Genomic DNA, 40,630 nt, shown 5'->3' with positions numbered 1-40,630 from the left:
CAGAAGTGTAAAAATAAAACGAGCAAAAAGTGTAAAATTCAACTTGACGTCTACACTTGGGCCTTCAAGAGATTACTGATATATTTAAAAGTATTTGTTCGTCATTTAACAATTCCGCTCTATTTGAACTTCTTGTTGCATGTGAAATAAATGGTGAGAATCAACTTTTCCATGTGACTCCAAATAAATACGAAATAGTTAATTCTAAAAGTATTGGAAGTGGATCGAGTATTCCTCAGCTAACTTCCACATTGAGCAATTTTACATTGGGCTTTGATTTTAACGAGGATGACTCGAGGGCTATCTTAAGTAAAATGGTAGCATTTTTACAGGTGATAATATTTAAAAACGGTTTCTTGGATTATGGAGTGGGAGGAACTGTATGTGGTGCTTGTTTGGAAAAAGAAGTAATTTGGAATGACGATATCTTATATTTCTTTTACGCTGCAAATGTTGTTGATAAAAATACTTTAAACGTATTTATTAGAGATGAATTTGTATTGACCGGCTCTGATTTTACTGATGTAAATAAACTCTTTGCAACTCTACTGCCGACTAAAAACAAATCTATTGATGGGACCTTTATTAGAAAGGTAAATAAGATAATTTCTACAGGTAGACCAAGATACATTGTATTTTACAGTAAAGTTTATAATTGTATGTACTTTTGTGATTTAAAAAATGAGCTTCAGACTAATATCGTTAGAATCTATTATAAAAGAGGTAGACCAACAAATATAGAGTTATTGATAAACCCCAATTTTTCTAGAGATATTTGTTCAAGGGAATCTATAGAGAGAATTAATATACCAGTTTTTTATGTCGATGTGAAAAAGGCTCCACCATTAAGTAGAGAGGAGGCTCTTGGATATATAAATAATTTAGACGATGTACATGATAAAGATAAAATATACGATATTGACTTAAATGAATATAAAATAGTGATTTGTAACAGAATTGATATAGACCCTATTTATTTGAATAAATTGAGTAAATTAGTATTAATTGATTTTGAGTTTTTATTTAAATCTTTTAAGAAAAGATACTTTCATTTTATTGATTTGAATTTAGATATTAGTAACATTTATGTTTTAGATGCTTTAAATAAATATATATATGCACTCAATAATGAAAATATAGACAATAACTTTCTTATTTTCTATAGTAATGAGAATTCGTATAAATTTAACAATATTGATTTATTGAAGTTATTTAGAGCACAAATAACTAATGCTTCTTGGTACAACTTTGATCGGAAAAATTATGCGTTAAATGTTTATTCAAATACGTGTAAGTTATTGCAGGATTACTATTTGAATGAGGATTACTTTGGTTTAAATAAATTAATCCTTGTAATGGACAATAAGGAGTTAAATGAAATTCTTTCTCTGATGCCTGCTTATAATTGGGATCCTATGGAGGCGGATATCATTTTGATTAAAAGTCATAAATTGGAAACTAAAATTAAAGAACCAATTACCTACTATATTATAGATCAGATTATTGATGAAATGTTTAATATATCACCTTATAATTCAAGTTTGTGGGATTCCTACAAAGGTACTGATTATGAACAAATAATAAAGAATCAAATATTAGATGAAATTAATTAAGAACGCTGTATGTCTATTTGTTTTAAAAAATATATTTTTTAATTTCTACCTCGTAAATTATGATATGTGAGGAGTGATATGGGTATTTGAGGTTAGTAAGTTATATAGTTTTGATATAACTGGCCTACACTCTTTAGATAGGTATGGCGAAGGAGCGAGAGGGCGGTTGACCCGTTGAGACCTGGAAGGGACAGTCTCCAGGGGCAGTGTGGAGAAGCAAATCATATGGTAAAATACGCTGTATAACCCTACTCCTATTATTTAACAAAACCTTCAGAAAGCTAAATGTCCAGAGTCTAATCCTTACCATCAAATAAATATATTCCTAGTGGGATGAAACCCTATGATTCGTGAAAGGGTATCGCCAATATAAATCAGATTCGGTAATTTGTGCTTGATGCCCTTTCTTTTCTCAAGCACAGAGTTAAGCACATCAAAAACTGATTCAACGTTATGTGTTGGAGGGACATGTGGAAAAGGAAGATCATCACTTTCTCTTCCATCAAGACGTCAAAATGAACGATCTATGAGAAACTCAAAGAAACAATTGAACGCATTCATAGATGCAGAAGAAAAGATGGCATGCGTTGGACAACCATCAGGGACTTAAAAAATTGTCGATGCAGGCGATGCTTACTTTCGCTGCCTAGAGTGAGAAAATAATGGGCCAACTAGACTTGGTAAGGCTCAAAAATACCCTAAACGATAACCCCTGAGAAGCCAACAATACTTTATAATTGTTTCAAATGCAATAAAAAAGTCAAAAAAGCGGTTCGGAATGAGAATATTCCGAACCGCTTTTTGTCTACAAAATTAAGTTACCAAAAATTTGTTTACTTGCTACTTGGATAAGTAAATTGGCATTTGTTCTGATGTTTTTAAATACACTCGTGAAATGATTGCTCAGAGCCTGCTCTAATAAGGTGTTTGTAAGAGATCACGATGCACATCTACCTCGTTTTGATTGTTTCAAATCCGATTGTCACTTTTTCCTTTAAATACCACAATACCATGCTTTCAGAAGATCAATCTATTATAAAAAAGTACGGATAAAGAATACCTGATAATAAAGAAAACTTCGTTTTACAAGAAGGACAAAATCATCTGTAAATTGGAGTCCCCGTTATTACTTTTCTTATAATGATAAAAGAGAGTAACAACCATGTTAATATAATTTACAATTACAGGTAGTGCACCTCTTCTTTCGTCCAGAAGGTACATCTTGGTATCTTCATGAATAACCCGTGAACCGACTTGCATAGATATTTGTGGTAATTTTGTTTTTAGTTGATTCGGCCTCAATAAAAAGGAAATCCCTTTGGGGCTTTGCTTTTATTCTCCTTCCTCCAGGTAAGATGTATACATTTCCACTCATTTGACTACAAAATATAAACAAAAAACCTTTATTGAAAATGGCAGCGAATAGAATATATTTTAACCTTCCTAAAAAATGTACCTCAATATTTAACTTTAGTAATCCTTATCTCGAACAATCTAACGAATTCTAAGGGATCTTAGGCAATAAAAAAGAATAATTTTTCTTACATATAAAAACTAGTTATGCTTTTAATAGAAGGGATTTTTCTGGAAATGATCGAAGTTAACTAAGAATAAGAATTACTAAATGGAGAACCTTATGGTAGTTAAAAATAAGGTCTGTTAATAAATTTTTATAATAGCCATATAAATTATTAATAATTAATTTATACAATTGGAGTTGATTTTTGCGAGGTGGAATATTGAGCATATTCTAACAAATAAATGTAAAGAAAGGTGAGTAAATGTGAAGTATTTTGAAAAGAAGGAAGAGGGTTTATTTAAAATTTATATTTGGGCACTATCCTTTTATAAACCTTACATGGGAAGAACTGTTTTGTTAATCCTTTTTGGATTCTTAATTTCCATTAGTGAATTAATGGTTCCGAAGTTGTTTGAATATTTTATTGATAATGTATTGCAAAATCGAAATGAAATGTTATTTTTATATATCCTAATTGTGTTTTTCTTTATCCTCTTGATTAAACTATTTTCTACAGCTTCATTGGAGTATGTACAAAGATATGTACAAGAAAACATTTCGAGAGATATACAATGGAGTCTCATAAAAAAACTTCGTACTTTGGGTATAGAGTTTACTGAGAATCAACCAACTGGAAGGACGTTATCCTTATTAAATACAGAAGTTGCCGCATTGCAAAATTTGTATAGAAACTATTTTCCTGAGATGGTACAAACAACTATTTTTGTAGTGTTTGCCATATTATTAATGATCAATATAAGCATCACCTTGAGTATTTGTGTTATTCCTTGTTTCGCACTTTATTATTTAGCTGGCCCTAGAATAGAACGAAAAGCCTCTAAAATAGCAAAAAAATTGTCTGATAGCACTGTATATTTAGGGCAATATTATTATGAGACTGTTTCATCCATTAGAGAATTAGTAGCCTACAATGGATTTATGTGGAATACGGAGAGAGTTTTGGGAGAAGTGAAAAAAAATGTTAACTTGTACTCTTCAAGATATTTATATGCATATTTGAGAGGTGCGGTTAGAAGGTTGACTTACTATTTGGGGGCTGTAATTCTATTTATATATGGAAGCTACCTAATAAAACAAGGAAGTATATCTACAGGGGAATATGTATCTTTTATATTATTATACTTTAGTACTATGAATAAATTAACTTATGTCATCACATTATTAACCGAACAAAAATTACTCATGTTTCAAGCAAAAAAGATATATAACTTTTATTCCCTTTCACCACGTATAAAAGAGGATAAAGACCCAATCTCATTTATGTCAACTAAAGGAGGGGTTAATATTAAAAATGTTTCATTCTCCTATCAATCCTCCCACCCTATACTAAATAACATAAATTTAAGAATTAATCCTGGAGAAAAGATTGCGTTAGTAGGTGAGTCCGGTTGTGGAAAAAGCACGTTAGCAAAACTTATTGGTCGTTTTTATGATGTAGAAGATGGAAAAATTACCATAGATGGAGTTGATATAAAAAAATTAAGTTTTGATACACTACGGAGATCTATTGGATTCTCCTTTCAAAGTGTATATCTATTTGGATCTTCAATTAGGGAGAACATTATGTTTGTTAATCCCACAGCATCTGAAGAAGAAATGATTCAAGCATCAAAGGCAGCTCACTTACACGATTTTATAGTTACTCTGCCCAATGGATATGACACATTTGTAGGTGAAAAGGGGACTAGATTGTCTGGTGGGCAAAGGCAGCGGCTTGGCCTTGCTCGCTTATTTCTTATGAATCCATCTATCGTTATATTAGACGAACCGACTTCAGCACTGGATAATATCTCTGAGAAGTTAATTCAAGGTTCCTTGGAACAGTTTCTAAAAAACAAAACGACAATTACAATAGCTCACCGATTAAGTACTATTCGAAATTATGACCAAATAGTAGTAATAAGTAAAGGAATCATAAAAGAACGTGGTACCCACTGCGAGTTGATGGCCAAAGATGGAATATATAGAAATATGGTAGAAAATATGGAAGAAGTAAAGGTAAAGGCCTTATGAAAAATATAAAGTGGATATGGTTATATATAAAAAATCAAAAATTTCTTTACTTTTCTTGTATATTACTTTTAGTTATAGAGAGTGTAGTAGAAATATTCTCTATAAAGATGCAACAATACATAATTGACGAAGTAATAATGTCGGGTGAATATGATAAATTATGGATATATATTCCGATTATCTCTTTATTATATCTAGTTTTCACAGTATTGTTTGTAGTAAATCCTTATATTCAAAGTAAGATTCATGGAAGGATAAAATATCAATTAAAGAAAAAAGCCTTATCGCATTTTTACAAAATTCCTTTAAAAAAAATGCAACAAGAACGTGATGCAAAGTATGTACATTATTTTTCAAACGAAATACCTATTGTTGCTAGACTGATAGGAGAGGATATTGCAGATATAGTAAAATACGGTTTTAACACTTTGTTGATATTTGTTTTAATCGTATATTCTGCTCCTAGTATACTGATAGGTATCATAATATTTAGTATTATCTATCTTCTTATCGGGCATAAATTTAATAGAAAACAAATAAATTTATGGAAAGAAATTCAAAATAAAAAATCAGAATTTTTAGTTACTCTAGAGGAAGGAATTACTTCTACTCGTGATATTATAGCTGCAAATAGTCATGAATGGGAATCAAAGAGGTTTAATAATAAATATAAGAGCTACTTCCAAAGTATAATGGCGGAAGGAAAGTTAAAAATCCAACAAGTTTATTCAATGGAGTCTCTTACTTTGGGAGGACAATTGTTCGTACTGGGGTATGGGGGTTATTTAGTCTTAAATGATACTATTACTATTGGTACTTTAATTGTCACCTTCCAACTAAGCTCCACTTTAATTGAATCATTGTTAAAACTTTATAATTTAATTTTTACTTTTTCAGGAAAACTTGCATCGGTTGAAAATATTAAAAACTGGCTAGAAGTTCCTGATCTAAAAGGAGGTAATAAAAAATTTAACGAACCAATAGAACAACTATCATTGGAAAACATCAACTTCCGTCATATTGGAAGTGATGATTATGTTTTAAGGAACTTATCAATGAATATTCCTATTGGGAAAAAAGTTGCCATAGTAGGGCCAAGTGGTAGTGGGAAATCAACTATAGCTTCATTATTAACGAAGTTTATCGATGCTGAAACAGGTATAGTCAAGGTAAATGGGCGTAATTTACACAATATTCCTGATACTGATTGGAGAATGAAAACGAGTGTGGTATTTCAGGATGGTTACATCTTTCCCGGATCAATAAAGGATAATCTATTATTGGGATATTGTATTAGTGAAGAGAAATTAAAAGAGTTCTGTGAGCTAATGCAAATACAAAGATTGATTGATAAGCTACCCAATAATTTAGAAAGTAAAATCGGTGAACGTGGTGTAACAATATCTGGAGGCGAGAAACAAAGGTTGTCACTTGTTAGGGCTATACTAAGAGATCCAGAAATATTGATTCTTGATGAATCAACCTCAGCTTTAGATATTTATACTGAGAAAAAAATACAAGAAAACATTGATAAAATCAGAGAGGGAAAAACAACTATTATAATTGCCCATAGACTTTCTACAATTAAGAATGCTGATGTAATTTATGTAATTAATAACGGTGAATTATGCGAAATAGGCTCCCACTTAGAACTCCTTAAAAATAAATCAATTTATGCAAGTTTAGTTAATAAAGAAATAGAGTTTCTTAGTAAGAAAGCATAGTAATTCATAAAACTAAAAATAAATAATATATCAAAGGATTGAGTTAATAGTAGAAACTCAATCCTTTTAGTTTATATTATTAGGATTTTTAATTAAAAATGAATACCTAATTGTAAGAGACTGCTACAAGTAATACACCTTTTTATATGAAAATTTTACATTTTTTAGGTTTTTTTGTCGGAAAAAAACTATTTTTTTGTAAAAAATAGCATTTTTTGGGTTTTTATGATAAAGTTGTCATAATAACACATATATTTAGAATTATGTGTGAAAATCTAATGGCTAGGTGATGTGAATGAAAGAAGGATTTATCAATAAAAAAGTGACAATTGCAATACCAGCAAAAAATGAAGGGAGAACTATAAGAGATACATTAATAAGTCTCATTAATTTAGATTATCCTATGTCAGATATTGAGATTATTGTCGCAGATAACGGCAGCTCAGATAATACAAAGGATATAATCTTAGAATTCCAAAAGGAATACCCTAATATAGTAAGATATTTAGATGCATCTCATTGTCTAGGTGGGGGAACGACAAGGGAGTTATTATTCGACAATAGTAATGGGGAAATATTTGTATGTACAGATGCAGATATTATTGCTCACCCTGAATGGATTTCTGAGTTAGTAAGACCATTTGAAATGGATTCAAAGATAGGAGCTGTTGGCGGTGAAATACTGTCTAAAGTTGTAGATGAGAATAACCTTGTCGAATTATACTGTGCACAAAGGGATTTACTAAAGGTATCTAAACGAAGGCGAATATTTACAGAAGGCTATATACGGGGTTTTAGGGATCAAGACCCAAGTGATTTGGTAGGATGGTATACGCCTTTTTTTGCAACAGCAAATGTAGCTTACAAGAGAAGTGTGATTGAAAAAGTAGGTAATAAATGGGATGACAATAATGATGATGAACATTTTGGTTTTAAGGTAGCAGCAGCAGGGTATAAACAGTATTTTGTAGCTAGAGCAATTGTATATCATATGCACAGAAATAGTGTAAAAGAGCTTGTAAAACAACTCTATTATTATGGTTATAATCACCCTAAACTATTGAAGCAATTCTCTAAGAATAAGTTTGAAATTCTTTTAGGAATGGATAGGCATGAAAAGAATTATATTAAAGTGCCTTTTCTAATGCCCGCTGTAATATTCATTGGATGGTTTAATTCAATGATACTTAGCACACTAGTAACATTATTATCATATTCTAGTTTAATTAATGAGAGTGTTTTTCCATACAGTTTATCACTAGCTATTATTAGTGCAATAGTCTTTTTCTATCCTTGTTTTAAAATTAAACCTCGAAAAATGATTCTATTTTGGATGTACTTAAGGTTAGTAGTTAACTTCTTTTATTTAATCGGTGTAATAAAAGGAAGTTTTAAATTTAGAACAGTTTGTATTGAAGAACCGAATTATTAATATCCGCTAGATTATTAGGAGGATTTTACAATTGATTAATAAGGGGATTTTAATATCGTTTACAGGGATTAATGGTACAGGTAAACGAAGGCAATCAGCATTATTATGCAAGTGGTTTGAAGATAAGGGGTTTACAGCTTTAGAAATGCCTAAGATACCAGCATTTTCTGATATGGTTTTTGATAATATTTCAAAAGATAAAGGTTATCAAGATTCGACAGAATTATTCCCGACAGATGTTGTTCATTTTGCATCAGCCATTGATAGAGTGAGAATTTTTACTCCTTATGCACAGAAAATGGTTGAACAAGGTGCAGTAATGATAATGCCTGAGTATTCTTACTGCAGAATGGCATTAGCTAAATTAGATAGGGTGAAGAATTTAAAGTTATTAAGTGAAGTCTATGATTGGCTTCCAGATGCAGATATCATATTTTATATGGATATACCAAGTGAGCTAGCTATAGAGAGATTAAGAAAAAGTAATATGGTTACAAAGGACTCTTCTTATTTTGAAAATTTAAAATCCTGCTATATGGATTTACCAAAGTATAAAAAATTTATTAAAATAGATGCTTCGAAATCAGAGAAAGAGGTTCAAAACACATTGAGGCAACATGTAATGGAATATTTAAGGAATAAAAACATACTATTACGGCGATAAAATATATTTGTACTTCATTGATGAGGTGATATTTATTGAATAAAAAAGGTATATTAATAGCCATTATCGGGATTGATGGTGGTGGAAAAACTACTCAAGCAAGTTTATTATGTAAATGGCTAAAACAAAATGGAAAAACTGTTTATGATGTACATAATATTCCTGCCTATGCTGATTGGATTTTTGACACTATAGCACAACGAAAAGGGTATCAAAATACAATGGAGCTTTTTTCTCCTACAATAGTAGATTTCGCTGTCGCTATAGATAAAATTAGAGATTTTTCAGTTTATACTGAAAAGCTATCAGAACAGAACTCAATAATAATTTCACAAAGATATACATATTGTAAAGTAGCTTCGGCTATGCAAAATAATGTTCAACATATAGAACTTTTAAATGAAATTTATAACTGGGCTCCTAAACCAGATATGACTTTTTATATGGATTTACCAGTAGAGGTAGGGGTTCAAAGAGTATTAGATCGTGGAGTAGACGAAGAAAACGTTAATGATTTATCTGAATTTAAAAAATACTACGAGAGTCTACCGGACTTTAAGGACTTTATTATTATAGATGCCAATAGATCCGTTGAACAAGTGCAGAAGAGTTTAAGGACGCATGTCAAAGCATTTTTGGACAGTAGGCAATTATCAATAAATGAATATTAATAATACAAATTTTAGGAGGATTGAGGTTGAATATACGATTATTTGATAATTTAAATCAAAAGGACATCTATCTCAAGGATAAAAAACAACCAATAAAAATATATAATTGTGGACCTACGGTATCAGATTATATTCACATTGGACACATAAGAAATGCACTATTACCTGACATTCTATTGCGAATAATTACGGAGCTAGGTTGGGAAGAAGTTATTAGTATCTCAAATGTTACCAATATAAGTAATAAAATACTTCAAAAATCTAAACAAAATAATAATTATTCTTGGAATGATATTGGCAACTTATATATGGTGAAATGGCAAGAAGAACTGGTTAATTTCAATATCGTACTCCCAAATATTATCCTGCCTGATACAAAGCACATAAGTAGTATTATTCAAACAATTGAAAAGTTGTTAAGTATAAATGCAGCATATATTAAAGATTCTTCAGTATTCTATGACTGTAAAAATTTAGAAAACACATTGGAGAAACATGGTTACACCAAAGGGTTAGATGAAAGTTCTTCTGAGTTACTTAAACATATTTTAGCTATTAATGAGGATTTTATCTTATGGGAGTCTGTGAAAGATGATGAGGAGATGGTATGGCAAAGTCCTTGGGGATTAGGTAGACCAGGTAAACACATTCCCTGTTCAACTATTTTAGAAAGTTTTTGTCGAGATGATGACCTTCTAATCCACTGTGGCGGTAATGATTTATATTATCATCACTCATGTGAATTCGCACAAACTATTTCGTGTTCGGATAATAAAAAAGTAGCCAATGCATGGATATATAACTCTATGGTTAATGTTAATGAAAAGAAAATGGGGAAATCATTGGGAAATAGCGTAACAGTTCAAGAAATCCTAAAATCCTTTAGCCCAGAAATAATTAAATGGTACCTTTTATCCACTTCCTTCTCTGAAATTATTAACTTTAAAATCGATGACATAGAGACTGCAGGTAAAGAGTGGGAAGAAATTTTAAAATGTATTACTAATACAAACAATAGTGAACTTTATATTGCTAATGAAACCTTTTATAACTCAATTATTTCAATCTTAGCTGATAACATTAGAGTAAATGATGCACTTATAAGCTTAAAGCACAACATTTTGGAAGGAAAAAAGGATATTCGTATAACAGCAAAATATTTATTAAACATGTTAGGTTTTAGAATCAATTAATCTAGTTAGGGGGATACAATGGATTGGAGATATTTTTCTAAAGACAAATTAAAAAATGATTATTACATTAAAGATCAATACTTTAATTTGTCACAAGAGTTAGGTACTTCTCTAATGGGTTCCACATTTCTTGAGAAAATAAGTAAGTTTGCACTTGTTATGATAAAACCTGAGTCATTTGTATACAATAAATATTTTATAGCTTTGCAAGAAATACAAAGACACGGGTTCAAGCCTGTATATTTTATTCAAAAAAAATTAACTAGAGTAGAATGCTTAGAACTTTGGAGATATCAATGGTCTGCAGCATCGTTATTAAGAACTCTTATAAGTGAAAAGTTGATGTCATATTCAGAATCACTAATTATTATTTATGAAGCTCCAAACAATATTGAAGAGTTTGCATCTACTTATCTATCAAAATTAAAGGGCCCAGCAAATGAGAGTCTAAGGAAAGAATATCATTTAAGATCAATTTTAAAACCTAAAAATAGAATGTTGAACTATATTCATATTTCTGATGAACCAATAGATGTTGTACGTGAAATTGGTGTGCTTTTTGAATGGGATCAACAGATAGGAATTTATAGTGCACTAAATCATTCAAAGAATACATCAAATGATGAACTAATTAAATATATTCAGAGTAACAATGATAATATTAATAAATTTAATTTTAGTAAAGATTCATATGAACTTTTAAAAGAATTTAAAGATGATATTTTGCTCAAATCAGAAAAGTCATTAAATAATAAAGAAGCAATTTCAAATATAATTACTCAAATAGACGCAACACTAAGTAATGAAAGTAAGTTGGATTTTTCTTTCTTTAACAATTTAAAGAAATTAGGCTTATTAAAATGGAATTGGGAATTAATTTTTTTAGCTACTAGTTTCATTAATTATGATTCAAATAAAGAGAAATTAATTTCTTTTGATATAAATAAAAACAGTATAGAGAATTGATTGCTTGTATATAAATCATAAAAATATTTCATAAGTGAATTTTTAAAAAGGGAATCAGAAAAAATACTAGGAGATTGATAATAATGAGGTATGCTTTTTTAAATGACCAGTATATTTATGAATCAAATGCAAATTTATCAATTTTTGATTCTTCAATTACTACAGGAGATATGACTACTGAAGTGGTGCGGACTTTTTTACATAAACCATTTGAAATTGAAAAACATGTAAAACGACTTTTTAATGGATTAAAGGAATTAGATATTAAAATAGATAAATCTGAACAAGAAATTATAAAAATATCAGAAGAACTATTGATGAAAAATATAGAAACTGAGAACGAAAATGTAGAATGGCAACTAATTTATATCGTTTCTAGGGGATTAGAAAAGTTATACAATTTGTTTAATCCTGTTGAAATAAAACCTACTTTAGTGGTCTTGTGCTTTCCATTAAATCATAGATTGTCAACAATGGTTGAAAAATATAAACATGGAGAGCAGTTGATGGTGCCAAGCCAAAGAGCAATTCCACATAATATTTTATCTCCTCAAATAAAGAGTAGAGGTAGAGTTCATTTTAAATTAGCAAAGTTAGAAATAAGATCAAAAAACAAAGCGGCGACCCCCTTATTGTTAAATGAAGAAAACTATATTACTGAGAGTACCGGTTCAAATATTTTTTTAGTTAAGGAAAACAAACTTTACACACCGCCATCATCAAGGGTGCTGCCAGGGATTACAAGAGATTTTATAATCAATCTTGCAAATGAAAACAATATTCCAGTATGTGAAGAAGATATATCTATAAATGATATTAAAGATTTTACCGAAGCATTTACAACGTCTACAGTAATTGGGATTGTTCATGTACAAAAAATTGAAGATCATGTTTTTCTAGATGGAAAATGCGGACCTATAACAGATAGAATTAGGACATTATTCTATAATAAAGTTGGCGTTAACTTTGTTCAGCAAGCATTAGAGTATGCTTCAGTGGGTATTACTAACGTTGTAAAATAGAGAATATTCAAAATATTAAATTTAATTGCGATACCCGGTATTCCGGCAATTAAGTATTCACAAATTATTTAGATTTCTACTTACTACCGTGCTTTCGCTTGGTGGCTTTGTTAAGACACAAGTTCAACCGTTCATCAATTATATCCTTTTGCTGAATTCTATTATTATTATTATTTTCAATCGAAGCATTTTCGTAACATGGGCTACTCTTTCGGATAATACTGGTAACACACTGAATGATGACGATACGTGTAAGTAGGTGGCTGCTGGCTGTTATAGCTCCACTTTCATAAGGTTTCCTGGATTCCATGAAATTAAGAAAGTGCTATGCTAACCTTTTAATTCTGTTATGCTTTTTAACTTTCAGGGAAATACGTCAATTTGGGATAAAACGCTACTTTGGAAAACCTTGAGTTTGGACCTTCTCCGTTTTCGGCATTCTTCTCCTCGAGGTCACAGAGCCGTTTTCCAATTGCTCTAATTTTTGAGATTCTGTCATATTTGGAAGGGAAGCATAACCATCAATGATTCTTTTTCCAATTGAATATGGTAGTTGGATTGATATCCAGATTCCTATCAGTCTGGCCAAATGACTTGTTTGGTTCAACCATTTAGACTGTGCTTCTTTTAAACTTTTCATCAAATGTTTGTCTGCACATTTGGACACCTTATATTATTCATTAAACAACTAATAAAATGTCTACATTTTATTCTAACATCAATACTCTACAAGAAATTTGTCAAGAAAGAGGGCGAGTGTGGTGATGTCTAGTATAACTCAACGGCCAATCTACCTGGATTATCATTCAACAACACCTATTGACCCACGTGTTGTTAGCAAAGTTACTAGTGTTATGAATAATATATTTGGAAATCCTAGTAGCTTAGAACATTTTTATGGAACAGAAGCTCAATCTTTGATAACTGAGGCAAAAAGGCAAGTCTGCAATTTGATAAAATGCACTTCGAGTGAAGTCATTTTTACTTCAGGTGCTACTGAAAGTATTAATTTAGCAATTCAGGGTATAGTTCACCAAGCTAGGAATAGAAGATCAGAAAAAAAGATGGAAATTGTAGTTTCTCCAATAGAACATAGATCTGTACTAGAAACATGTTTCAACCTTGAGAAACATGGCATAGCCAAAATCACAAAATTAAACATAAAACCAGACGGTAATATAGACTATAGTCATCTTAGGACAGTTTGCTCAGCTCAACCTATATTACTTTGTGTAATGGCTGCAAATCATGAAATTGGAACTATAAATAACATAAATAATATCGGGGAAATAGCAAAGCAGTTTAATGTCCCTTTTTTATGTGACGCAACACAGGCAGTTGGGAAAGTAGATATTGATTTTAATAAATCTAATGCAACGTTCTTAGCACTCTCTTCTCATAAATTTTATGGGCCAAAGGGCATAGGTGCACTAGTGATAAGAAAAGGGACAGCAATTAATCCATTATTTTATGGTGGTGGTCAGCAGATGGGTTTACGACCAGGGACACTAAATGTCCCCGGGATAGCTGGATTTGGTGAAGCATGCCGATTAAGAGCATTAGAGATGAACTATGATGAAAAATTAATAAAGAATAAAAGGGACAAACTACAAAACTTATTAATTCAACTAGTTCCAGAAATAATAATCAATGGTGATTTAAGTAATCGTTTGTCTGGTAATCTAAACATATCTATACCGGGATTAAAGAATACGGATTTAATTTTCCTCATTCGTTCTAAGATTGCAATTTCGACTTCTTCCGCATGTTCGTCAGGTAAAGAATCATCACACGTCTTAAAGGCTTTAGGGTTATCAGAAGACATAATAAAATCGTCTTTGCGAATCGGGATAGGCAAATTTACAACTGAAAAAGATATAGATCGCTCTGCGAAAATTTTAGCTGATTCTATCAATATTTTAAAGAGATAACTTAAAATGAGGTGATTTAATAATTGTACAAAATGGATAGCTTTGAAAGGTATAGTAGGCAGATCATATTATCTAATATTGGAATTGAAGGTCAAGAAAAACTTCAAAAATCTAGGGTTTTAGTAATTGGTGCTGGTGGTCTTGCAGCTACCGCACTCGCATACCTTGCTTCTGCAGGTGTCGGTACAATTGGAATAGTGGATGGCGATCGTGTTGAGTTAAGTAATTTACAACGACAAATTATCCATTTTGAGTCTGATTTAGGTAAACTAAAAACAAAATCTGCATCCGACTATATAAAACAATTAAATTCTCAGGTTTATATCAAAGAATACCCTGTTTTTCTAACAAATGAAAATGCAGAACTTATTATATCTCAATATGATGTCATTATTAATGGTACTGATAATTTTCCTACAAGGTATTTAGTAAATGATTACTGTGTTCTATTAGGAAAACCTTTGGTTGATGCCTCAATAGTAAAGTATGAAGGACAAGCGTCAGTATACCTACCAGATAAGGGGTGTTACCGATGTTTATACCCTATAGCCCCATCTGATAAACTTATACCAAATTGTTCTGAAGTTGGTGTTCTAGGTCCAATAGCTGGAATTTTTGGTTCTGTACAAGCTATGGAAACAATAAAGATATTGCTTGGAATGGAAAATCTGACAATATCTGACCGACTAATCATATTTGATTTACTAAACGGAAATATTCGAACTATAAAATGGAAAAAAAATAAAGCCTGCCCTATTTGTGGAGATAATCCTTCCATAACCAAAATAAATTCTGATTATAATATTTATTGTAAAACTGAAGTTGCTCAACAAAATATTGAAGATTGGAGTATTGATCTAGCTCACCTCAAATCAATTAAGCCTGCTCCAAGGGTATTAGACTTAAGAAATTCGGAAGATGCAAAAAAACTGTTCCTATCCAATTCTAGTATAGTTTCTTATGATGATGTCTTGTCTGCTTATGATTCTTGGGATAGAGACCTTCCAATAGTTTTTGTTTGTGACATTGGCTTAAGAAGTAGTTCGCTAACAGAGCTACTAAGGATGAATGGGTTCAAAAATGTATTTAATTTAAGGGGGGGAATTATTAAATATAGCTCTGAATTATATCAATAGAATTTCAAGAAGAATATAAAGGAGGGAACGAAGTATGCAGATAAAAACTATTTATTATGGTATTTTTCAAGAAAAAGCTCAAAAAAATGAAGAAATTATAGAAACAGAATGTGAAAATGTTATTGAGCTATATCAAGAATTGAAACAAAAGTATGACTTTGATTTAAATGTAAATGAAGTTTTAGTTGCAATAAATGACCAATATCTAAATGACCTTCACTACAAATTAAGTAATGATGATTTAGTTGTATTTCTACATCCAATGTCAGGTGGTTGATTCTTTTTATAAACAAGAAATTTTTATGAGTACCTCCATTAACATTTTTAACAAATTATAGTGAATCAAATCATTTTTTCAATAGCTCTGATAGTTAGCAAAATGCATTTATTTATTGATTGCTAAATTCCTATATTATTAAAGCTCTTGAAAAAGCATTTCACATTATATTGCATACCAGGAGGAAATATGTTTAAAGCGTTCTTTAAGAATAGGCAGCATGCAGGGGAGTTACTATTTAGAAAAATAAATAAATTAGCTGATGAGAAATTAATGGTGGTAGCTATCCCGAATGGTGGAGTGGAAGTTGTGAAACCAATTTACAAAAATCTCAAAAATAGTACTTTTCATCTTGTAATATCAAAAAAAATACCATTAATTGGTGCGCCGTATATTGGAATAGGCTCCATCTCCAATAATTTTGAAGAAGTTAATCATATAAGAATAGATACTTTAAAATTATCGCAAAAAATCATTAGTCAGTCTAGGTCTATAACAAAGAGAATAATAGATCATAAAGAGGAATTTTTTTCTTCCCATCTCCTTCCTAATAACAGTTTGTATGACAAAGATGTATTGCTTATTGATGATGGAATTGCCTCAGGCTTCACAATAGTAGCAGCAATAAAGGAGATAAAAAAGCTATCACCTAGAAGAATAATTGTCGCTGCACCAATAATCTATGCACCTACAAAAAAGATTATAAATAGTATGGTTTCTGACCTTTTTTATGTAGAAGCCTCAAATGATAAAAAGTTTGTAGTGGATAAATTTTATGAAGATTTTGATAAAGTACCTGATGAAAGGGTATTAAATATTATAAATGAAATGTAAATTAGGTTCTCTACAACATTATTGAAAAATTAAAAGAAGGAGACCTTATGTATGAAAACAGGCATAGTACGTACTATCTTAGGAGATGTACCTGCCAACAACTTGGGCATTGTTTATGGACACGAGCATCTAATTATACAAGGTGGACTTGAGACACTGAAAAAAAGATCGTTATTAATAAATGATCTTGATAAGGCAATAGAAGAGATAGAAGAGTGTAAACAATTTGGGGCATCATCCTTTGTCGATTATATGCCACTTGACTGTGGAAGAAACCCTATAGCTCTCCTTGAAATTTCTAAAAGAACAAAAACACATATCATAGCTACAACAGGATTTCATAAACCTAAATTTTATGATAACATTCATTGGATTTATGATTATTCTATAGATCAATTAATTGAATTATTAATATTGGAATGTACAAAAGGGATGGATCGGTATAGTTATAGCGGACCAATAACTGAACGTTTATCTTCAAAAGCAGGTTTATTAAAATGTGCTTCAGAGTACAATAATATATCTGAAACTTCAAAAAAAATCTTTGAAGCAGTAGCTCTAGCGCACCTTGAGACTGGGGTACCAATAGGTACACATACAGAACTAGGAACTTGTAGTCTGCAGCAAGTTGAACTCTTACAAAGCTATGGTGTAAAAACAGAAAATATAATCATATGTCATATGGATCATAATCCGGATATAATCTTACATCAAGAGCTTGCAAGTACGGGGTGTTTTATCGAATACGACAATGCATTTCTATTAAATTTCCAAACTGATAATAGGTTTATCAGTCTATTAGAAACAATGGTAGATTCAAATTATGATAAACAGATTATATTAGGAACAGATCTAGCATACCGTACACAAAGAAATTCATATGGAGGAAGCCCTGGAATGGTGAGTCTTCTTAAAGATTTTATTCCTAAATTAAGGGAAATTGGGTTGCCAGGTAATATTGTGAATAACTTCATAACTAAAAATCCCCAAAAAGCATATTCTCTTAGTACTGAATAAAGTATAAAGGATTGAAGTAAATAGATCCAAACTTATGTAGTTTACCTAAAAGATTACAGAAAATAAAATAAGCAGGTGAAGGGTAATGGTAATAAATCCAACTAAAGTACACATACCAGACGAAGATCAAGAAAATATAATAAAAAAAATGAAGGAAATTCTTAACTCTGGCCAACTAACACTTGGCCCTTATACAAAAGAGTTTGAAAACAAAATATCTAATATTACATCGGACCAATATGTAACAGCTGTATCTAGTGGGACATCAGCTCTTGAAATAGTTGCTCTTACTTTTAATCTTAAAGATAAAGAAGTAATTATTCCCTCAAATACTTTTGTTGCAACTGCTACTCCTTTTTTAAGAGTGGGGTCTAAAATTAGATTTGCAGATTGTGATCCCTTCTATGGCTCCATTACTTTAGAAGAAGTTAAAAGGTTACATACTAAAGATACAAGAGCAGTAGTAATTGTACATATTGGAGGAATTATAGCACCCGATAGTTTATTAATAAAAAAGTATTGCGAAGATAATGACCTAATTTTAATAGAAGATGCAGCACATGCTCTTGGGTCTAGCATTTTAGGAAAGCCCGCAGGAACTTTAGGTGAAGTAGGAACATTTTCATTTTATCCTACTAAAATTGTTACGAGTGGCGAAGGTGGAGCTATTACAACTAAGAATTACAATTTATCTGAAGAGTCTAGAATATACAGGGACCAAGGAAAAGTAGATTTCTATAATAATTACCACACTCACGTAGGCTCAAACTGGAGATTAAGTGAATTACATGCTATATTAGGAATTTTTCAATTAGACAGAATAAACGAATTTATTGAGAGAAGATCAAAAGTTGTTAAAGCATATTTGGATCAAATAAAAAGTGAAAAAATAAAAATTGTTACACCACCACCAGGTTCAGAATCAAATTGGTATAAAGTAATGGCAATTGTTGAAAATGGGATAAGTAGAGATGAACTTAAAGTTAAACTTTCACAAGAAGGTGTTAAATGTGGAGGTGAAGTATACACTGCTCCCTGTCATACTCAGCCTATTTTCAAAAACACAACAAAATCATCTTTTCCAAATTCGGAATATTTTTCGAATCAACACTTGTGTTTACCAGTTTCAGTGGTTATGAGTGATGATGAACTCTCTTATGTATGTGAAAAACTTAATAATCGATTAGCTCTAATATAAAGGGGATAGACAAATGAAAAAATTAAAGATCGGAGTAACAGGTGGTTCTGGTTTTGTAGGTTCTCATTTAGTTGATGAACTTATTGAATTGAATTATGAGGTAGTGATTTTAGATGTTGTTCAACCAACTCGGATGGATGTTGAATATAGATTTACTGATATTTTAAATTCAGAAATGTGTATACACACTACAAAAGATTTAGATGTTATTTTTCATCTTGCAGCTATATCAGATGTAAATTATGCAATTAAAAATAAACTTACGACAACTTCTATCAATATACAAGGAACAGCAAATATTCTTAATGCTTGTGATATTAATAATATATCTAGAATAATCTATGCCAGTACAGAATGGGTTTATAATTGTTTGGAAAAAGAGGGCGAAATTGTCATTGCAGATGAACAATCTATATTAAATGTCTCCAGAATGGAGCATATTTATACAAAAACAAAATACACAGGTGAGATATTATGTGAATCATTTGCAGCTTCATCTGATCTTAATTTTACGATTATGCGATTTGGAATACCATATGGTCCGAGAGGAAGGAATGGAACAGTATTTACTAATTTTTTGAATAACCTAATAAATAATAAACCTATAAATATACATGGTGATGGCAATCAATTTAGAAATTTTATTTATATAAAAGATTTAGTTAATGGTTGTATCTCAACGCTAAATGAGAAAGCGAAAAACCAAATATATAATATATCAGGTATAAAACCGATTACTATTAAAGAAGTAGCAGAAGCTGTTCAAAAATGTACCAACAAGCATATTGATATAAATTATTCAAGTGGTCGTAAGCAAGATTTTGGCGGAATAATTGCATCTAATAACAAAATCAAAAAAGAGTTAGGTTGGCATCCTTCTAAAGATTTAGAAACAGGGGTGTTAGAAACATATGAATATTTATTAGCCACCAGAGGACAATTAGTAAAATAAGATAGCTTTATTAGTACTATGCCGGATTTTAGGAGGGAAAATATGAGAAATGTTTTAGTAATTGCTGCACATGCAGATGACGAAGTTTTGGGAGTGGGAGGAACTATTGCTTTACACTCTGCGCGTGGTGACAACGTATATTTATTAAGTCTTTGTGATAGGTCTATGAACCATAAAAGGTCTGAAATAGAAGTTAATAGATTAAGGAAATCAGTATTAAAAGTATGTCGTATTCTCGGAATAAAAGAAGTAATATTTGGAGGTCTAGAGGACGAGAAATTAGAATTATTATCAGCTATTGACCAAATAGAAAAAGCTATTGGTCAGTTTAAACCAAATATTATATATACACATAGTGACATTGATACTAATCAAGATCATCGTGTTACTTTACATGCAACTGCTATAAGTACACGAACATATTCAGAAAATTTTGTAGATAAAGTTTATACATATGAAGTACTTTCTTCCAGTGAGCAAGGAGCATTTTATACAAGGAGATTTAATCCTAATGTCTACGTTGAAATCTCTGATGTAATTGAAAAAAAGTGTGAGGCAATTTCGGTATATGAAAAAGAAGTATCCGCTTTTCCATACCCTCGTTCACTTGATGGAATAGATGCACTTGCTAAAGTAAGAGGGATGGAAATAGGTGTCCCTTACGCTGAAGCTTTTGAATTAGTAAGAGAACGTATTAAATTATTATAGGAAAGAGGCTAAATATTGAATCTCCAACAGGTTGTATATCAAAAGAATAATTAGGGTCTAATAAGTTAAGCGTAATTATTTTAAGGGGTGCCTAAATGGAAGTTTTAGTAACTGGTGGAGCTGGTTATATTGGAAGCCACACTTGTGTGGAATTATTAAATAGAGGATATGATGTTGTTGTTGTTGATAACTTTTCAAATAGTCAAAATGAATCTTTAAATAGAGTTCAGGAAATTACTGGCCGATCTTTTAAGATATATAATGTTGATTTGCTAAATCGTGAAGGGTTAGAAGAGGTATTCCATAAAAATAGTATTGAAGCAGTTATACATTTTGCAGGGTTTAAATCTGTAAATAGTTCTATAAAGAAACCTCTAAGCTATTATCATAATAATGTAACAGGTTCTATTATACTTTTTGAAACGATGATAAAATTCAATGTTAAAAAAATTGTATTCAGTTCATCTGCTACAGTATATGGCCTGCCGAAAATAGTTCCAATTACTGAAGAAGCTCCTCTCAGAGCTACCAATCCTTATGGTAGAACTAAGATTATAATAGAAGAAATGTTAAAAGATTTATATGCTGCTGATAGTAATTGGAGCATTGTAATTTTAAGGTATTTCAACCCAGTTGGAGCTCATAAAAGTGGCAATTTAGGAGAGCATCCTAATAAAAAGCCTAGTAACTTAATGCCTTATATATCTCGAGTTGCCTTAAATAAATTTGACAAATTGTTGATATATGGAAACGATTATCCTACTAAGGATGGTACTGGAATAAGAGATTATATACACATAAATGATTTATCAATAGGACATTTAAAGGCACTTGAAAAAATTGAAACACAAAACGGTGTATCGATTTATAACTTGGGGACAGGTAAAGGTTATTCAGTACTTGACATTATTAAAGAGTTTGAGAGAAGTAGCGGAAAAAAAATACCCTTCAAATTTACTAAACGTAGACCAGGTGATATTCCAATATGCTATGCAAGTGTGGAAAAAGCATCCCAAGAACTTAATTGGATAGCTAACAAAGACATAAAAAGCATATGTGAAGATGAATGGAGATGGCAAGTAAATATTTCAAATTAGTGAAATATCTATCTATTAATTGCTAAATAATTATTCGATGAAAGTTATAACATGTGTAATCACAAATTACATTGATTCTTAGAAAACATGAAAAAATTATTTTGAATTAATTAATCCTAACAAGGTTTGGGATAGACTCATTTATTTAAGACGGTCTGATTAGTGAAATATCGAGAAAATTAATTTGAAAAATCAAATAATAAAGAAAATTATTATGTTAGGTGTACGAATATCACAATTAGACTATTTGGTACCTATCAAGGAGGATATAGTATGTGCGGTATTGTAGGTTATATTGGCAACCAAGATGCAAAAGAAGTTCTATTGCAGGGATTAGAAAAACTTGAATATCGTGGGTATGATTCAGCAGGCTTAGCAGTCATTAATCAAGGAGATGTACAAATTTTTAAGGAAAAGGGGAGAATTGCTGATCTGCGCAGAGTTGTTAATCAAAAGATTTTAAGTTGTATAGGTATTGGACATACACGTTGGGCGACACATGGAAAGCCAAGCACTAAGAATGCTCACCCTCATCAGTGTAATATTGGTAGATTTACAATTGTACACAATGGAGTTATTGAAAACTATGAACAACTGAAGCATAGATATCTTTCAGAAGTACACTTAAAAAGTGACACTGATACGGAGATTATCGTTCAAATGATTAGTGAATTTTCAAAATACACTGACACGGAGGAGGCTTTTATTAAAACGCTAGAACTGTTAAAGGGATCTTATGCAATTGCATTACTTGACAAAGAGGACGAAGAAACTATCTATGTAGCAAAGAATAAAAGTCCTCTTCTAATTGGTATTGGTGATACGTTCAATGTCATTGCATCTGATGCTATGGCAACGATTCAACTTACCGACCAATACGTTGAAATAATGGATGAAGAAGTTGTCATACTAAAAAGAGACAAAGTAATTATCAAAAGACTGAATGGAGAAATAATTAAACGGGATTCCTATAGAGCAGAATTAGATACTAAGGACATTGATAAGGGTACGTATCCCCATTTCATGCTCAAGGAAATTGAAGAACAACCTTTTGTACTCCGTAATATCATTCAAAAATATATGGATGAGAATGGAGAACTAACCATAGATAAGAACATTTTAAATAGTATGAACGATACTGATCGGATATATATCATTGCTGCAGGCAGTTCATATCATGCGGGTCTAATAGGTAAGCAATATATAGAGAAAGTATCTAAAGTACAAGTGGAAGTCCATATTTCTAGTGAATTTGCATATAATACCCCATTATTGTCAGAGAGACCATTCTTTATATTTATCTCTCAAAGTGGGGAAACAGCAGATAGCCGTTCCGTGCTCGTCAACATAAAAAAACTGGGATATCCCTCCCTGACCATTACTAATGTTCCTGGATCAACTTTATCTCGTGAATGCGACTACACCTTGCTCTTACATGCTGGTCCTGAAATTGCAGTGGCATCAACAAAGGCTTACACGGCTCAAGTTGCTGTACTTGCGATATTAGCTGAAGTAACAGCGAGGTCAAAAAAGATCCAAGTTAATTTCGACCTTATTCAGGAACTTAGTCTTGTTGCAAATACAATGGAAGTTCTCTGTAACTGCAAAGATACATATGTGAATATTGCCCAGAAATTTTTTTCTACAACAAGAAATGCCTTTTTTATCGGACGAGGTATGGATTATTATGTAGGCTTAGAAGGCGCATTAAAATTGAAAGAAATCTCTTATATTCAAGCCGAGGGCTTTGCTGGTGGTGAATTAAAGCATGGGACAATAGCTCTTATTGAGGAAGGCACACCAATAGTTGCACTTTCTACTCAAGAAGGGATCAACTTAAGTATTCGTGGTAATGTCAAAGAAGTTGTAGCACGAGGGGCAAATCCATGCATTATTTCACTGAAAGGACTGGAACAAGACGGTGACACCTTTACAATTCCGGAGGTCCATGAATTTTTAACCCCCATTGTATCTGTTATACCTTTGCAACTAATTTCTTATTATGCAGCATTACATCGAGACTGTGATGTAGACAAACCACGTAATTTGGCCAAATCTGTAACAGTGGAATAATAATTGAATATAGTCTTTATCTTTGTGTCAGCTTCAACTCAATCATGACTTGTAAACTCAACCATGACTTAGTCTTTTTTTTGTCGTGACCTAACTAATTCATATTTTTCATATGGAAAGGAAATGCCACATTTAAATGCGTATCTGGTCACAGCAAGTTGTCACTTTCATTTGATACATGAATACACACTTAGTTGCGATTGAGTTGTCTTGCATTATACAACAATAAAGATGTGTCATATACGTTAGAGACGATCTTTCAAACAAATAGGTGCTTTGAAAGGGTAACTCTCGAATCTCAAGAGGTTAAATTTTTTGCAGTCCAATCCTTAAATTATTATCAATTTTTTTAGTTTGTTTTTTTGTGACAAAAAAAATTTTAAGCTGAGCGGTATATGCAAGTGTGAATTTTAAATTTAAACGACCTTATTTCCACAGATAATATAGAGACTAAGGATTAATTCCATCTGAAATAGTGGGAAAATATTTAGGAAAGAGGAGAATTATGTTAAATGAATATCTAAATAAAGAAGATGAGGTAGTAAAGTTACTAGCAAAATATTATTTAAGTGAGGATGAAAAAAAGATTCTTATTGATTCCTTCCAATCTAATTTAGAAATGAATAAAATAATGGGTTCTTTAATCTTGCATAGGGTAATTGGACCAGCGTGGATGTCGATAAGAGATCATGTTATCCCGAGTACAACTACCCATAAAAATGAAGAGTTCTTTTTTTATTTAAATAATTTTTATACATCACAGCTGAACCGAGCTGAGGAGCATCTATATCAGACTAAACAAGTAATTGATGTTTTTAATAAAGAAAACATAGATTATGTAATTATAAAAGGTATTTCCCTAGGTTTAGATCTTTACGAAAATATTGGTATGAGATGGTTTAATGATGTAGATATTCTTTTAAAGCATGATGATATTAAAAAGGCTCTATCACTTTTAAAAAGTATTGGATATGTGCAAGGTGAATATAACTTCATTAAAAGTAGTATAGAACTAGCTAATAGAAAAGATATAATTTCCTCACCATTATTATCTCATGAGGTATTTCCGTTAGTTAAACATCTTCCGAATAGTAATATAAATTTCCATGAAGTTGATCTTCAATTTTCATTGGATTTATTAACAAATAATCGCACAGATGAACTAGTCAACGATTTTCTAATTCGTAAAATAACATTAAAAGAACATGAAGAAATAAAAACATTATCACCAGAAGATCATCTATTGTTCTTATGTATACACTTTTATAAAGAAGCAATATATCTAGAGGAAGTAATGAACCATAAAGATTTTGTATTATATAAAATTTTAGATATTTACCGTCTATTACTCAAATATGAAAAGACTTTAAATTGGAACAGAATTCTTTTGGTTGCGGAAGAACATAATTTAAATAGAGTTCTACTATTTGCATTAACTTATACACTAGATATGTATGGAAAATCAAGAAAAAGTTTAATACCTAATAATGTTAAATCTGCCTTGTCCTTGGAAGATAAAGATAATAGAGAACTATTAAATTTAGTATTTGATAAAAATGGGAAGGATAAATACTGTTGGTATGTCCCTAATAATCAAAAATTCTTTAGTATAAAACGGTTCGAAATTTTAGAAAATATTAGATGATATAAATTACAATTAATCTCACAATATGTATTATTTCACAATTAAACTCCTGGAGTGTGATTCCTAACACTTCCGGAGATTCACTTCTAGAATTGAATTAACTATTTATTTTGTGCTTTCACCCGCCATAAAGAATCTTGATTAACTGTTGCAATGTGATAGTCTAATCACGTTCGTAAAATAGTTCGTCTTTTGTACATTAATCAGTGATACAAAAATTTTGCCGCGATAGTACATAGCTTTCTTGAACTAAGTAAAATCACCATAAATGTGTAAAAATTAAGCCTACTTAAAATTCCAAACGAAACTCTTCATAAAAGTGCTTTTCAGAGAAGCATGATCAAAAACATAGTATAAGTAATTGAACCTTTCTACTACGAATTCAATCATAAGCTGCATCATTTTTGGATTGTAAGGTGATCTATTTTCTGAATTATATGGTGCTTCAATTTAGAAAAAAGCTAATGCCAAACAACGCTGTATTCATTAATATTCGGGAGGTAATCATGGATAATTTAGAACTGAAAAAGTTGATTTTGGAAAAAGTGTCTAATTCTTTAGGTAGAGAGGTTAAATTAAAGTATGATACAAACTTATTGAACGAAGGAATAAATTCCTTATTATTAATAGAAATTATTGTGGAATTAGAGGAGGTTTTCTCAATTGAGATTTTGGATGATGATTTAACTACTGATAATTTCAACTCAATTGATTCTATTTCTAATTTACTTCTAAATAAATACAAGGTTGTATATTAATGAAAAAGATTATATTAGTCGAATCTGGTCAATCTGGAGAAGAAATTAAATCAATTCTAAAACATGGGTATGATGTAATATATTTATATACCGGTATGCTCCCTATCAACCAAAAAAATCTGGATTTTTGCTTTAAAATAATTAAAGATAGAAAGATTACAAGCTTTAGCGTATTGGGTAAGTATATAGAAATGCTTATAGAAGAATATGAAATACAAACAATAATAAGTACAAGTGATTTTTTCATACCTAAGGTATCTGAATTATGCGAAAAATATAAAATGAAAAGTTTAAATAAGAATGTTGCACAGGAACTTACTAATAAACTGTTGTTTAGAGAAAAGCAAGTAGAATTAGGCTATAAAACTCCCGAATTTTTTTGCTTTAACAATATTAAGGATGCTGAAGATTTCCTTACAACACATCAAGAACAAAAGTGGGTATTTAAACCCCTCAACTCCAATGAATCGGTTGGTGTAAAGTTAATAAAAACTATCTCAGAATTAAGAAATGCTGTTAAAACATTAGATAAACTTTCAAGATTCACAAGTAATTTAATAAAGAATGACGCATTCATATTAGAGGAGTTTCTTGAGGGTGAAATTTATAGCTGCGAGTTTGTTAAAGATAATAAAGATATTAAGATTCTTGGAGTTACAAGTAGAGAAATGAGTTCACTACCGTATTTTATAGAAACAGGCTATGAATTTCCTGTAAAAAAAATAATTGCACATAGAATAATAGAAGAAACTCAAAAATTTATAAGAGATTTTGAATATGATTTTGGACCCTGCCATATAGAGTTCATTGTAAATAATGAAGATATTTATATTTTGGAGGTTAATCCTCGTTTAATAGGTTATCCAAACTTTTGGATGATTAACAAGGCTTTAAATATAGATATACTAGATGGGATTATTTTGACATATATTACTGGTGTATTCCCGGAAATTTCCTTAACAGTTTCCAATAACTATACAATATGTGAGGAAGTGATTAGTGAAAAAAACGGCTATATTAGAGAACTAAAATTCTTAGACGATTGGTCAAATAATGATGATGTGTTTATTATAATTAATTCTTTTCAAAATGACTTTGTTAGGAAGGCTGAGTCCAATAATGACATTTTAGTAAGAATTTTTGTAAGAGGAGATAATGAAATGGGTGCCAGAAATATGATAAAGTCTGTGAAAAATTCATTAATAATTAGAATTGATGATTAAAAGCTTAGGGAGGGTATAATGAATAGAAATTCAGTAGAAGTAAATAGAGAATTGGAAAATTTATTTAAGTCCAATTTCCATACACTTACTCTTAATAAGATTAGTGCAATAAATTATTTTGAGAAAATTTCAAATTTATCGTATAACTACCCCTCTGTGGCTCTTAGTATATCGATGCATTTATACACTATTTGGGGTTTAAAGTTATTATTTAATCAACAACAGTATGAGTGGTATGCAGACCGAATTAAAAAGTATAAAGAGTTATTTGGTTCACCCAACGATCCAGGCTTATATTTTATCTCAAATCAATCATTTAAAAATTCACCATTTATGGTCGAAGCTATAAAAAAAGATAATGACTATATTATTAATGGTATGAAAAGATTTGTATCTCTTGAACCACATGTCAGGTATTTGCCAATTTATTGCAAGGTTAAAGATTATAAAGGCAATGGACTAGGAATTACACTGTTAATCGTAGATAAGAATAAAATGGGTGTATCAGTAAAAGAAGATTGGAATTCTATTTCAATGAAGGATACATCTAGCAATACAGTTAAGTTTAACGATGTACTAATTGAAGAAAAAGACGTGGTTTTTACTGAAGATGTCCAATTGAATAATGCTGATATACTTAGTTATTTGTTTAGATTAAGTATTTGTTCTGTTTATTATGGAATTGCACATAAATCTATAGATCTTGTAACAAATAGTTGCAAACAAAAAATTGTACCTTATAGTAATACTACTTTAAAGTTTTTTCCTGGTGTTCAATTTACTATAGCAGATATGACTATTCTACAAGAAACTTCTAGATCTCAGATAAATCATTTGTGTATGTTGATTGATGATTATATAAGTCAAGCAGCTAATAGTAAAATGGATATAAATATTACTAGCTTAATTACCAAAGAATATGTGTTAACTTCATCAGAAAAAATTGTAAACTTGGCAATGAAAGTAGAGGGGATTTCAAGTTTATTTGATAATAATGAACTATCTAAATTATATATGGATGTCAAGGCAAGTAACTTTCATCCACCACAGACTGATGTGATAAAGGAAATAATCGGAAAAAATAGATTAGGGGTAATTACTCGTAATAGGAGATGGCTATAAGATATTTATGAAGATTTTCATGTTAAATATAAATAATATTAACCAGGAAGATTTTAAGCGTTATATTCACTATTCTTCAAAAAAGAATGAAATATCAAAATATTATTATTTCCATGACAAAGTACGCTCCTTATATGGCGAATTGCTAAGTAGGATGATAATATCGATTGATAATCTAATCCCTATGGAAAATATAGTCATCAAAAAAAATCAATATGGAAAACCCTACTTATTAAATAGGAAATCTTGTTTTAATATATCACATTCTGGTGAATGGGTTGTATTGGCAACTAGCAAATTATCAATTGGTATTGATATTGAAATGCAGAAAAAAATTAATTTTCATATAATGGATAGGTTTTTTAATGAAAATGAGATTCATTATATTGAACGGCAAAATGAAGAGGAAAAAAAACTTAGAGCATTTTATAAAGTGTGGACGCGAAAAGAAAGCTATGTAAAGGCTATTGGTATTGGCTTACAAGATAATTTGAATTTTGATACACAACCTGAACATTCTTATAAAAAGTTGGGCGATTATTATATTAGGAGCTACTTTCTTAATAATTACATAATGTCAATATGCTCTAAAGCAGACCCCTATGATTGTGAACCTATAATTGTAAGTAAATTTGATCTTCATAATTATTTAAATAAAGGAGCACCAGATGAAAACTACAAATTACTTTGATCTACTATCAAACAAAGATTTAGAAAAAATCAAAAGCTGGTCAAATACAAAAGAAAAATTTGATAAGAATACATATGTTCACGATATATTTAAAAAACAAGCTTTGAAAAATCCAAATAATATAGCAATTAAGTGTTTAGATGAACAAATAACTTATGAAAAATTAGATATGCAGTCAGATAAAATTGCTGGATATCTAATAAAGAAAGGTATTTTAAATGATACGCCTGTTGCACTATGTTTAGATAGATCAATTGACATGGTAATTGTTATTTTAGGAATATTAAAGGCAGGGGGAGGTTACGTTCCTCTAGATCCTAAGTATCCAATTGATAGAATAAACTATATCATTAAAGATAGCAATGTTCAATTTGTATTCACAAATGATAATTATACACGCTTATTTGATGATTTAAATGTTAGCACCTTAAAATTACGAGACACTGAAACCGCATTAGTATTAGAAAAAAAAATAGATGTTAATGAGCATAATTTATCACACATTATTTATACTTCAGGATCTACAGGTAACCCTAAAGGAGTTTGTATTACTCATAAAAATGTCTTAGCCTTACTCCATTGGGCTAAAAAGGAGTATCCAGATGAATATCTTGAGGGTGTCTTATGCTCAACCTCAATTTGTTTTGACCTATCAGTTTTTGAATTATTTTTACCATTAATTACTGGTGGAACTGTAGTATTATTAGAAAACATTTTATACATTAACGAATTAGATAAAGGTACTAAGGTAACATTAGTTAATACTGTACCATCTGCAATTAATGAACTATTAAAAGTAGCAGCCATTCCTCCCACTGTGAAAATTATAAACTTAGCTGGTGAACCCCTTAGAAAATCAATTGTCGATAAATTATATGAACTACCGCATATCGAAAAAGTATATAACCTATATGGACCTTCTGAAGATACTACTTACAGTTCTTATTTTAGAATACCAAAGTACTTTAATAAAGCTCCGCTAATTGGTAAGCCTATAAGTAATACTTCAATTTTTATATTGGATGAACAGCTGCGGATTCTTCCACCTGGTGAGGTGGGAGAACTTTATATAACCGGAGAAGGATTATCTAGTGGTTATATTAATAATGTCGATTTAACAAATGAAAAATTTTTGTCAAATCCATTTAAAATGTTAAACACCCATAAGTACATTTATAAAACAGGGGATATAGGACGTTTTTTAGAAGATGGAAATATTGAATATCTTGGAAGGAAAGATAGTCAAATTAAAATAAGGGGACACAGAATAGAGCTTGAAGAAATAGAAATAGTTTTCAGCCAGTATTCAATCGTTGTAGATCAAGTAGTAGTAAAAGCAATTAAATTAAATGGATTACTATCCATTTGTGCCTATGTTAGTTTAAAAGACAATGTTTCTTCAGAACTTAATATAAAAAACGATTTAATCAAATATGCAAATAGCAAGTTGCCAAAATATATGATACCTGATTACTTATATATAATTGATGAATTCCCTTTATTACCAAATGGGAAAATAGATAGAAAAAACTTACCGCTGCCAACTAACGAACCAAGTAAAACTATAGCTGGGAGAAGATCTACAAAAGTTGAGGAAATCATTATTAATATTTATAAAGATTTGTTGAATATCAAAAAAATAAACTATCTGGATGATTTTTTTAACCTTGGTGGACACTCACTCCAAATTTTGCAAATAATATCCAGAGTAAGGGATATCTTTAATATAGAGTTAAAAATCTCTGAAATTCTAAATAATCCTATAATTAAAGATTTATCACAACTTATTCATGATAAGACTAAGCAAAAAAAAGAATTGTTAGTCAGCTTTGATAGAAATGAAATTTCTAAAAAAGAATTGGATTACATATCAAGCGAACAAAATTCACTATGGTATTACAATAAATTAAACTTAGGAAGCCCTCAATTTAATATTGTTAAATCATTCAATATAAAAGGGGATATTAATCAATCTAGGTTAATACATAGTTTAACTTCAGTAATTAAAGACCACGAAATCTTAAAGTCAAATTTTATTGAAGTCAATAGTATCCCATTTACAATAAAAAAGACTAACTATACTGATTTTTCCTTTTTAAATTATTCCCAATTTAATCAAACAGAATCAAAAAGTTTAATGGAGAGATTAATTAAACAAGAGGTCGCATATAAATTTAATCTTGCCAAGGAACAACTTTATAGGATTCATTTGATCAAAGTAAGTACTAATCATTTTAACATCTTAATAAATATGCATCATATTATTAGCGATAGATGGTCAATAGATATATTATTAAATGATATATTAGAACGATACCATTTAAGAAGTTCTTTAGATAAAAGAGTTAATTATCAAAACTATGTAAGTTGGCAACAAAATTTCTTGACTTCTACTGAAGCGACTTATCAAAAAGAATTCTGGAAAGGAAAACTTAATGGTGCTGATTTCTTAGTGACATTACCTACTGATATTAGTCGACCTAAGTATAAAACTTATAACGGAGATTCAGTCAAAGTAAAAATATCTGGTGCTACAAGGGATAAAATCAAAAAGTTATCAAGAGGTTACAATGTAACTAACTTTACTGTTCTTTTAACAGTTTTCATTGCCTTAATAACCAGGGTTTCTGGTAAAAATGATATGGTTATAGGCATACCAATGTCAACCCGTAATGTTTCTGAGTTTGAGAATATGATAGGATACTTTATTAATGTACTTCCGATGAGATTTAACATCAATTCCGACCTTAGCTTCTCTGAGTTATTAGATATTACAAAAAATGAGTTATTTCAAACCTTAGATAATAAAGATATTCCTTTTGATTTAATTAAGGATATGGTTAATGCAAAAGTGAACCCATCATATAATAATTTGTTTCAATTAATGTTTAATTACTACGAACCCCCTAACAAAAGAAATATTCACCCTAACATTAAAATATCCGAGGAAAACATTGAGTCGATTTACTCTAAATATGATCTAGATTTTGTCTTAGAAGATTCTGAAACAGGCATAGAGGGGTATATCGAATATAATAAGGATATTTTTTTACGAAAAACCATAGAACATTTTATAAATCAATATACAAGTATGCTAGATAGTATCTTAAATAATCCTAATATCAAAATAGATGATATACGTTTAAATGATGTTGCTTTCCAAAGCATTCGTAAGCTAAATATTCCTTATAGAGATGGGTTTATAGAATTTAACCAAGTAGGAGAGGGGAACTTACTATTAGAAAGATTTAATCAGATAAAAAATAAGTTTCAGAATAAAACTGCTATTAAATTTAAAAATAAGAGCCTTTCATATAATGAACTAGATAAATTATCTAACGATATAGCATATAAATTGAATGATTTAAAAATAAATACAGTTGGTTTACATTTTAATAGGGATTTAAGCATTATCCCTTCTATGCTTGGCGCTATAAAAAGTGGGGTTAAATATATTCCAATCAATCCTGACTGGCCATTTGAAACTATTAAAACAATAGTTGAAGACGCTGAAATAAGTCATTTTATTACAAATGATTCTTCTAATACATTCAATGAAATGAATGTCAAAGTAATTAATTATTCTTCTTTTAAGCACAGAAAAAGTTTCCTCCCTCACTTTGAAAAAGAAAAAGATCTAGAAGCTTATATCCTTTACACATCAGGAACAACTGGAAAGCCTAAGGGAGTTATTCAAAGCCAGAATAACTTATATAAACATATAAGTAATTATTCAAATTCATTAAAATTAGACAATGATGATAAGTTGTTACTTTTATCATCTTTTGAATTTGATGCTGCCATTATGGATATCTTTGGTGCCATATTAAATGGATCAACATTATGTATTGTAGATATAAAGACTACATCATTTATCGATATAAATAAATATATAGAGGTTGAGGGGATTACTATATTACACTCCACTCCTACTATATATAGATATTTAATGGCATATGCAGATAGAAAAGATTTAAATTCAATACGTGCTTTAGTACTTGGGGGAGAGGAAGTTAAGGCGCATGATTTTGATTTATATAAAAATAAATTTCCAGAATCATGCTATTTTATTAATGGATTAGGGCCAACAGAATGTACAATTGCTTTACAAAATATTCTAAATAAAAATGATAATATCGAATATTCAAATGTGCCAATTGGGTATCCTGTCGATGGTATAGATGTTATGTTAATAAATAATCAAAAGACATCTGAGCATTTTGGAGAAATTGTTCTTAAAGGTGAGCAGATAGCTTTAGGCTATTTAAATGACGAAAATAATAAATCTTTCGACAAAGGTAAAAAACTTTACTTCACTGGGGATTTAGCTAGGTATTTACCAGATGGTGCATTACAGTTTTTGGGAAGGAAAGACAATCAAGTAAAAATACGAGGTATAAGAATAGATTTAAATCAAATTGAGCAAGGATTGTTAAATCTTGAGGGTGTAACAGAAACAGTTGTGACTACAATTGAAAATAAAAATGAAAAAAACATTATTGCATTTATTAAATCTGATCTAAATATTGAACCTTTGGAAATTAGAGAAGAACTAAGATTAATATTACCAAATTACATGGTTCCAACTAAGATTGTTATTGTAGACAAATTCCCAATCACTAATAGTGGAAAAATAGACTATCTCAAATTAAAACAAATAAGTAATTATAAGTATGACGCAGCAGAAGAAGATTTTCAGAGCCCAATTGAAGAAAAAGTACATGAAATTTGGAAAACGTATATTGAACATGAAAACATACCTTTAACAGCGGATTTATTTGAATTAGGAGGACATTCTATAACCGCTATGCAAATATTTTGGGAGATAAATGAATACTATAAAATAAGTATACCATTTCATTATATCTTTGAGTACTCAACTATTAGATCGATGTCTAAGTTAATTGATAAATTTAGTGGGAAGGTAGAATTATAGATGAACGGTAACATTACAGTCCCTGTTTGTAATCTGTGGGTAGAAAGAGACCTTATTTTGAAAGAAGATCTTAAGTCTATAAATGGGGATATACAAAACTGGTATAATAATTTGCCCATTGAAGTTAAGGCTACAAAAGAAAGAATCAACACACAACTCTTATTGGGAGAACCTATCTCAGTCGATGATATTATAGGGGAATGGGCTAAAATCAAAGCTATTGAACATAAAACTTCACTTTATCCTAATGGTTATGAAGGTTGGATACATGTTTCCCAATTTACAACTAATATATCAAAATTTGTACATCAAAGTAATACCAGTTCTTCTGTAAAAGTAATTAATAAAACTTCACTACTTAAAACTAATAATGAGAACATAGAATTAAGTTTTATGACTACTTTGCCATTAGTAGAGCTTGAGGAAAATAAGGTATTAATTATGACACCTGATGAAAGGTATGGAAGATTGAATTTGTCTGATGTATGTATATATGAAAAAGGAAGTAAACCTTCTTTTAATATGCCAACAATATTAAATGAATTAAGAAGAATCCCATTTATAGGCGGTGGGGCATCATCATACGGATTTGACTGTTCTGGTTTAACATTTAGGTTTTATCAACTACTAGGTATTTCTATACCTAGAGATGTCCCAGATCAACTTCAGGCAGGGATATCTGTTGATATATCAGATGTAAAAATAGGAGATTTATTGTTTTATTGTACAGACGAAACCCATAGAGAAAAAGTAAATCATGTTGGTATTTATATGGGGAATAATCAATTTCTTAGTGCTAGGAGAACAGGATTACCAACTAAGGTGAGTCACGTTTCAGAACCTTTCTACTCTAACAAATTATTCGATGTTAGAAGGTATATATAATGAATAACAAAAAAACACATGGTTCTTTTATTGAATATAATAATTTCAATTCATGTAAAACATTTGGACTGCAAAAACATGGAAACATTTTAAGTTTAGATAAAGTGAATGCCATTTATATAAAAAAAAGTAGTGAGGAATATAAAGGTTTGCAGTATTACGTAGGAGAATGTATTACTGAAAGATTTAATATTGAATTCAATGAATTAATCCTATCATGGCAAGCACATGCACCAGCAAACACATGGATTGAGTTTTATGTTAGGCCGTACCTTGATGGCATTGATGAGAAATGGAATAAATGGTACAGTCTTGGTTTATGGTCGGAGAGTAATTCTCCATTCCCCAGGAGATCATTTGGAAAACAAATAGATAGTATAGGAGAGGTTGATATTGATACACTTATATTAAAAACTATCGGTAAATCTTTCCAAATAATGATACGGCTATGTAGTTTAGATCAAAGTATAACGCCTGTACTTTTCTCTTTGTGTGCATCTGCTATTATAAGGAATAGTAATAACTTTAATGAAAGTAATACTATAATAAAGAATTCTAAATATCTAAATGTTCCTCCTCTATCGCAATTAAAATATTTAGCAGGTGAACTCCTATGTTCACCTACATCGCTTTCAATGGTCCTGAATTACTGGTATAAAAAAACAGGCGAAGAAAAATACAGAAAAGGTGTTCATCAAATTACAAAAGGCGTTTGGGATAAAGCTACCAACCGAGCAGGGAATTGGTCATTTAATACCGCTTATGTAGCTTCTTTGGGGCTAGAAGCTAAGTTAATAAGATTAAGTAGTATGAGTTATATACAAAAATTATTAGATTTAGATATACCGTGTATAATTAGTATTGCTTATCAAAAAGGTGAACTATTAGATGCTCCTTTAGAATCTACAACTGGTCATTTAATTGTTGTTAACGGCTATAGTGGCTCGTCAATTATTCATGCAAATGATCCAGCAGCTGTTTTTAACAGAGTACAACGACAATATAATTGTGCTCAATTAGAAAGTGCATGGTTGAATGGTTCAGGAGGGCTAACATATTTAATATATCCTAAACAGGATTACTTAAACTTGATTGATCTACTATTTTACGAAAGAAATATATAATTACAGTCCACTTTTCCGATTGCATGTGATCACCTGAACTTGAGGTGATCCATATTGACAAGACTGATAATCGATTGGTGGCTTCCTTAATCACCTTATTCATCTGCTGCTATTATAACTGTTAAACTAAAGTAAATAAACCAGATTTATATTGAATAATTATTTGCTAAGAAGGTGGAGGTTGGGGTTAATTTAGTACCGGCTTGAAGCCGGTACTTTTGAATAAATTCTTCAAAGTATTAAATACTCTGGTAAGAGATAATATTAAAGGGTGTTGATTGAAACAGAAACCCTGGTCATTATCCAATCTCGATTCCTCTAAATTCTTTCTCTGAAATGACCTAAAACCTTTAGATCTATGTGATGATCGCTTTCCATAGCTGCTTTTGATTACAGTATTTGCAATTCTTCTGAGAAAAAATAGACTTTCTTGTAGAGTAACGAAGTGAATTCCTACTTCATGAAATTTTTATTGTTTAGTCACTTCAAATAAAATAAGGGAATATCCTTTTTGGTGTTATTAGGAGTTTGGCACGTAGGGGGAAAATTGCAAAATGCTCAACTAAATATTAGATTAGCATGAAGATTATAACTAACACAAAAAAATAAAAGGACGATGACTGTGATTAGTATACCTAAAGAAATTAATTACCTTCATGATTGGTTCTTACAAAGCGCAAGGAATTATCCGGATAATTATGCTCTTTGTATAGAAAATATTAAGTATACATATAAACAGTTGGATATTGAGTCGAAAGAGTTGTCTTATAAACTAATTGTTGGTTTAGGGTATAAACCTACAAAAGTTGGGGTATATGCTGGTGTTTCAAAAACAAATTATATCTCCATATTATGTGCTCTGCGTTCAGGAGCTACTTATGTCCCGCTAAATCCTAAATATGGAGATGAAAGAATAATAAATATGATTGAATCTTCAAATTTAGACGCAATAATAATAGATGAGCAATCTATTAATGTTTTTAATTATATACTACCCAAATTAAAAAACAGACCTCATTTGCTATTCCTAGGTTCAAAAATAACCGAATATAAAGAATTTACAAAACTCAAAAACGAAAATCACATTGATAAAAGGATAGGGTACAATTTGGATGATAATAATAATTATGCATATTTACTCTTTACCTCCGGGAGTACTGGAAAGCCTAAAGGTGTTCCAATAACACACGAAAATGTAAATTATTTCCTTAGCTATAACTTAAAAAGATACCGATTATCTCAAGATGATCGAGTTTCTCAATTTTTTGATAGAACTTTTGATTTATCAATTTTTGATATATTTCTCGCATGGGGGAGTGGGGCTTGTCTATTCCCTTTAAAAGAATCAGATTTATTTTTCCCATGGAAATTTATAAAAAAGAATAATATAACTGTGTGGTTTTCAGTGCCATCTGTAATTACCTTAATGAGGAAAGTATTATCACATAAGAATGTAAAACTTTGTAGTCTTAGATGGAGTCTGTTTTGTGGAGAAGCTTTACCAAGTAAATCAGTTGAGTTTTGGAGAGAAATAGCCCCCAATTCAATTATTGAAAATCTATATGGTCCTACAGAGCTAACTATAGCATGTTCAGCCTACAGATGGAACGATGATAGTTCGAAAAAAGAATGCTTAAATGGGTTAGTCCCTATTGGAAAAATTTATAACGGTTTAGATTTTGTATTGGTTGATGAAAATAACGTAATATCAAACACCAAAGGAGAGCTTTGTGTTACCGGGCCACAAATGTTTCTTGGATATTTGGATCCTGATAATAATAAAAATAGATTTTTTTTAAACGAGGATAATACATCTATAAAAAAGTTTTATCGAACTGGAGATCTAGTAAAGCTTTCTGAGAGTGGAAATTTATTATATATAGGCAGGTTAGACAACCAAGTCAAAGTAAAAGGATATAGAGTTGAATTATCGGAAATAGAGGCAATTGCCAGAGAATTTAATGGTGTTGTTGACGTAGTAGCATTACATAAAAAATGCACAAATAATTCAGATGAATATTTAGCTGTTTTTGTCATCGGAAATTTATTGAATATAGATTTATTAAAAGCTCACTTAAAAGGTAAGTTGCCACATTTCATGATGCCTCAAAGGATAAATAAAATTGATTCCTTCCCCCTAACTTCAAATGGAAAGATTGATAGACAGAAACTCTTATTACTTTTGTAATCTAGAACAATGAAGACTTAGATTCTCAAAGGGGTTTGAAACGAGGAGTACCTCGCAAAATGCTGAAATAAATAAATAAATAATCCATTATATTTGAGACCGGGTAAGATTTCCTATGATCATTATATGACAAAGAAATCTTTTGACTCACATGTCATCAGAGTATGTTCAATATTTCAATCTGACAAAATAGCTTTAAATAATCTATTTATTGGTATAGTTGAATTTGTCAATACCAAAGAATGAAATGCACCCTATGAAAAAGAAAATAATGATCAAAACAACGACTACAGTACAGTAGAAAATTAATGAGTTAGAGATCTCTTGATTGAATATGATTAATACTCTAAATAACCAAGAAGTGCGGCTTACGGCTGCTGTTATGTTTCAACTGGTTTTTTGTTTAATCTTTTCATCATATAAGTTGGTTTACCCATAACAACAAATAAGAGAGACCGTATCCAGCTAATGACGCTGTTTTTAATTCGTGAGTGACCTCTAAGAACTTTTCAAACCCAGTACTAAATGTTAGTAGAAATATTGGTAAGACAACACAAATGTGAATCCGTTGTTTGAATCATTCCAAGTTTGCTTGGCATCGCTTATTTCGATTTTTATTAAAAGCTTACCTTTGCATACTTTCGATGGCCATCCACAAGTGTTTTGTATAGTTCACAACTAATTTGTCCAATTGACAATTAAGTTGGAATTCCCAACCAAGGTACTTCCTTGGTTTGATGAAACAGGTTCTTTACTAGGCTAATATTCCTTTTTTTATAATAATCAGGTAGATGGGACTTGCAGCCGGAAAAGGTGTGTGGGCTATGAAGGAAGTTGTCTAGAATGCGATTTTTGAGGACCTACCTAACTGTCAAAATTTAAAATAGCCATTTACTTAGCCGATTGGCTATGTAAATGGCGTTCTTTGTTTTTTCTAGTTACTACTATGGCTAATTAAAGGGCTCGTTAAGACGATAAGTCATTACTCAACAAGTTAAGGTAACTAGTTTTGACAAAGGAAATGCATCTTTTTAATAAAGTTATTAATTTTTGATATAACCTTTACTCTAAAAATCTGCGTAATAAAATGGTTATTCCCCCTTTAGAATCCAATCAGTAGATACTCCATACTGTTTACTTGTAGCAATAACAGTATCAATCGAGGGTTTTGTTCTTCCTTGTTCAATCTCACTTAGAGAACTTTGTTTGATACCGATACTCTTAGCAAAGTCAGCCTGGGTAAGTTTTTGGTTTACCCTTATATCCTTGATTCTCTCACCTACTGTCATTTAAAACTTCCTCCTTAAAAAGTTTCTGGTATGAGTTTAAGAAAACTTGCAATAATATAGATATACCTATATTATAGGTATATCTATATAGGTGTTTTCTCTTCATTATTGTAGAAAAAAAATAACAATCATGCACTATTAATTAGCAAGAATAAAAAATTGAGTGGTGGTGATAATACCCATGAAAGTGGGTGTTAACTATAAACTACTCAAAACAGTCAGTTTTATATAGCATTAAGCCTGAGAAGATTGGAACTCCTTATGTTGAATCTCTTACAAGTTATATCTCTAGATTAGCTATAGAACATTGTGTTTCTACAGGGGACTTAATATCTAAGTTGGTTACTCCAATTATAGGAAAGAAGTATCTATCTAACATATCAAAAAAAGGTGGGGATGGTTTTTATAAATCCACAAGTGGAATAAATGGAATTGGACAATTAGCAGAGGAATTCACAAATTTACTTTCTAATCTAACATTAAGAAGTGATTTAGAAGATACCACTTTATTAACTTGGAATACAGTGTTTCCTACTAGAGGTTTAAGTAAAAATAGGAAACATTGGTGTCCGTGTTGTTTTCAAGAATCCCTTGAAAACAATAAACCTATATATGAACAATTAATATGGTGTATTCAACCTTATCAGAACTGTTGTAGACGTCAAGTTGAATTTTACACTTTTTGCTCGTTTTATTTTTACACTTCTG

At 30.6% G+C, this 40,630-nt stretch carries 30 protein-coding genes; 29 read left to right on the top strand and 1 reads right to left on the bottom strand.

Going from position 1 to position 40,630, the window contains the following annotated elements; all coding sequences use genetic code 11:
- The first annotated feature begins 56 nt into the window (after window positions 1-56).
- The 28 genes from NR125_RS25780 to NR125_RS25645 all read left to right on the top strand — a co-directional run bounded on the left by NR125_RS25780 (window position 57) and on the right by NR125_RS25645 (window position 38,633).
- Window positions 57-1,613, top strand: a complete 1,557-nt coding sequence (locus tag NR125_RS25780; RefSeq protein WP_256816425.1) for a hypothetical protein — start codon at window positions 57-59, stop codon at window positions 1,611-1,613.
- Window positions 1,614-3,396: 1,783 nt separating this feature from the next.
- Window positions 3,397-5,166 carry an ABC transporter ATP-binding protein gene (locus NR125_RS25775; protein WP_256816424.1) on the top strand — a complete coding sequence of 590 codons (1,770 nt, stop codon included), beginning with the start codon at window positions 3,397-3,399 and terminating at the stop codon, window positions 5,164-5,166.
- Complete coding sequence (locus NR125_RS25770; protein WP_071160025.1) at window positions 5,163-6,890, top strand: ABC transporter ATP-binding protein; 1,728 nt, start codon at window positions 5,163-5,165, stop codon at window positions 6,888-6,890. Before NR125_RS25775 ends, NR125_RS25770 begins: the two co-directional genes overlap by 4 nt.
- A 295-nt stretch (window positions 6,891-7,185) precedes the next feature.
- Entirely contained in the window at window positions 7,186-8,322 is a 1,137-nt protein-coding gene (locus NR125_RS25765; protein ID WP_071160027.1) for a glycosyltransferase family 2 protein, read from the top strand.
- Window positions 8,323-8,353: 31 nt separating this feature from the next.
- Window positions 8,354-8,986, top strand: a complete 633-nt coding sequence (locus tag NR125_RS25760) for a dTMP kinase (RefSeq protein ID WP_071160029.1) — start codon at window positions 8,354-8,356, stop codon at window positions 8,984-8,986.
- A 35-nt stretch (window positions 8,987-9,021) separates the two neighbouring features.
- Window positions 9,022-9,657, top strand: coding sequence for a dTMP kinase (locus tag NR125_RS25755; RefSeq protein ID WP_071160032.1), 636 nt, complete (start codon window positions 9,022-9,024; stop codon window positions 9,655-9,657).
- Between the two features lie 26 nt (window positions 9,658-9,683).
- Complete coding sequence (locus NR125_RS25750; protein ID WP_071160034.1) at window positions 9,684-10,850, top strand: class I tRNA ligase family protein; 1,167 nt, start codon at window positions 9,684-9,686, stop codon at window positions 10,848-10,850.
- Between the two features lie 18 nt (window positions 10,851-10,868).
- Window positions 10,869-11,816 carry a nucleoside-diphosphate kinase gene (locus tag NR125_RS25745; protein WP_071160036.1) on the top strand — a complete coding sequence of 316 codons (948 nt, stop codon included), beginning with the start codon at window positions 10,869-10,871 and terminating at the stop codon, window positions 11,814-11,816.
- A gap of 83 nt (window positions 11,817-11,899) precedes the next feature.
- Window positions 11,900-12,838 (top strand): aminotransferase class IV, encoded by a 939-nt coding sequence (locus tag NR125_RS25740; RefSeq protein ID WP_071160038.1) that lies wholly within the window; start codon window positions 11,900-11,902, stop codon window positions 12,836-12,838.
- Window positions 12,839-13,602: 764 nt separating this feature from the next.
- Window positions 13,603-14,769: a cysteine desulfurase family protein gene (locus tag NR125_RS25735; protein ID WP_071160059.1), complete on the top strand. Its 1,167-nt coding sequence runs from the start codon at window positions 13,603-13,605 to the stop codon at window positions 14,767-14,769.
- A 32-nt stretch (window positions 14,770-14,801) separates the two neighbouring features.
- Complete coding sequence (gene moeB / locus NR125_RS25730; protein ID WP_256816419.1) at window positions 14,802-15,905, top strand: HesA/MoeB/ThiF family protein; 1,104 nt, start codon at window positions 14,802-14,804, stop codon at window positions 15,903-15,905.
- Window positions 15,906-15,939: 34 nt separating this feature from the next.
- Window positions 15,940-16,182 carry a MoaD/ThiS family protein gene (locus NR125_RS25725; RefSeq protein WP_071160042.1) on the top strand — a complete coding sequence of 81 codons (243 nt, stop codon included), beginning with the start codon at window positions 15,940-15,942 and terminating at the stop codon, window positions 16,180-16,182.
- 189 nt (window positions 16,183-16,371) lie between these two features.
- Window positions 16,372-17,016, top strand: a complete 645-nt coding sequence (locus NR125_RS25720) for a phosphoribosyltransferase family protein (protein WP_256816417.1) — start codon at window positions 16,372-16,374, stop codon at window positions 17,014-17,016.
- Between the two features lie 51 nt (window positions 17,017-17,067).
- Window positions 17,068-18,033, top strand: a complete 966-nt coding sequence (locus NR125_RS25715) for a phosphotriesterase family protein (RefSeq protein ID WP_071160046.1) — start codon at window positions 17,068-17,070, stop codon at window positions 18,031-18,033.
- Window positions 18,034-18,118: 85 nt separating this feature from the next.
- Window positions 18,119-19,231 (top strand): DegT/DnrJ/EryC1/StrS family aminotransferase, encoded by a 1,113-nt coding sequence (locus NR125_RS25710; protein ID WP_071160048.1) that lies wholly within the window; start codon window positions 18,119-18,121, stop codon window positions 19,229-19,231.
- 13 nt (window positions 19,232-19,244) lie between these two features.
- Complete coding sequence (locus tag NR125_RS25705) at window positions 19,245-20,183, top strand: NAD-dependent epimerase/dehydratase family protein (protein WP_071160051.1); 939 nt, start codon at window positions 19,245-19,247, stop codon at window positions 20,181-20,183.
- Window positions 20,184-20,225: 42 nt separating this feature from the next.
- Window positions 20,226-20,891: a PIG-L deacetylase family protein gene (locus NR125_RS25700; protein WP_071160053.1), complete on the top strand. Its 666-nt coding sequence runs from the start codon at window positions 20,226-20,228 to the stop codon at window positions 20,889-20,891.
- 95 nt (window positions 20,892-20,986) lie between these two features.
- Window positions 20,987-21,988 (top strand): UDP-glucose 4-epimerase GalE, encoded by a 1,002-nt coding sequence (galE, locus tag NR125_RS25695; protein ID WP_071160055.1) that lies wholly within the window; start codon window positions 20,987-20,989, stop codon window positions 21,986-21,988.
- Window positions 21,989-22,261: 273 nt separating this feature from the next.
- Window positions 22,262-24,061, top strand: coding sequence for a glutamine--fructose-6-phosphate transaminase (isomerizing) (gene glmS / locus NR125_RS25690; protein ID WP_071160057.1), 1,800 nt, complete (start codon window positions 22,262-22,264; stop codon window positions 24,059-24,061).
- A 505-nt stretch (window positions 24,062-24,566) separates the two neighbouring features.
- Complete coding sequence (locus NR125_RS25685; RefSeq protein ID WP_256816411.1) at window positions 24,567-25,706, top strand: nucleotidyltransferase domain-containing protein; 1,140 nt, start codon at window positions 24,567-24,569, stop codon at window positions 25,704-25,706.
- 506 nt (window positions 25,707-26,212) lie between these two features.
- On the top strand, window positions 26,213-26,464 hold the full coding sequence (locus tag NR125_RS25680) for an acyl carrier protein (protein ID WP_071160151.1): 252 nt from the start codon (window positions 26,213-26,215) through the stop codon (window positions 26,462-26,464).
- Window positions 26,464-27,687 carry an ATP-grasp domain-containing protein gene (locus NR125_RS25675; RefSeq protein ID WP_071160153.1) on the top strand — a complete coding sequence of 408 codons (1,224 nt, stop codon included), beginning with the start codon at window positions 26,464-26,466 and terminating at the stop codon, window positions 27,685-27,687. The genes NR125_RS25680 and NR125_RS25675 overlap by 1 nt, the downstream gene beginning before the upstream one ends.
- A gap of 18 nt (window positions 27,688-27,705) precedes the next feature.
- Complete coding sequence (locus NR125_RS25670) at window positions 27,706-28,809, top strand: acyl-CoA dehydrogenase family protein (RefSeq protein WP_256816410.1); 1,104 nt, start codon at window positions 27,706-27,708, stop codon at window positions 28,807-28,809.
- Window positions 28,810-28,828: 19 nt separating this feature from the next.
- Window positions 28,829-29,500 (top strand): 4'-phosphopantetheinyl transferase family protein, encoded by a 672-nt coding sequence (locus NR125_RS25665; protein ID WP_175502240.1) that lies wholly within the window; start codon window positions 28,829-28,831, stop codon window positions 29,498-29,500.
- Window positions 29,478-34,436, top strand: a complete 4,959-nt coding sequence (locus NR125_RS25660) for a non-ribosomal peptide synthetase (protein WP_071160163.1) — start codon at window positions 29,478-29,480, stop codon at window positions 34,434-34,436. Before NR125_RS25665 ends, NR125_RS25660 begins: the two co-directional genes overlap by 23 nt.
- Window positions 34,437-35,321: a C40 family peptidase gene (locus tag NR125_RS25655; protein ID WP_071160165.1), complete on the top strand. Its 885-nt coding sequence runs from the start codon at window positions 34,437-34,439 to the stop codon at window positions 35,319-35,321.
- Entirely contained in the window at window positions 35,321-36,445 is a 1,125-nt protein-coding gene (locus NR125_RS25650; RefSeq protein ID WP_071160167.1) for a C39 family peptidase, read from the top strand. The genes NR125_RS25655 and NR125_RS25650 overlap by 1 nt, the downstream gene beginning before the upstream one ends.
- 616 nt (window positions 36,446-37,061) lie before the next feature.
- On the top strand, window positions 37,062-38,633 hold the full coding sequence (locus NR125_RS25645; protein WP_071160169.1) for an amino acid adenylation domain-containing protein: 1,572 nt from the start codon (window positions 37,062-37,064) through the stop codon (window positions 38,631-38,633).
- Between the two features lie 1,091 nt (window positions 38,634-39,724).
- Here NR125_RS25645 and NR125_RS25640 read toward each other — a convergent pair.
- Window positions 39,725-39,922 carry a helix-turn-helix domain-containing protein gene (locus tag NR125_RS25640; protein WP_071160171.1) on the bottom strand — a complete coding sequence of 66 codons (198 nt, stop codon included), beginning with the start codon at window positions 39,920-39,922 and terminating at the stop codon, window positions 39,725-39,727.
- Window positions 39,923-40,113: 191 nt separating this feature from the next.
- On the opposite strand from NR125_RS25640, the gene NR125_RS25635 reads away from it, so the two are divergent.
- Window positions 40,114-40,630, top strand: a 517-nt coding sequence (locus NR125_RS25635; RefSeq protein WP_256816403.1) for a TniQ family protein, incomplete at its 3' end; no start/stop codon positions are given.

It is taken from the genome of Cytobacillus sp. Bac17 (assembly GCF_024519925.1).
In the GTDB taxonomy this organism is placed as follows: Bacteria; Bacillota; Bacilli; order Bacillales; family Cytobacillaceae; genus Cytobacillus; species Cytobacillus pseudoceanisediminis.
Note: the sequence above shows the minus strand (reverse complement) of the source record. Positions and strands in the feature narration are given on the sequence as shown.

Excerpts from the sequence above, each read along its gene's own strand:
- NR125_RS25770 (WP_071160025.1), top strand. The coding sequence starts at position 5,163 with ATGAAAAATATAAAGTGGATATGGTTATATATAAAAAATCAAAAATTT.
- NR125_RS25765 (WP_071160027.1), top strand. The coding sequence starts at position 7,186 with ATGAAAGAAGGATTTATCAATAAAAAAGTGACAATTGCAATACCAGCA.
- NR125_RS25745 (WP_071160036.1), top strand. The coding sequence starts at position 10,869 with ATGGATTGGAGATATTTTTCTAAAGACAAATTAAAAAATGATTATTAC.
- NR125_RS25740 (WP_071160038.1), top strand. The coding sequence starts at position 11,900 with ATGAGGTATGCTTTTTTAAATGACCAGTATATTTATGAATCAAATGCA.
- NR125_RS25735 (WP_071160059.1), top strand. The coding sequence starts at position 13,603 with ATGTCTAGTATAACTCAACGGCCAATCTACCTGGATTATCATTCAACA.
- moeB (WP_256816419.1), top strand. The coding sequence starts at position 14,802 with ATGGATAGCTTTGAAAGGTATAGTAGGCAGATCATATTATCTAATATT.
- NR125_RS25725 (WP_071160042.1), top strand. The coding sequence starts at position 15,940 with ATGCAGATAAAAACTATTTATTATGGTATTTTTCAAGAAAAAGCTCAA.
- NR125_RS25720 (WP_256816417.1), top strand. The coding sequence starts at position 16,372 with ATGTTTAAAGCGTTCTTTAAGAATAGGCAGCATGCAGGGGAGTTACTA.
- NR125_RS25715 (WP_071160046.1), top strand. The coding sequence starts at position 17,068 with ATGAAAACAGGCATAGTACGTACTATCTTAGGAGATGTACCTGCCAAC.
- NR125_RS25710 (WP_071160048.1), top strand. The coding sequence starts at position 18,119 with ATGGTAATAAATCCAACTAAAGTACACATACCAGACGAAGATCAAGAA.
- NR125_RS25705 (WP_071160051.1), top strand. The coding sequence starts at position 19,245 with ATGAAAAAATTAAAGATCGGAGTAACAGGTGGTTCTGGTTTTGTAGGT.
- NR125_RS25700 (WP_071160053.1), top strand. The coding sequence starts at position 20,226 with ATGAGAAATGTTTTAGTAATTGCTGCACATGCAGATGACGAAGTTTTG.
- galE (WP_071160055.1), top strand. The coding sequence starts at position 20,987 with ATGGAAGTTTTAGTAACTGGTGGAGCTGGTTATATTGGAAGCCACACT.
- glmS (WP_071160057.1), top strand. The coding sequence starts at position 22,262 with ATGTGCGGTATTGTAGGTTATATTGGCAACCAAGATGCAAAAGAAGTT.
- NR125_RS25685 (WP_256816411.1), top strand. The coding sequence starts at position 24,567 with ATGTTAAATGAATATCTAAATAAAGAAGATGAGGTAGTAAAGTTACTA.
- NR125_RS25680 (WP_071160151.1), top strand. The coding sequence starts at position 26,213 with ATGGATAATTTAGAACTGAAAAAGTTGATTTTGGAAAAAGTGTCTAAT.
- NR125_RS25675 (WP_071160153.1), top strand. The coding sequence starts at position 26,464 with ATGAAAAAGATTATATTAGTCGAATCTGGTCAATCTGGAGAAGAAATT.
- NR125_RS25670 (WP_256816410.1), top strand. The coding sequence starts at position 27,706 with ATGAATAGAAATTCAGTAGAAGTAAATAGAGAATTGGAAAATTTATTT.
- NR125_RS25665 (WP_175502240.1), top strand. The coding sequence starts at position 28,829 with ATGTTAAATATAAATAATATTAACCAGGAAGATTTTAAGCGTTATATT.
- NR125_RS25660 (WP_071160163.1), top strand. The coding sequence starts at position 29,478 with ATGAAAACTACAAATTACTTTGATCTACTATCAAACAAAGATTTAGAA.
- NR125_RS25655 (WP_071160165.1), top strand. The coding sequence starts at position 34,437 with ATGAACGGTAACATTACAGTCCCTGTTTGTAATCTGTGGGTAGAAAGA.
- NR125_RS25650 (WP_071160167.1), top strand. The coding sequence starts at position 35,321 with ATGAATAACAAAAAAACACATGGTTCTTTTATTGAATATAATAATTTC.
- NR125_RS25645 (WP_071160169.1), top strand. The coding sequence starts at position 37,062 with ATGACTGTGATTAGTATACCTAAAGAAATTAATTACCTTCATGATTGG.
- NR125_RS25640 (WP_071160171.1), bottom strand. The coding sequence starts at position 39,922 with ATGACAGTAGGTGAGAGAATCAAGGATATAAGGGTAAACCAAAAACTT.